This window comes from Asticcacaulis machinosus, from assembly GCF_028550435.1.
Taxonomy (GTDB): Bacteria; Pseudomonadota; Alphaproteobacteria; order Caulobacterales; family Caulobacteraceae; genus Asticcacaulis; species Asticcacaulis machinosus.
On sequence record NZ_JAQQKV010000004.1, the window covers coordinates 56,451 to 113,461 of the forward strand.

Consider the following 57,011-nt stretch of genomic DNA (forward strand, 5'->3'; position numbering starts at 1 on the left):
TGTGGGTGCGCAGTGAGATCGACGGGTCGCAAGGCGCGCGCTTTAACCTGACCCAGCGCATTGAGTGTAAGGGTAAGGTTCTGTGCGTCGGTAAGCTGCAACTGGTGTGCATCGATATGGCGTCGCGACCGCGCCGTCTGCCCAAGTCGCTGCTGGAGATCGTGCGCGAAAAGTTTTTACCTGAAAATAAGCCACAGCCACTTACCGCCGAAAAGACGGCGGCTGAAGCGGTGCATCCCGGCAATAATCTGCTGGTATAGTGACACGCTTTATCAAGGCTGCGTATTGACACCTGATAGCGAATGCCAATAGCCGTGATCCGTTACGGATAGTTGCGGCATCACTGCACTTTCCCTGAAAATTATAAACTTAATTAACCTTGCCATAGAATTGTCATCACTCTTGAGGCAAGGTGCCGAAACAATTCGATTACGCGCGAATGGCCGTTCGCGCGTCAGGTTACTTTTTAGGAGTCTTATATGGAAGCGGCGGCTGCCCCCGAAGCCCTCAGTTCAGGTTTGAATTTCGTTGAACTGTTTATGCAGGCCGATTGGGTCGTCAAATCGGTAATGATCGGACTGGTGCTGGCCTCATTATGGTCGTGGGCGATCATTATTGATAAGACTTTGAAGCTGAACCGAATGAACAAAGAGGCTGACGGTTTTGAAGGCACTCTGGCTTCTGGTCGTCCGCTCGAAGATATCGGGGCATCATTAGGCACCAATCCGACGCAACCGTTCCAGAAGTTGCTGGTGGCGGTGACTGCTGCGTGGCGCGACTATAAGGGTAAGGTGATCACCCCGTCCCAAAGCGATCTGCTGGTCAACCAGATTGACCGCGAGCTTAATCACGTCATTTCCGCCGAAGCCGATCAGATCGAAGATGGCCTGAGTATTCTGGCGGTTATCGCCACCGCCAGCCCGTTTATCGGGCTGTTCGGCACCGTTTGGGGGATCATGAATGCCTTTGGGGCGATTGCGTCTCAGGGGGATACCAATCTCGCAACCGTAGCGCCTGCAATTTCCGAGGCCCTGTTTGCCACGGCTATGGGCTTGGCGGCCGCTATTCCGGCCTATATCGGCTATAACCTGTTCAGCGCCAAGACCGGCCGTTTCGTCGGGCGCATGGAAGGGTTTGCTGATGAACTGATGGTGTCGGTGACCCGTCGTCTGGCCGACAAGCTCGGCGGCCTGAAGTAAGGAGACCGGCATGGCATTGGGAACAGGCGCTGCCGGCGGAGGCCGCAGAGGCGGGCGCAGATCGCGGCGTAAGCCCGCATTATCTGAAATCAACGTCACGCCGATGGTGGATGTGATGTTGGTGCTGCTGATCATCTTTATGGTGTCGGCTCCGCTTCTGACCTCCGGCGTCAAGATTGATCTGCCTAAGACCGAAGCGGCGGCGCTTAAGGATGAAGGTGATCCGCTGACCGTGTCGATTCAGCGCGACGGCGCGATCTATGTGATGGATGATCCGGCCAGCTACGATCAGATGGCGGCGCGTCTGCTGGCCATGACCAATGGCGATACGTCAAAGCCCGTCTATGTGCGTGCCGATGGCGCGGCACCCTATGAGAACGTGGCGCGGGTGATGGCCAAGCTGTCGACATCGGGCTTTACCAAGATCAATCTGCTGACCGAAAGCGTCGGGGAAAAAGCCGCATCTGCACCGTCTTCGCCAGAGGTGACGCAGCCGTAATGAGACGTTTCGGTACAGCCACACTCCTGTCGGTACTGCTGCATGTCGGCATCGTTGCGCTTGCGTTTGTGACCTGGACGCATCAGACGCCTAAGACTCTGACCTCATCCGTACCGGTGACGATCATTTCCGACATGCCGACCTTTGAGCAGGCGGCAGCCCCGGTCGATGAACTGGCGGTCAAGCCGCCGGAGCCTGAGCCCGCGCCCGAAGTCATGCCGGAACCGGCCCCGCCTACGCCTGCGCCTAAGCAGCCGGTGCCTAAGCCCGAAGTGGCCAAGGCCCCGACGCCGCAACCGAAACCGGCGCCCAAGGCCCCGGAAGTGTCCAAGGATGGCCTGAAAAAACCGCAGGACACAAAAAAACCTGCGCAAAAGGCACCCGCTAAACCGGCCCCTAAGGCGCTGGATCTGGATTTTCTGGCTAAATCACCAAGCTCGCCGTCAAAAGCGCCGACCCGCGCCCCTGCACGGGCCAATACCCGCGCGACCGATGGGGCATCCAATGCGGGGTCGTCGCCAGCCGATACGGGCCCCGCTATGAACGCGCTGACGGCACGTCTGCAACGTTTATGGTCGCCGAACTGTGACGTGCCGGGCGGCAATCAGGTTGAGATCGATATCGGGTTTACGCTTTCGCCGGGTGGGCGCGTCGTCAAAGGGCCGGAATGGCTGGATCGGCGCAGCGATCCGGTCTGGCAGGCCGGGGCGTCGCGGGCTATTGCTGCCGTCAGCCGTGGTCAGCCCTACGGAGATTTGCCTGATGGGCTTTATAACCGGGCGCTGATTATTACCTTTGATGCCAAAACTTTCTGTGCGTCGCGATAATCTTGCCTCATTGTTCTTTTATTTCCGTAATGAGTACTGAGATATAGATAACATAAGAACAAGGTACATTGCTTTTCCTCCTCCCTACGCTGGCGTGGGGAGGTGGCTGTGAGCGCAGCGAACAGACGGAGGGGTACTGCTGACGAAGGATACCCCTCCGTCTCGTAAACTCGACACCTCCCCATGAAATGGGGAGGAGAAAAATCAAAGAGGCCCTTGATGACCCAAAGCTCTATACGCAAAAGCCCCTTCGTGATCCGCAGCCTCATGACTCTGGCCGTAACGGTTGCCGCCCTGTCGTGTGTGGCCGCGCCGGTTCAGGCCCAGGAGCCTCTGCGCGCCACCGTTAATCAGGGGGTGATCGAGCCGATGCCGATTGCCATCAAGATTGATTCGGCGGCGACCAATGCGTCGGGCAATCTTGGGACGCAGATATCCAAGGTGGTCATGGCTGATCTGGAACGCTCCGGCTTTTTCCGGCCGATCGATCCGAACGCGTTTATCCAGTCGCAGCTTGATGTCAATGTGACACCAAACTTTGAAAACTGGCGCACGATCAATGCGCAGGCACTGTCTAATGGCATGGCCTTTATTGACGGGCAGGGGCGTTTGCAGGTTGATTTTCGCCTGTGGGATGTGTTCTCCGAAAAGCAGCTTTTGGGCATGTCTTTCACAGCCACACCGGAAAACTATCGTCGCATCGCCCATAAGATTGCCGACGCCATCTATGAAAAGCTGACCGGCGAAGAGGGCTATTTCGATACCCGTATCGTATTCGTGGCCGAAAGCGGCGGTCGTTCAAAGCGCATCAAGCGGCTGGCCATCATGGATCAGGACGGCGCCAATCCGTCCTATCTGACCGATGGCTCCTATAAGGTCATGACCCCGCGCTTTAATGCCGACAGTCAGGAAATCACCTATATGGCGCTGCGTGACGATTCCGCGCGCATCTATATTTTCAATATTGAAACGGGCCGTCAGGAAACGGTGGGCCAGAAGGGTATGGTGTTTGCGCCGCGCTTCTCGCCCGATGGCACCAAACTGGCCTACAGCGTGGCTCAGGGGGGCAATACAGATATCTATGTCATGGACCTGCGCTCGCGCTCTACGCGCCGGTTGACGACAGAATCGTCAATTGAAACCTCGCCGTCATTCTCGGCAGATGGATCAACGATTGTCTTTACCTCTGATCGCGGTGGCTCCCCCCAAATCTACGCCATGAATGCCGATGGATCGGGCATCCGCCGGATTACCTTCGGCGGTGGTTCCTATTCAACGCCGGTCTATTCGCCCAAAGGCGATCTGATCGCCTTTACCAAACAATCCAGCGGACGGTTCTCGATCGGGGTGATGAAGGCTGACGGTTCGGGTGAGCGGCTTCTGACCTCATCCTACCTTGAAGAAGGCCCGACCTGGGCCCCCAATGGCCGTTACATCATGTTCTTCCGTGAGCCTCCGGGCGGGATGCCGTCGCTGTGGACGGTGGATGTCACCGGTCGGGTGGAGCGCGCAGTTCCGTATCCTGGCGGTGCATCTGATCCGGCCTGGTCGCCTCGTCTGAAGTAGAGAGTACATTTCTTTTACGGGAGAACTATCGCTTTTTTACACTTTGAGGCGATAAACTCAGGCTTAATAAGCTATCAATGATCGAAATCGTATAGATGCCTTTGATTTGCAACCACTTCGGTTTGACAAAGCCTGAAAGCCATATCATCGTAACGATCAACGTTTACAGGCCTTACAAAGGCGTCACAAATTTCATGTATCGGTCTTAACCCATGAGGCTGATGCGCACTTAAACCTGCAGACTTAAGGAACGACTTCTGATGACCATGACCCTGAAAACCCTTTCCAAAATTGCGCTGGTTGCGTTTGCGTCCGCATCGGTGGTGGCCTGTGCGTCCAAGCCGAAGCCTGAACCAGTAGCTCCGACCCCTGAGCCCGTTCCGACCCCGGCCCCGATGCCTGAAGCGGCACCGACCCCGGCGCCAGTGGCTCCGGTCGGCATCATCCCCGGTTCGCAGCAGGACTTCGTGGTCAATGTTGGTGACCGCGTTTATTTCGATCTGGATCAATCCGGTCTGCGCGAAGACGCCAAGGCGCTGCTGGACGCTCAGGCTGCCTGGCTGGTGCGCTATCCGGCCGTTAAGATCCGTATCGAAGGCAATGCGGATGAGCGCGGCACCCGTGAGTACAACTTCGCTCTGGGTGCCCGCCGCGCCGAATCTGTGTCGCAGTACCTGACACAAAAGGGCGTCGTGCCGGCCCGCATCTCGACCATCTCATACGGTAAGGAAAACCCGCTCGACACCACCTCATCGGAAGAAGGCTGGGCCAAGAACCGTAACGCCAAGACGACCCTGACCGAAGGCGCTCAATAAGCCCTGACGTCAGCGTATAAATAACATTGATTTTGATCGGGCCTGTGCTACGCATGGGCCCGATTTTTGTAATCATGAGCCGTGATTGCGTATGGTGATTTCGACGGCGACGTAGTAAAATCCGAACCTCGGTTATCAATCATTCACTCAGATTTTCAGGGGGCTGAAAATGCTCAAATTTCGTCTTTTGGCCATGACGGCCGCCACGGTCTGCGCATTGGGCTCAGGCTCTCAAGTGTTTGCGCAATCGACGATGGCGAAATCGTCGAAGGTTCAGCAGCATCAGAATAAGATGGTGGCTGAAATCCCGAAGTGCTCCAAAAAGCTGGGCTCGATCACCATCGTGGATGGTGATGATTCCTATGGCTGGACGCAGAACAATCTGGCTCCACCGGCTAAGTTGCTTAAGGTCGTGGTGCAGAAATCGGGTTGTTTCAGCCTGGTTGATCGCGGCGCGGGCATGGACGTGGCCCAGCGTGAGCGTGAACTGGGAAATTCCATGGGCCTGCAACGCGGCTCAAACATGGGCAAGGGGCAGATCAAGGCCGCTGACTTTGTGCTGGTGGCCGAAGTGGCGGCGGCTGATTCCAACACCGGCGGCGGCGGGGCTGCGGGCCTGATCGGCGGTCTGGTCGGTGGTCGCGCGGGCGCTGTCGTCGGTGGTTTCCGCACCAAAAAGATGGAAGCGGAAACGGTTTTGTCGCTGACCGACGTGCGCACCTCTGAGTCCAACTCATTTTCGGGCAGTGCAGCTAAGAACGAACTGAGCTGGGGCGTTGGCGCGGGGGCTGGCTTTGCCGGTGCCGTTGGCGGCGGCTATGAAAGCACGGAAATCGGCCGCATGGTCACTCAGGCGTTTATTATGGCCTATACGGACATGGTTCAAAGTCTGGGCGGGATCGACATTGGCGGAGCGGCTGCGGCCCCGACACGCAGCTTTGATGTGCTGACGGCCACGACCCTGCGCAGCACACCGGATGCCAAGGGTAAGGTGCTTCGCGCTCTGCCGGTCGGTCTGACTGTCTATCCAACCGGCGAAAAGAACGGCATGTGGTGGCAAGTGGCCGATGACAATGACAATATCGGCTGGGTGATGAACGACAAGCTGTCGGCCTCGAAATAAGGCTTAAAACCTAAGCCACTAAAAACCCCTGTTCTCGCAGCAGGGGTTTTTTATTGGCAAGGGCTCAAGATTTGAGTTTCCTGAAGCTGTGCCGGGATTTGAGCTTGTCATATTTCGGCCTGTCTTTATGGTTAGTCTCCAGTTTCATAAAACTGTAACCCCTGACTCTTTATGTTACGGGCTTTACAGTGCAGTTTCTATTTATATGCGGGAGTGTTCAGGTGCGTTGGCAACAAACGGCAGCTAAAAAATGGACTTTGCGTCATTGTGTCAGCGGTCTGGTTATGGCAATCGCTCTGACCGGCGGTATGTCGGTGATGTCCACGGCCGTGGCTCAGAACTATGCCATTTCCGACGAGGATGATGCCACACCTGCTGATCCGAATGCGCCGGCGGCGATTGTCTGGGACAAAAAGCGCCTTGACCGTCTGGATCGCAATGTGCGGAAGTTGGAGCGCGCAGTTCAGAAAACCGAAAATAAAGCCGCACCACCCATTCTGGTTGAACCCGACCCCGAGGTTGTGGCCTTGCAGGCCACCGTTGACTTTCTGTCGCGCAAACTGGATGAGCAGGCCGCTGTACTGACGCGCCTGACCGGCCAACTGGAAGAAGCCAATTTCGCAGCAACACAAGCCCAGTCACAGGTTCAGGCGCTGACGGCGCGTACCGATACCCTGACCAAGCGGGTTGATCTGCTCGATGCCAAATCCAAAGACTTTGAGGCCGCACTCGCCGGTCCGCCGCCGCCGCCGCCCACAACCGGCAGCGCTGAAGCGGATTTCGATCAGGCCTATAGCCTGATGAGCAGCAATCAGCTTGATGAGGCCACAACCGCGTTCGAAGCCTTTACGACCCAATGGCCAAAATCAGCGCAGGTGGCCGAAGCCTGGTTCCGTCTGGGCCAGATCAGAACCATGCGCGGTGATATTTCGGGATCGGTCGCGGCCTATGCTACCTCTCTCAAGGGCTGGCCCAAGGCGTCGTGGGCACCGGAATCAACGGTGAAGCTGGCGACGGCACTGGCGGATCTGAACCGTAAGGTTGAGACCTGCGCGGCCCTGACTGAATTCGATAAGCGCTATGCCGCTCAGGCGTCGGCCCCGATGAAGTCTCAGGCCAAGGCGCTTAAGGGCAAGGCGCAATGTGCGGCGTAACCGCTGTTGGATGAGCTTGGCTTGTGGCGGAAGGCGCTTCAGCCATTTGCCGAACTTCACGATATTTTTGAGGGTTTTGAGCGCTATCTGATCAAAGATAGCGCCAAACCTTTAGCCGTGGGAGTGTCCGGCGGCGGCGACAGTGTGGCCTTGCTGTGTCTGCTGCATCTGTGGGGTAGGCGTCCGATTGAGGTGTTTTGCGTTGATCATGGTCTTAATCCGCTGAGCATGGGCTGGTGCGCGCAGGTGCATTCTTTGGCGCGGCGGCTGGGGCATGGTTTTTCCAAACTCGACTGGATCGGTGACAAGCCGGTATCTGGTATTCAGGCCGCCGCGCGTCAGGCCCGGCATGGACTGCTGGCCGACGCCGCGCGGGGCAAGGGCATTGAGGTCTTAAGCCTCGGCCACAATCGCGATGATATCCTTGAAGCGGCGCTGATGCGCGATATGGGCTCTAATGTCAGTGCGCCCGGCATGTGGTCGCCATCACCCGTGTGGCCACAGGGGCGGGGCGTCTTTATCTATCGGCCATTGCTCAACGTGCCGCGTAAGGTGTTACGTGACTGGCTGACCGCGATTGGGGTCGGATGGGTTGATGATCCGGCCAATGAAAACCCTAAATATCTGCGGTCACAGGCACGGTTATTGGCGCGGGCGCAACTTACGGGGGCGGATGAGGCGCCTGATCCAGTGGGGGCTGCTGATTTTACCGCTGTACTATCCATGCCTCAGCCTTTGGGGTGGGCCGGGATTATTTCGCTCAGTGCCGATTATGTACGGGGCCTATCTGACCCGCGGGCTAACAGACTGATTGCAGCGGCGATGGTCAGCGCTGGCGGTAACGCGCGTTTGCCCCGCTCAGATAGTGTGGTGGCGATCGCTAACGGCCTTAAATGCGGTGAGGCAGGGCCCTTTGTGCTGTCAGGTGCGCGGCTGATATGTCGCGCAGGCACGATCCTGATCGGGCGTGAGGCCGGAGACATAGCTCGGCACAAGGTGGAGCCGTTAGTGTTGGCTTGCGGTGACGCGGGGATATGGGACGGGCGTTTTGAAATCAGATCTCTGCAAGGGGACGTAACCATCAGCCCTGTTCAGGGACAAAAAAACGCTTTGGTGGAGGCTGATCTGGCGCGTTATTTGCAGGTTCCGTCAGGCTTGCGCGGGGCGCTACCGGTCGCGAAAACCGGTGGCGGTGCGGGCAATGACCTTGTGTTGTTATCGGAAAGCGACAACAGTGCGGGGGTGACCTTGAGGTCGTGGGTTCTGTGGCGCTTTTATGCGGCGCTCGGGCTTATGAAGGATGAAGCCGATCTGCTCTGGTAGAGCGGCGAATCCACACTATATAGGTCTTTACGGCATTTACCTGAGTGGGATGACCCGCTAGGGATGTACTAATTGATTGCGCCATGCTGGCGTTGGGAGATTGAGGTTTATGAACCTGCGTTCATTGGCGATTGTTGGGGTTTTGCTGGCTGTATTGATCGGCGCCTATTCTTATATGAACCAGAAGGGTGGGTATCCGGCGCAGCCGTCGGAAATGACCTATTCGCAACTGATTGCGGCGGTCGATAAGGGCGAAATCACCTCTGCCACCTTCCACCGTGATGAGGTGACCGCCACCAATAAGGACAAAAAGGTCTTTAAGATCGTGACGCCCTATCCCAATGAGGAACTGGCCTCAACCATGAACGCCAAGGGCGTCAATGTGAAGGTTCAGACCGCACAGACTTCGCTGTTTGTGCAAATTCTGTCGGGTCTGCTGCCGATCCTTTTGATCATCGGTATCTGGATATTCTTTATGCGTCAGATGCAGGGCGGCGGCCGGGGCGCTATGGGCTTTGGCAAGTCGAAGGCCCGCCTTTTGACCGAGCATAAGAACCGCGTCACCTTTACCGATGTGGCCGGCGTTGATGAGGCCAAGGAGGAACTGCGCGAAGTCGTTGATTTCCTGAAAGACCCCACGAAATTCCAGCGTCTGGGCGGTAAGATCCCGAAAGGCGCGCTGCTGGTCGGCCCTCCGGGGACGGGTAAGACCCTTCTGGCTCGCGCCGTGGCCGGTGAAGCCGGTGTGCCGTTCTTCTCGATCTCCGGTTCGGACTTTGTGGAAATGTTCGTCGGCGTCGGTGCGTCGCGCGTCAGGGACATGTTCGAGCAGGCCAAAAAGAATGCGCCGTGCATTATCTTTATCGACGAAATCGACGCCGTCGGTCGTCACCGCGGCGCTGGCCACGGCGGCGGTAACGATGAGCGCGAGCAGACCCTGAACCAGTTGCTGGTGGAAATGGACGGCTTTGAGGCGTCTGAGGGCATTATCATCATCGCCGCCACCAACCGTCCTGACGTGCTGGATTCGGCGCTGCTGCGTCCGGGCCGTTTCGACCGTCAGGTCGTGGTGCCTAATCCTGATTTGACCGGCCGCGAAGCCATTCTGCGCGTTCACATGAAGCCGGTGCCTCTGGCCGTGGATGTCGATGTCAAGGTGATCGCGCGCGGCACACCGGGGTTCTCCGGGGCTGATCTGTCCAATCTGGTCAACGAAGCCGCCCTCATGGCCGCTCGTAAAGACCGCAAGCTGGTGACCATGAAGGACTTCGAGGACGCCAAGGATAAGGTCATGATGGGCGCTGAGCGCAAGTCGATGGCCATGTCCGAGGACGAAAAGAAGCTGACGGCCTATCACGAAGGTGGCCACGCTATTGTGGCGCTTAAGGTGCCGGAAGCCGATCCGGTTCATAAGGCGACCATCATTCCGCGCGGTCGTGCGCTGGGTATGGTCATGCAGTTGCCGGAAGGCGACCGTTATTCGCAGAACTTCACCCAGATGACCTCGCGTCTGGCTATCCTGATGGCTGGCCGGGTCGCTGAGGAACTGATCTTCGGCAAGGATAAGATCACGTCTGGCGCGTCGTCCGACATCCAGCAGGCGACCCGTCTGGCCAAGGCCATGGTCACCCGCTGGGGCTATTCGGACGAACTGGGTCTGGTCAACTATAAGGATGCCGAGGATGAGCATGGTGCCTTTGGGCGCGATGTGTCCGAAGTCACGGCCCAAAAGATCGACGGTGAAATCCGCCGTCTGGTTCAGGCCGGTTATGATGACGCCAAGCGCATCCTGACCGAGCACAATGACGGCCTGCACCGTCTGGCCAAGACCCTGCTTGAGATCGAAACCCTGACCGGTGAAGAGATCATCAAGGTTCTCAACGGCGAAGAGATTGTCCGCGATGAGGATACCGGCGTGCTGGTGGAAAACTCTTCCAATCTTGCCGTGCCGGTGACGGATGACGAAAAGGCCGATGCGTAAGGCTTAAAAATCAAAGCGGGTGAGGGCAGTCTCACCCGCTTTTTTTATGTTTAACTGGGCTCTACTGTCGCCGTTTGACAATACGCGTCAGAGATGTCCACGCTTCACCGCAAACGAGGAGTGACGAAGGAGATGCGTTCTACTCTATAATCTTAAACTAAAAAGGGCTGGTCAGGGCGACGGAAATATAGTGCGTATCAGGGGAATTATACGGATAAAGGGCGGTTTTCAGGAAGTAACCCTTATCGATTATTGCGCCACTGACCTCGGCGCGAAGGCGATTGGGCACGAGCCAGAAACGCGCACGGCCTTCAAGCTGGGTGCCCGCAAAGCTGCCGGATTGCCCAGAGAAATCCCTGACGCCTGTGGTTGAAAAGCTATCCGTAGGCTCCGCCAGCCATAGGCCGCGATAGACCACAAAGGCGTCAAACCTGGGCGTGGGAGCAACTTCTAGCCTGATGCCCGGTGTGCTGATATTGGCGCGGCCGATCTGGGAATAGATGCCATCGGGGGCGAAATCGGCGCGACGCATGCCAAACAGGGTATCAAAGCGCCCGTACTTGCCGCCCAGTTTATCGCCGCTGGCATAATCATATTCCACCGACAATCGGGTTTTTATCGAACCCCAGAACCCCTCACTAAAGCTGTAGCCTATGTCGGCATGGACAAAGCCCGCGCTGACGTCATAGGCGTCGTCGTAGTGGGGGTAGGGTTCTACGTATGTAGTTCCAGACTGATATATGGTCTCAAGTTCATAATCCACATGCCCCACTTCAGGGGAGCGTATGAGGCGCAGACTTAAGGTATCAAGTTCGCGGTTGCGTGTAGGCATACCCGGGGCGTCGTCTTCGGAAAGCCTGAAATAGCTAATCTCGCCGCGAGTGGTGCCAAATAGCTCAGGCTTTGTCACTATGCCGCCCACCAGAAACAAGTTTCCCATTTCACGGTCAAATTGCTGCTCATTATCCAGAATATACGCCTCATAGTTGGGCAGACGCACCTGTGGGAGTGTATAGATAAACGTCGCTTTGGTATGGGAAGGCGTGGTCAGATCAAGCTTCACCCCCGTATAACCATTAGTAGCGTTGCTATAATCATCAGACGCCACGAGACGGCCTGACCCGAGATTGAGTGTAAAGCGCCCCGCCTGTGCCGATACATCATAGCCCGGCCCGAAGGCGTCGTTAAAATCGCGCGCGATATAGGCCTGCACGGGCTCCAGGACATTGACCTCGCTGGTGCCAATCGCACTGTAGGGACGGCTGCCATAGGCGCGGCTGTCGTGAAGCTCAATTCCTGTGCGCCACGGGCCTGATCTATATTCGCCAGTCAATATGGTGCGCAGGCTATATAGTTGATCGTTCTCGCCAAATCCAGCGCGCGACTGCCCCGACAGGTCTTCATAGCGCACTCGCACCGACCCCGATAGGCTCAGGCCATCGGCGGCCTGAGCGCCTGCGGGCATAAAAGCGTAAATTGACGATAGGTAAAGCGCTGCGCGCAGAGGTTTATTGCTGAGGCTGAATGACATGGGCTCGCTACAATGATGATCATCAAAGTCAGTCGGACAGTATCTGAACATTAATGCTTTACACAGTGTGAACTGAGGATGCCCATTTGAGGGGGCAAGATGGCCTTGACCTCATGCCGCTAACCCTTCACAACACGGCCCTTGATTTTCTAAATAATGGTCGGGTTTCATGTCCAGTCTGCCCCTGTCTCATCTTCATATCGCGGTTCTTTTGGGGGGGCTGTCGTCCGAGCGCGACGTGTCGCTGGTGTCGGGTAAATCCTGTGCCGATGCCCTTGAACGATTGGGCGCTAAGGTTACCCGCGTCGATGCCGGTCGCGATCTGGCACAGGTGCTGACGGCGTTAAAGCCTGATCTGGTGTTTAATGCCCTGCACGGGGCGTGGGGCGAAGATGGCTGCGTTCAGGGTATTTTAGAGACCCTGCAAATCCCCTATACTCATTCCGGCGTTCTGCCTTCAGCGCTGGCTATGGACAAAGCCAAAGCCAAGGCTGTACTCAAAGCCGCAGGCGTCACCGTGCCGGGCGGCGGGCTTTATAACCGTCATGAGGTCGCCCGCGATCACGTCATGGCTCCGCCCTACGTGGTGAAACCCAATGCTGAGGGCTCAAGTGTCGGGGTCTATATCATCCGCGAAGGCGCCAATTCGCCACCGCAGGATTTGGCGTCCGACGCATGGACCTTTGGCGAAGAGGTCATGGTTGAGCCCTATGTGGCCGGGCAGGAACTGGCGGTTGCGGTACTTGGAGAATCAGGCGGGCCGCGGGCCCTTACCGTCACCGATATCGTCTCCAATACCGGCTGGTACGACTATGAGGCCAAGTACGGCGAGAATGGCTCCCGCCACGTCCTGCCGGCCGACATTCCGTCCACAGTTTTTGAGCGCGCCAAACGGCAAGCAGAGTTGGCGCACAGCGCACTTGGTTGCCAAAGTCTTACACGAAGTGATTTTCGTTATGACAAAATTAAGGACGTTCTGGTTCTCTTGGAGGTCAACACCCAACCCGGCATGACCCCGACCTCGCTCGCCCCTGAGCAGGCGGCCTATGCCGGTATGGGCTTTGATGATCTGGTCAAGTGGATTGTGGAGGACGCCTATGCCCGCAGTGGTTCGGGGAGGAAGACGGCAAGCTAAGGTTCAGTCCGCGCCGAAAGGTGCGTCGAAGGCCTCTGCGTCGAATTCATCTCGCGGCAAGCGGGTCGTTGGGCAATCCGGCATGATGAGGGCCGTTGGCGGTGTGCCGATGCCATCGGAACTGACCGCATGGCTGGCCTTTGGCGGCTTAAGCATTTTGTTACTGGCAGTGCTGGCCACCGGAAACCGCGCCCAGATGCTGACCGACGGGATGCGCGATTTTGCTGACCGTCGTATCGCCGCCGCAGGGGTCAATCTACAAAATATTCATTTAAAAGGCGTGTCGGACTATTCGCGCGCTGACATTCGCGCCGCCCTTGATTTTCAGCGCGGTCAGCCGATCGCCCTGATGGATCTGGCCAGGGTCAAGGAAGACATCGAAAAAATCGGCTGGGTGGAGTCGGTGACGGTACGCCGCCAATTCCCGGATGTGCTGATCATCGATGTGGTTGAGCGCCCCCGTCTGGCCGTCTGGCAATATCAGAATAAGTCCTATGTCATCGATGATAAGGGCCAGATCATTCCCGAAGCGCGCGCCTATAACTTTGTCGACCTGCCACTGGTGGTCGGTGAGGGGGCTAATGAAAATGCCGAAGACATTCTTGAACTGGTGCGCTCACGCCCGGAACTGATGCAAAAGCTGGAGGTTCTGGTGCGGGTCGATACCCGTCGCTGGGATCTGAGGCTGAAAAACGCCACCCTGATTAAGCTGCCGGCGCTCAATCAAGAAGATGCGCTGGCGCGTCTGGATACCCTGATTGCGTCGCGCCGTGTGCTGGATCAGGGGCTGGCCGAAATCGACCTGCGTGATCCCAATGCCCTGATCGTCGCCCCCTTTACAACCACGACCGCTCAACCCGCTGCCTGATTTAAACCGCTTAACCTGAAAATCGTCATATGTCGCGTTACGAAGATCGTTCCGGTAAAGAATTTACCCCCAAAGCTGAAGTCACACCGGGGCTTGTCGCCTCGCTTGACTTAGGCGCGTCCAAGATCGGCTGCTTTATCCTAAAGCCCGAAGGCGCGCGTCAGGCCGATCAGTCCATCCGCATAGCCGGGGTTGGCTATGTGCAGTCGCGCGGGCTTCGCGCCGGTAATATCATAGATATGGACGCGGCCTCTCAGGCGATCGGCCAGGCGGTTGAGCGCGCCGAAGCTATGGCCAATGCCTCGCTTCAGGGCGTGCGTGTCTCCGTGCCGGGCGCGCAGATGGCCTCGCACCGCGTGTCGGCGCACGTCTCGCTCGGCACCAAACCGATTTCCGATGCCGATCTGACCCGCGCCATTCAGTCAGGCTTGTCCCAGGTGCGTTTCCCCAATCGTCGCTGCATCCACCTGTTACCGGTGTCTTGGTCGGTGGACGGGCAATCGGGCGTGCGTGATCCGCGTAACCTGACCGGCCGCGCGCTGGGGTTAGAGCTGTTAGTGATTACCATCGACGAGAACGTCTTTAATAATATTCAGCAATGCGTCAGCATGGCTCATCTTGAGGTGCAGGCCATTGTCTGTGCGCCTCTGGCGGCGGCGGTAGCCGCCCTTGAGGACGATGAAAAAGAACTGGGCAGCATCTGCATCGACATGGGCGCGTCATGCACCACGGCAGCCGTATTTGCCAATGGCTCACTGGTTCATGTCGATTGCCTGAACGTCGGCGGGGCGCATGTGACCGCCGATATTGCCCGCGGTCTGTCAACGACGCTGGCGGGGGCGGAGCGTCTGAAAACTTTGCATGGTTCGGCCATTGCGTCCTCCAACGAAGACCGTGAAATGGTCGAAGCGCCACCGCGTGGTGATGATCCGGGAGCGGGGCCTATCTCGGTGCCGCGCTCGATCCTGAAAGGCATTATCGCGCCGCGCGTTGAGGAAACCTTTGAATTGCTGCGCGAAAAGCTGAAAGCCTCAGGTGTGCAGCTTGAACCGGGGGCGGGGATTGTCCTGACCGGCGGCGCGTCGCAACTGGCGGGTGTGCGTGAACTGGCCGTGCGGGTGTTTGATCGTCCGGTGCGTTTAGGAAAACCGAAACGCGTACCTCATCTGGCTGATGCGGCGGCAGGCCCGTCCTTTTCCGCGGCGGCGGGGGTGATCCTGCGCACACTTTACGGGCCGCGCGATGTGGTGCCGGTCAAAAAGATCATGAGTGCACGCTTAGGGCCGGGGGCAGCCCCGCAGGCGTCCGGCGGCGGCAGTGCGGTCACCAAAATGATAGACTGGCTGAGAAATAACCTGTAATTTTATATCCAACGCCTCCCTAAAAGTGTCTGCGGCTTTAGGATTTAGATGCGCTTTTTGATCTTTGCGACTTAATTTCGCCGCATGTGGCGATCTGTGGAAACTCTATCCACCGGAAAAGTCATACTTTGGTAATCTCTGTTAAAATTTATTACCAAAAGGGCTTCAAAACCTCCCGACTCAGAGTACTCGGTAACTATTCGTTAAGCGTATTTGATGTCTGATAGTCCTCTGAGTACTGCTGAGGTGTGCGAGCCTGTCTTTCAGGCTCACGTCCCGGCAATTCCCCCGGCCGGGTGGCTGTGAGGGCAGAGGTTACGGGAGGTTGGTCCAAATCATGGCTATTCATCTGTCTGCGCCGCGCACAACCGAGTTGAAGCCGCGCATTGTCGTCTTCGGGGTCGGTGGCGCCGGTGGCAACGCCGTCAACAACATGATCGAGTCCGGGCTGGAAGGCGTGGAGTTTGTGGTGGCCAATACGGACGCCCAGCAACTCCAGTTTGCCAAGACCGACCGTAAGATCCAGTTGGGTGTGTCGATCACCCAGGGTTTGGGCGCGGGCGCTCACCCTGAGGTCGGCATGACCGCAGCGGAGGAATCTCACCACGAAATCACAGAGCACCTAGATGGTGCCCATATGGTGTTCATCACCGCCGGTATGGGCGGGGGTACGGGCACCGGCGCGGCCCCCATCATCGCCAAATGCGCGCGGGAACGTGGCATACTGACGGTCGGTGTGGTCACCAAGCCGTTCATGTTTGAGGGCCGTCACCGGATGCGTCTGGCCGATGCCGGTATCTCTGAGCTGCAACGCTATGTCGACACCCTGATCGTCATCCCGAACCAGAACCTGTTCCGTATCGCCAATGAGCGCACCACCTTTGCCGAAGCCTTTGGCATGGCCGATCAGGTGCTGCATTCGGGCGTACGTTCCATAACCGATCTGATGGTGCTGCCGGGCCTGATCAATCTCGATTTTGCCGACGTGCGCTCGGTCATGTCCGAAATGGGCAAGGCCATGATGGGGACTGGCGAAGCATCTGGTGATGACCGTGCCATGCAGGCCGCGCAAAACGCCATTCAGAATCCGCTGCTTGATGAAACCTCGCTCAAGGGCGCCAAGGCTGTGCTGGTCAATGTCACCGGCGGTCTGGATATGACCCTGCTTGAGGTTGACGAAGCCGCCAATGCGATCTCGTCCGAGGTCGATCCGGACGCCAACATCATCTTTGGCGCCGCGTTTGATCCATCGCTTGAAGGTAAACTGCGTGTCAGCGTCGTGGCCACCGGCATGGATAGCCAGGCTGCGGTCGCTCAGCCGCCTGTGCAAACCGCAACTCCGGCCCAGCCTCAACCGACAGTACAGGCGGCCCCCAAAAGCCCTTTATTCACGGGGGGCTCGTCGCGTGAGCCCCAACAGGCCCAGCCTGCTAATGTCCAGCCAGCCTCTGTAAGCGCGCCTGTGTTTGCGTCGGCCCCGGCCCCGGCGATTACGCCCGTGCCAGCACCTGCTGCACGTGAATTCGGCGCGCGTATCGAACCCGTGGCCCCACGTGAGCCGCTTCAATCAATGGCGCGTCCAGCTTTTACGGCCCCGGCTGAAGCGGCAAAGACTGAGGTTCCGGAAAGCCGCGTAATCGGCAAGATCGTCGATCCTGAAGTCGAAGGTGAAGAAGACGGTTTGTTTTCCAGCGTGCCTGATCAGCCGGTAGCGCCTGCGGCGCCCCGGATCGAAACCCCTCGCGTTGAGGCGCCGCGCGCTCAGCCCGAAATTGTGCGCCCGACCTATCCGCAGCCGCCACGCCCGACCTTTGCCGGCAATGCGCCGCGCCCTGAGCCGGCCCGTCCTACGGTTCAGGCCCCCACTCATGCCCCGGCCCGCCCGCCGGAGGAGGAGAAAGGCTCGATCTGGAGGTCATTGTTTCCGCAGCGTAATCGCGACACGACCTCGCACTACGCGCCGGTGACGCAACAGCCATCGGTCCAGCCCAGCTATCCGGCGCAACCGGAGGTCACGGATCATCGTTCCGCGACGGTCAGTGTCACCAAGCCTGAAATGTCGGCGGCCCCGGAAGCTGAGGATGATCTTGAGATCCCGTCCTTCCTGCGCAGACTGGCGAACTAGGGCATCTGTGTTGTTGCATTAAAGGCACTATGTGATATCGTAATTGTGGCGCGCTAAGATTCAAACCTTGGCGCGCCATTTACGTTTCAGGGGGTTACGGCTTACGGTATAAGGCCTTTTGATAGGGCAGGATCTTAACGTCTTTTTGCCGTAATCCTTTACGTTACAAACAGAAATTCAAGTTCAGTTGTGATTAACGTGGGCGGAAACTATACCCACACTAGGCCAAAACTCCATTTGCGGGGCGACGGCATCACGACTTTTTGGATTATCTGTCTATGTTGCCAGAGCATCATGAACACACCCTGGCCACCCCGGCGATTTGCGCGGGCGTAGGTTTGCACACCGGTGAGCGCGTGCGCTTGTCGGTGCGTCCGGCGCCTGCGGGTTCCGGCGTTGTCTTCATGCGCTCTGATGTTACCGACCGTGACAATGTTATTTCTGCGACGGCAGAGTCTGTCACCCAGACCCGTCTGGGTACGGTTATCACCAATAAGGCCGGTGTGTCGGTCTCGACCATCGAGCACCTGATGGCGGCCTTGTCGGCGCTGGGCGTCGATAACGTCCTGATCGAGATGGACGGGCCGGAAGTGCCGATCATGGATGGTTCGGCCTTGCCGTTCGTGCAACTGCTGGATCGTGCCGGGTTCCGCCGTCAGCCCATGCCGCAAAGCGTGATTGAAATCTTAAAACCGGTCGAGGTGATCGAAGGCGATAAACGTGCTTCGCTGACACCGTGTGATCGTTTTGAAATGCGCTTTGAAATCGAATTTGACAGCGCGGTGATTGGTCATCAGGTCGTCGATCTGGTCGTCACCGAAGACAGCTTTCGCGATGAACTGATGTCGGCCCGCACCTTTGGCTTCCTCGAAGGGGTTGAGGCACTGCGCGCGGCGGGTTTGGCTCGTGGCGGTTCTATGGACAACGCCATTGTCATCGATGGTGACAAGGTGCTGAACGCTGAGGGCCTGCGCTACACTGATGAATTCGTGCGTCATAAGGCCTTGGATGCCATTGGCGATCTCTATGTTCTGGGCATGCCGATTCTTGGCCGTTTTGAAGGAATCAAGGCCGGTCATGGCCTTAATAATGCCCTTGTTCGTGCCCTATTGTCCCGCCCGGACGCGTACCGTGTGGTGACTTTGGCGCCGGCCCTGTCGAAAGCGGGTTAAGCCTTAATAAGGCTGTTGGCTATTTAAACTGCCTCGTGTAAGTGTCCATTGGGGGATTCCGGTCGTTTACGTCCGGGCCTGCGACTAACCAAGGCCAAGAAATAGGGACCGACACGCGTGACGCCTTTGATGACCAAGCTTGTTTCCAAAAAAACGATTGCCGCCCTTGTGCTGGCCAGCCTTGCTATCGGTGGTTTAAGTGCCTGCGCCGGTAAAAAACCTGCCCGCGCTAATCTGGTCTACGAAGAGCGTCCGGTTGAGCAGCTTTACGCCACCGGTATGAAGCGCCTGGATGAAAAAAGCTGGAACGAGGCCGTGTCCTATTTCGAGGAAGTGGAGCGTCAGCATCCCTATTCGGAATGGTCGCGCCGGTCTATCATCATGACCATCTACGCCAACTACATGGCCAATAATTACGAAGAATCCAATACAGCGGCGGATCATTTCATCCAGCTTTATCCGGGTTCACCGCTCACGCCCTATGCCTACTATATGAAGGCCAACAACTATTTCGAGCAGATCGTCGATGTCGGCCGGGATCAGGCCTATACGGTACAGGCGCAAACCCTGTTGCGTGACGTGATCCTGCGCTATCCGAACTCCGAATATGCCAAGGATGCGCGCCTGAAACTCGACATGGTGGCCGATCAACTGGCCGGTAAAGAAATGGAAATCGGGCGCTATTACCTGAATCAGAACCAGCCTCTGGCTGCCGCCGGTCGTTTCCGCACTGTGATCGATAAGTACCAGACCACGAGCCACACGCCGGAGGCCCTGTATCGTCTGGTCGAAACCAACCTGGTTCTGGGCCTGACCGACGAAGCCAACCGTAATGCGGCCGTGCTGGGCCATAACTTCCCCGGTGAGTTTTGGTACAACGAAGCCTACAAGCTGATGCAGTCACGCGGCCAGACCCTGGCGGTGGCACCCGATCCCGATGCCAAAAAGGTTGAGACTGCCGCGCCAGAAAAAGAACAAAAGAAGAAAAAAAGCTGGCTAAGCCGCATCACTCCGCTTTAAATAGCCGGGCTGATGGCCCGTTAGCGAATCAATGAAAGCGGGCCTCATTTCACGAGGCCCGCTTTTTTGGTGTGTTCATGCTGACGCGGTTGACGATACAGGATGTGGTTCTGGTGGATCGGCTTGACCTCGATATACGGTCTGGCCTGAGCGTGCTGACCGGGGAAACCGGGGCCGGAAAATCAATCATTCTGGACTCATTAGGGCTGGCAACGGGCGCACGCGCCGACGTGGGCCTGATCCGCGCCGGTGCGCCGCAGGCGGCGGTGACCGCAGAATTTGAGATTGCCGGCACATCCTCTCTCTATGAATTCCTTGAAGATAAAGGTCTGGCGCTGGAAGCCGGTGAGCCCTTGCTGCTGCGCCGGGTCATCAGCCGCGATGGCCGCTCCAAGGCCTTTGTCAATGATCAGTCGGTCAGCGTCAGCGTGCTGAAAGCGCTGGGCGACAGCTTGCTGGAGGTACATGGCCAGCATGAGACGGTGGGCTTGCTTGATCCCAAAACCCACGGGGCCATGCTCGATAATTACGGCGGCTGTACGCCGTATCTCAGCGAAGTTCAGGCGGCGTTTAAAGCGCTGAAAGCCCTTAAGGACGAATACCGCGACCTGCACAGAAAAGCCCAGGCCGATGCCTCGGAAATCGAAGCCCTGACCCTGCGCTTGCAGGAACTGGAGCGCCTGAACCCGCAGGCCGACGAAGAGGCGCAGATGGCGTCGGAGCGGGCTTTGCTTGGGGCATCAGAGCGGGCGCTGGAAGATATTACCGAGGCACGAACCGCTGTGGGCGGCGATCGCCTGTCGCAGCAACTGGCCAAGGCGTTTCGCGCGCTCGATCACGCCCGAACGCGCGCCGCTCAGGCCGGGGCCGGTGAGGATCATGAGGTTTTGAAGCGCCTGTCGGCGGCGGCCGAAGCGCTGGATCGCACGTTAATATCCGCCGATGAAGCGCTGGCGCTGATGGATGCGGCAGCCGATGCGCTGGACGTTGAGCCGGGAAAGCTGGACCGGGTTGAGGAGCGGCTGTTTGCCCTGCGCGGCATGGCGCGTAAGCTCAATGTGCTGGTCGAGGATCTGCCGAAAGAGCGCGTGCGGATGGCGCACCATCTGAACCAGATTGAGGATGCTGAGTCGCACCTGAAAAAACTGGCCGCCAAGATTAAGGACGCGGAGAGCGTTTTCCATCGGGCAATCGAGGTTCTACGCGCGCAGCGGATGCAGGCGGCGGAAACCTTAAGCCACGCTGTCATGGCCGAACTGACGCCGCTTAAGCTGGATAAGGCGCGATTCCGGGTGGCGATGACGGCGCTGGAGGTCGAACGCTATGGCCCGACCGGAGGGGATGTGATCGCCTTTGAAGTCAAGACCAACCCCGGCGCCGACTGGGGCGGGATGGCCGCGATTGCGTCGGGTGGTGAACTGGCGCGGTTTGCTCTGGCGCTCAAGGCTGCACTGGCCACCAAAGGCGGTGTGGACGCCAAGGGGCCTGTGATGATCTTCGATGAGGTCGATCAAGGGGTGGGCGGCGCGGTGGCCGATGCGGTGGGCTTGCGGTTGAAAAAACTGGCCCAATCGTCGCAGGTGATTGTGGTGACCCACAGCCCACAGGTGGCAGCGCGCGGGGATCAGCATCTTAAGGTTTCCAAGGCCGATGCGGGCGAGGGGGTGCGCTCATCAGTAGTCGAGCTATCAAAAGACGAAACCCTTGAGGAACTGGCGCGGATGCTGTCGGGGGCTGAGATCACCGAAGCCGCCCGCGCCGCCGCCCATGCGCTGGTTCGTGGGTAAAGAATAATACTCCCCCTGTTGCAGGGGGAGCTTTGATTTGAGGCATTGCTTCAAATCAAAGAGGGGGTAAATCCGTCTTACGGTAATTACCCCACCTTCCGGCCGGATAAATCCGGCCTCCCTCCTCCCCTGCAACAGGGGAGGTTCTTTAATTTAGACTCCAGATGACCACAGATTTCGATACCGCCAAATCCGAACATGACCGCCTGACGGCGGAGATCAATCATCACCGGGCGCTATATTATAACGAAGAGGCGCCGGAGTTATCGGACGCTGATTACGACCAGCTTGAGCAGCAATTGCGCCAGCTTGAGGCGCTCTATCCGCAACTGGTGACGGCTGATAGTCCGACCGAAACGGTCGGGGCGCCGGTATCGGCCAAGTTCGCGCCCGTTCAGCACGGTATCCCCATGCTGTCGCTCGATAATGCGTTCAGCGCCGAAGACATTACCGATTTTGTGGGCCGCATCCGCCGGTTCCTGAAGCTTGATCCGCTGGAGACGATCCATTTTGCCGCTGAGCCCAAGATCGACGGCGTGTCATGCTCGATCCTGTATGTGGATGGAGAACTGGTGCGGGCCGCCACGCGTGGCGATGGACGTTTGGGTGAGGATATCACCGAAAACGTCAAAACTATCAAGGATATCCCGCATAAACTCAAAGGCTCCGGCTATCCCGACCGTATTGAAATTCGCGGCGAGGTCTATTTCCCGCTGGAAGCCTTTGCGGCCATGAACGCCACGGCGGCGGAAACCGGGGGTAAGGTCTTCGCCAATCCGCGCAATGCGGCCTCAGGGGCCCTGCGCCAACTGGATGCGCAGATTACCGCGTCACGGCCTTTGCATTTTTTCGCTTACGCCTGGGGTGAAGTGTCCGATTCGGATTTTGTCACCACTCAATCCGAAGCCTTGCAAAAATTCCGGGACTGGGGCTTTAGCGTCAATCCGCGCTCGATCCGCACCTCAAATGCCGAAGGCCTGCTTGAGGTTTATAACAGCCTGCAAAAGGACCGCTCCGAACTGGGCTACGATATCGACGGCGTGGTCTATAAGGTCGACCGGCTGGATTATCAGCGCCGATTAGGCTTTGTGTCGCGCTCCCCGCGCTGGGCCATTGCCCATAAATTCCCGGCCCAGCAGGCCCTGACCCACCTTCAGGCCATCGACATTCAGGTCGGTCGCATCGGCACCTTAACACCGGTGGCGCGGCTTAATCCGGTGACGGTCGGCGGAGTGGTGGTGTCGAACGTAACGCTTCACAATGCCGATGAAATCGCGCGCAAGGATATCCGCATCGGTGATCTGGTGCGGGTGCAGCGCGCCGGCGATGTCATCCCTCAGATTGTTGGGGTTGAGTTGAGTGAGCGGCCCGCCGAGGCGATACCGTATGACTTTCCGACCATTTGTCCGTGTCCGCTGAAAACCGAAGTGGTGCGTGAGGTCAATGCCAGGGGCGAAGAGGGGGTGGCGCGGCGCTGCTCCGGCGAACATGCCTGCCCGCACCAGCGGGTCGAATATCTGAAATATGTCGTCAGCCGCCGCGTGCTCGATATCGATGGGCTGGGCGAAAAGCAGTTGCTTAAGTTCTATGAGGACGGGTTGATTTCCGAACCGGCGGATATCTTCAAGCTTGAGGCCCGCGATGCGGCGTCGCTAAAAAAACTCAAAGACCGCGAAGGCATGGGGAGCTTAAGCGTCCAAAACCTGTTTCAGGCGATTGAGGTGCGGCGCGATATCAGCTTAGAGCGGTTTATCGCAGCACTCGGCATCAAACATATCGGCGATACGACGGCCAAGCTTCTGGCGCGGGCCTATGGATCAGAACCGGCTTTTCGCGCGGCCATGACGGCGGCGGTGGCCGATGAAGACGGTGCGCGGGCGGCGATCATCGAGCAGGATCAGGTCGGCCCCAGTGTGGCTGAGGCGCTGGTGGCCTATTTTTCCAACGACCACGAAATGGGCATCTATGATCGCTTTGTCGCGGAGCTTCGGGTGAAGGACGCGCAAGTTGTGGCGACCGGATCGTCGGTATCGGGCAAGACGGTGGTCTTTACCGGCACGCTGGAAAAAATGACCCGTGATGAGGCGAAGGCTCAGGCCGAACGGCTGGGTGCTAAGGTGGCGGGTTCAGTCTCGGCCAAGACCCATATTGTGGTGGCTGGCCCAGGCGCTGGCTCTAAACTCAAAAAAGCCGAGGAACTGGGCGTGACCGTGATGACCGAAGATGAGTGGCTAAGCATGATTGGCGGGTAGTAAGAAGTACCCCCTCTTTCAGTGACGCCAGCGTCTCTGAAAGCTCCCCCTCTTGGAGGGGGAGTTCTTTAAGATTTTGTTTTTTAGAACTCCCCCTGTTGCAGGGGGAGCTAAGGGCAAATCACTGATTTGCACTTAGAGGGGGTAACGTTATGGAACGTTCAAAAATCGCCGTCATCACCGGGGCGGGCAGTGGCATAGGCCGCGCGGTTGCGGTCGCTTTATCGCAGGCCGGATGGTCGCTCGTACTGGCTGGGCGGCGGGAGGCTGCGCTCAAAGACACCGCGAACGTATGTGCGGGGGATACCCTGTGCGTCCCCACCGATGTCACCGATGAAGCCTCGGTTGCCGCGTTGTTTGAGGCAACGATCAACCGCTTCGGGCGCATCGATATGCTGTTTAACAATGCGGGTGTCAGCGCGCCGGCGGTGCCGCTGGAAGATCTTGACTGGGCGCAGGCCAAGGCCGTGATCGACACCAATGTGACGGGGGCAATGCTATGCGCGCGTGAGGCCATTCGGGTCATGAAGGCTCAAACGCCTCAGGGCGGGCGGATTATCAATAATGGCTCAATCTCGGCCTATGGGCCGCGGCCCCATGCCGCGCCCTATGTGATGTCAAAGCACGCCGTAACGGGCCTGACCAAATCGATTATCCTCGATGGCCGGGCGTTCGGGATCACGGCGGCTCAGATCGATATCGGCAATGCGGTTACTGATATGTCTGAGCGCATGGCATCGGGCGTGTTGCAGGCTGATGGCAGCACACGCCCTGAGCCGCGCATGGATGTGGCCCATGTGGCGAATACGGTGGTGCATATGGCCGGTCTGCCACCTGAGGCCAATATGCCGTTCGTGACCATCATGGCGACGAACATGCCGCTTTACGGGCGGGGGTGATTTTTACCCCCTCTGACTTTGATGCCAGCATCAAAGTCAGCTCCCCCTGCAACAGGGGGAGTTCTTAAAGGGGCGCGCACACGGTTTCGAGCCAGTCGCGGACGTCGGGGGCAACGAGGTCTTTGAGCAGGTCAAAGGTCTTGGCGTGGTAGGTGTCCATATAGGCGCGCTCTGCCTCGGTCAGCAGCGACACCTCGATCAGGTTACGATCGATGGGTGCGTAAGTTAGATTTTCAAACCCGTGCATGGGGCGTTCGCCGCCTTCGACGGGGGTGGTTTTGGTGACATATTGCAGGTTCTCGATACGGATGCCGAACTCACCGGTTTTGTAAAAGCCGGGCTCGTTCGAGACGATCATGCCGGTTTGCAGCGGATAGCGGTTGAGCGCCTTTGAAATCCGTTGCGGCCCTTCGTGAACCCCCAGATAGACCCCGACGCCGTGGCCTGTGCCGTGATCATAGTCAAACCCGCCGGCCCACAGATATTGTCGCGCCAGCACGTCCAGATGCGTGCCGGTCGTGCCCGCCGGAAAGCGCACGGTGGCTAAGGCAATATGGCCTTTGAGCACCAGAGTAAACATGCGCTTGTGTTCTGCGGTCGGCTCACCGATCGCCATAGTGCGGGTGATGTCGGTGGTGCCATCCTCAGACTGCGCACCGGAATCGACCAGCAGCAGATTGCCGGGCTGGATGCGAATATCTGAGGCCGTATTGACGCGGTAATGGGGCAGGGCGCCGTGCGGGCCAAAGCCGGAAATCGTATCGAACGACAGGTCCTTGACGCGGCCGGAGGCGATGCGAAGCGATTCCAGCTTTTGCGCCACTTCGATTTCAGACGGCAGGGTGGTTTGGGCAACGGTTGCCACCCAATGCAGGAAGGTCGAAATGATCGCCCCGTCGCGGATATGGGCGGTGGTCGTGCCCGCAATTTCGACCTCATTCTTGCAGGCGCGGGGCAGAGCGCAGATATCGTCGGCGGGCACGGTGATAGCACCAGCCGAGGTCAGGGCTTCAAACCAGTAGGCCGAGGATATGGCCGGATCGACCATGACGTTTTGGCCGTTCAGGTCAGCCAGAGCCCCTGCGATATCGGCCGGCGTCAGCAGCGAGACTTCGTTTCCCAGCCATTCGGTCAGGCCGTCCGTCACCTTGGCCGGTTCGAGGAAAATCTGCGCGCGGCCATCATCGAACAGGATCGCCTGACCCAGCGGCAGGGGCGAGCGAATAACATCGCCACCGCGAATATTGAAAAGCCATGCCAGCGACGATGGGGACGTGATCAGGGCGGCCTTGGCCCCTTTGGATTTCAGCGTGTCAGCCAGCCCGTGGCGCTTATCGGCAGACGTTACCCCCGCAAATTCAATCTGGTGCGGCACGACGGGGGCCATCGGTTGAGCCGGGCGATTATTACCCCACGCCAGATCTAGCGGATTGGGCGACGTGGCCTTGAGCGTCAGGCCGGCCTGATCGGCGGCAGCTTTCAGCGTTTTCAGACCGTCAGGGCTGTGCAGGGCCGGATCATAGCCGATGACCGAGCCTTTGGGCGCGGTCAGAAGCTGTTCGGCCAGTGACGCCATGCCATTATAATCTTCGACGGTGAACACCGAAGGGTCGGTCTGCTCGCGCGATTGCAGCGTGTAGCGGCCATCGGCAAACAGTATCGCCTTGTCCTGAAACACGATCGCGGCCCCTGCCGAGCCGGTAAAGCCCGATACCCACGCCAGCCGTTCATTGGCGTCCGGCAGATATTCGTTCTGATGCTCATCTTCATGGGGGATGATAAAGCCGTAAAGCCCCAGCCCCGTCATTTGCGCGCGCAAGCCTGCGACATTGGCCACCCCCTGCGACGGATGGGTGGTGACATCAAAGGTCTGAAAAGCGGTGTCGGGCATGGCGGGACTCATCAATTTATGATATTTTTTGCATCACCAGCGTGCACCAGGCGTCGCGGTGGATGCGGCGCACGACCTTAAAGCCATGTGACAGGTAGGCGCCCTTTACGAAACGTTCCTGCGTGCGCAGAAGGCCCGACAGAATGACGATCCCGCCCGGTTTCAGCGCGCCGCGGATTGAATGGGACAGACCAACCAGAGGCCGTGCTAAGATATTGGCGAACACCAGATCATAGGGCGCGTCCTTGCGCACATCCTTGTGGTTTAAGCCATTGGCCCACACAAAGCGGGCCTTGGCCTGATTGAGTTTGGTGTTCTCATTGGAAATGCGCACGCTGATCGGGTCGATGTCGGTGCCGACCGCGAATTTTGTGCCGGTTTTGGCGGCCGCGATGGCCAGAACGCCGGTGCCTGCGCCGACATCGAGCACGCGGCCAAAGCGGTGCTTTTTCAGCAGGTCGTTATAGGCCCACAGGCAGCCGACCGTGGTGCCGTGGTGACCGGTGCCAAAGGCGGCGCCCGCTTCGATACGCAGATTGACGGCGCTGAGTGGTTTTTTCCCACGATCATGGGCGCCATAGACAAAGAACCGGCCTGCGCGTACCGGCGGCAGACCCGACAGAGCCATAGCCAGCCAGTCGGCATCGGCCAGTTGTTCCGTCGTGAGTTTAAGGTCGGTGTAACCGGCCAAAACCTCTTGCAGCCGCTCAGACTCGTCCTCAGTCGTGGGGAAGGCGTCGATGCGCCAGATGTTTTTGTCCTCATCTTCCTCAAGGATGGAATAGGTCGCCCCTTCGAGGAAGGCGTCGTCGTCAATGGCGCTGGCTGCCGCTTCGGCAATGGCGCGCGGGCCACGGGCGACGATTTGCTGAGGATGGTAGGTCATGGTGCTTTATGTTCTTTGTACGCAATTGATTAAGATGGCAGAGTCAGATAGGCTAAGGAGATTCGACGACTGCGTTTGAGCGATGGGATAAGATTGATGGCGAGAGCTACCACGAAAAAGACGACGACGGAAACAGAAATCCCGGCCGATGCCGGTGTAAAAAAGACCATCGCGCGTAAGGCTCCGGCCGTGAAGGCCCAAGTTAATGCGATGGCGGAAAAGACCGTGGCTGCGGCTGAGAAAACCGTCAAGACTGCCGCCAAGACCACAGCGGCAACCGCCAAAAAAGCAACTACGGCCGCCAAGACAACGGTCAAAAAGGCCGCTGCCGAAGTGAAGCCGATCGTTGCCGACGCTAAAAAGGCCGTGGTCGCTGAGGCTCAGAAAGTTTCCAAGGCTGCGGTCAAAACCGAAACCAAGGCGGCCAAGGTCGTGAAGTCTGCTGAAAAAACCGCTGAGAAAACCGTGAAAACGGCCACGAAAAAGGTTGAAGCTGCGGTGGCGGACGCCAAGAAAACGGCAACCAAGGCCGCCAATAGCGCTGTAGCCAAGGCCAAGCCGGTCATCGCCAAGGCGAAAAAAGAGGCTGAAAAGGCGATCGACGCCGCTCAGGACAAGATCGACGACGCCATTAAGGCGGCGACGCCGGCCCTTGAAAAAGCTAAGGCTCAGGCCGAGAAGGTCATTGATGCGGTTGAAGATAAGGTCGACGACGCTGTAAAGGCGGCAACGCCTGCGATCAATGAAGCTAAGGCCAAGATCGAAGATGTGATTGACGACGCCAAGGCCAAAATTGATGAGGCCGCTAAGGCCGCCAAGCCGACGTTTGATAAAATTGAAGCCAAGGTCGAAGAGGTTGCCGCTGAGGCCAAGGCGGCTGTCACGCAAAAGAAGCCCGGTTTCTGGGCACGTTTGTTCGGCAAAAAATAAGCCCGCCAGGCACTCTGAATATTTTCAGAAGGGCGGGACCGGTTCCCGCCCTTTTTGATGTCATAAACTGACACACGGGCGTGGCAATATAAGCTTAAGACGCCCACAGGTTTATGATGATACTCACGCCCCTTTTTAATTTTTTCGAAAGCCTGATCAAACCGTTCCGGGACTATCCGGCGGTGACGCCGCCCACGACGGTGCGGGGCTTTTTCACCCACTTTCTGCGTCAGGTCTGGCCGGTCTTTGCGGTACTGCTGGTGGTGGGCTTAGCCTTCACCCTCACCGAAGTGATGGTGTTTCAATATATGGCGCGGGTCATCGACATACTGACCCATGCCGATCAGGCCAGACTGTGGGCTGAGCATGGCCGTGAATTCATCATCATGCTGCTGGTGCTGGGGGTTTTGTCACCCGCGCTTTTGGGCTTACATTCGCTGATCCTGCAACAGGCGATCGCCACAAATCTGCCGACCCTGATCCGCTGGCAGTCGCACCGCCATGTCGTGCGTCAATCCTTGAGCTTTTTCAGCAATGACTATGCCGGGCGGGTGGCCTCTAAGGTGGTCGATACGGCGTCTTCGATACGCAATACACTGGTGACCCTGTGCGATACGTTTTTGTACGTCATCGTCTATTTCACCAGCGCGATCGTGCTGTTTTTCAGCGCCGATCCGCGACTGGTTCTGCCGGTGGTCATCTGGATGGCGCTGTATGTCCTGATGTGCCTGCGCTTTGTGCCCAGACTGTCAAAGGCCTCCGAAGAAGGCTCAGAGGCGCGCTCATCGCTGGTTGGGCGGGTGGTTGACAGTTATACCAATATCCAGACGGTCAAGCTGTTTGCCAATACCCGCCGCGAAGACGACTATGTGCGTGATGCCCTCGATTTCAATGGCAAGAAATGGCAGGTCCAGCAGCGCCTGATCACCACACTCGATATCGGGGTGGCGGTGCTCAATGCCAGTCTGCTGGTCTCGACGGGTGTGCTGGCGGTGTGGCTGTGGAGTTCGGGCAGCATCAGCGTCGGCGCTATTGCTCTGGTCGGCGCCCTGACCCAGAGGCTTTTGAACATGTCCGGCTGGGTGATGTTTCAGGTGACCAGCTTGTTTGAAAACATCGGCACGGTGCAGAACGGCATGGAAACCATCTCTCGTAACCATAGCGTTGTGGATGCGAATGATGCCCGCGAACTGAATGTTTCGCGCGGTGAAATCCGCTTTGAGGACGTCGAGTTCGGCTATGGCGAAAGCGGCCGGCCGGCGCTGAATGGTATCAATCTTACTATAGCACCGGGTGAAAAGATCGGGCTGGTCGGGCCGTCAGGGGCGGGTAAGTCGACCTTGGTAAACCTGTTTCTGCGGCTCTATGACCTGACCGGTGGGCGCATCCTGATCGACGGGCAGGACATATCTGCGGTCACGCAGGAAAGCCTGCGCAGCCATATTGGTATGGTGACGCAGGATACCTCCCTGCTGCACCGCTCGATCCGCGACAATATCGGCTATGCCCGTCAGGGCGCCAGCGATGACGACATCATGGAGGCGGCCGCCCGTGCCCATGCGGCCAGCTTTATACCGGCTCTGGTCGACTCCAAAGGGCGGACGGGTCTTGAGGCCCATGTGGGGGAGCGCGGCGTCAAACTGTCGGGTGGTCAGCGTCAGCGTATCGCCATTGCGCGGGTGCTGCTTAAAAATGCGCCCATGCTGGTGCTGGATGAAGCGACCTCTGCGCTTGATTCCGAGGTCGAAGCCGCCATTCAGGACAGCCTGATTGACCTTATGGCCGGCAAGACGGTGATTGCCATCGCCCACCGTCTCAGCACCATTGCGCGTATGGACCGGCTGGTGGTCATGGATGGCGGGCAGATCGTGGAGACCGGTACGCACGCCGAACTGATCGCGTCAAATGGTCTTTATGCTAGATTATGGGCGCGTCAGACCGGCGGCTTTATTGCCGAGGATGTGGCGGTGAAAACGCCGGACCTAGAGCTTACGGAACATGACTAGGGCATCGACCAGGCCCTCGGTCGGGTGGTCGAAGGCGTCCGGCAGGCGGGTCAGGGTCTGAAAACCCAGCCCGTGCCATAGCGCCACGGCGCGGCTGTTGGTTGAAACCACAAAATTGAACTGCATGGCGGCAAAGCTCATGTCTTTGGCAACCTCTAGCGAGTGCTGGCACATGGCCCGCGCCACGCCTTTACCGGTGGCCTGAGCGGCGGTCATATAGCCGCAGTTGGCGACATGGCTGCCGCCGCCTTTCTGGTTGGCTTTAAGGTAATAGGTGCCCAAAATCTGCCCGTCATCTTCCGCCACAAACGTATGATGGCCGTCGGCAAACCAGTAGCTTAAGGCCTGCTCGCGCGACCAGTCGCGGGGCAGGGCGTAGGTGTCTCCGGCGCGGATGACAGGTTCAAGGATTGACCAGATGGCGTCATGGTCAGCGGCGGTGGCGGTACGAATAATCATACCCGCCAGATAAGGCGACTTACTGCATCAAACAAGGCCTAGCTGAGGCGAAGACGTAAAGACTCCGCCGTCAGTGACAACATTTCGCGTAAATTGTCTTCGTCAACCTCATCGACTTCCATGACCATGCGGGTCATTTCGTCGTTAAGCAGGTCGTCAAGAGTCAGGTCGGGAATAATCGAGTGGCGGGTGGCGGTGGAGCGCTTAATGGCAGGGGTTCCCAGCATGTCGGCCTCCTTCTTATGAGGTGTGTCTAATAAAGCGCCGACAGGGTGTGATGTCCCTGTGAACGCGAACGGATCAGAATAGGTGTCGATCTCATCATATCGCAATTGAGAATTATTCGCAATATAGCTCATCGGCATTTATCCCTTACGGTTTCGGGGTGCGGTTTTAAGGCTGCAGGCTCTAAACGCTTAAGGTTATAAAAGAATTTTGTATCGTTCTGATGATAGTTGGGCATATAGGCAGCGCTTTGGCGTTTCCCAAGGGCTGCTGCAAAGTCTTTTAGACATTTTTTATGGCCGGAGTTTGACCGGTGTTTGGTACACCTTACCATAATTGCGTCATAACACAACGTGCAGGGGAACATTATGAAACGCGTCATAACCGTTAGCGGGCTTGGGGTTGGGGCCATATCCCTGTGCGTTCAACTTTTTTTGACTATTTCGTCAAGATTAGTGAATGGCGATAACCTATTGGACGCTTTCATTTTCTTTATCAGTTTCTTCACCATACTGACGAATTTGGTGTTGGTTCTGATCTATGCGTCGGCGCTGTTTAAGGGGCGCTGGCTGGAGGGGTTCAGGCGCGACGGGGTACGCGCTATGATGGCCGGAATCATGACCTTGGTTATGATATTCTACCATTTCATGCTGGCGAATAGCTGGAACCCTCAAGGGTGGTTCAAGGTCTGCGACATCGCGCTGCACTATGTGACGCCTATCATTTATCTGGCGTGGTGGACGGGTGTGCAACCGCATGGCAGCGTCAGATTTCGCGATATCCCGGCGATGTTTATACCGGCGGCCATCTATGTGGCCTACGTAATGATCCGTGGCGCGATCACCAAGATTTACCCATATGCCGTTTTTGACGCGCATACGTTGGGATATGGGGCGGTAGTGGTCAATATCGCCGGCTTGATAGTGTTTACAGGCGTTTTGTTTGCCGTCGTTGTTCTGGCAGACCGGATATTAGGTCGCCGCGCGCCCCAGATGTCCTAAGGCTTCATTCCGCACGGCTGTGCTGCCAGACGCGATCACCTGACCGCCGTAGCCACCGACGGGTTTGCCGTGCCAGTTGGTAACCGTGCCGCCGGCGTTTTCAATCACCGGAATAATCGCGTCGATATCCCAGGCCATCAGGCCGGTTTCAAGAGCGATGTCCATTGTCCCTTGGGCGACCATCGCAAAGGCATAGGCGTCGCAGCCATAGCGCGCGAGACGGGCCGCACTTCGTAATGAACCGAACGCATCGGCCTCAATGCCTTTGAACAGGAAGGGGTCGGTGGTGCCGAGCGTTGCGGCGGATAGTGTGCCGCAATCGCGCACTTTCAGCGTTGTTTCACCAGAGGCGGTGATCAGACGGGAGCCGAGATTGGGGCTGCCGATAAAAATTTCACCTAAGAACGGTTGGGCAATCAGTCCCACGACCGGACGATTATGGTGGCGCAGACCGATCAGGGTCGTCCACAGCGGCAGGCCGGAAATAAAGGCGCGTGTGCCGTCAATAGGATCAAGAACCCAGACGAACTCGGCGTCGGGTTGATGCTCGCCATATTCTTCGCCGATCACGCCGTGGTCAGGGAAATGTTCCGAAATGAGTGCTCGGATGGCGCGTTCAGCCCCTTTGTCGGCTTCGGTGACCGGATCAAAGCCCTTATCCAGCTTGTTATCGGCCCCTAGCGACAGGGTGCGAAACAGCGGCAGCGAAATCTGCGCGGCGGCGGCGGCGAGGGTCTGGGCAAAGGCGTCCAGATGATCAAAGTCCGGGGTTTTTGTCATGACGCAAGGCTTAAAGCCAGTTGCCATGTCCGTCCAGTCGGAAAGTGATCATCCGGACGCTCTGCGACCAGAAGGGTAGTGTTTAGAGCAAGCACCGCTGCCACTGCACATAAATTTTAAGGTGGTCAGAACCTCCAAATCCTTTAGGATTTGGCAAGTGCGACCGCACGCCCGAACTTATGTGAGGAAAGCCTTAGCGGCGTTTGAGCGTTATTGCGCTCAACGAGCGCAAAAAAATCAAGCCGCCTGATCGCTTTCGCCGTTGAGCGACTTGGCCAGATCCAGCAGGCGACGGCGCGGACGCTCCGACAGGCGATAGTAGGCCTGAATGAGGTCGAGGGTTTCCTTGCGCGAAAACACTTCGATGCCTTCATTCTGAACCGCAGCGACTTCGGTGCGGTCGTCGGACAGGCCGTCATAGAAATAGTTGATCGGGGTTTCCAGAGCCTTGGCCAGTTGGAACAGGCGGGCCGCCGAAATGCGGTTGGCGCCACATTCATATTTCTGGATTTGCTGGAAGCGGATGCCGACGGCCAGCGCCAGTTGTTGCTGGGTCAGGCCGAGCAGGCGGCGGCGGCGGCGCAGACGTTTGCCGAGGTGCAGGTCGATATCAGTAGCCATAATAATTCCCCTTCTGGTCAGGATTGGCTGTTGAAATTCACTTATTCCGCGTTCCGTTTCGGGACGCTTCGTAGTGTGAGTTTCAAGCTTCGTGCCAGAGGCGAAGTCACAGGCGCGAGACACCTATGGGGGAGTATTGGGTGGGGCCGTACAGTGTGAGGGCATGTGAAAAGTGGTGATAACCCTATCCACATCAAATTGACTGACCGTCGCCGCACGCAACAAAAAGGGGGCAACAAAAAAGGGGCCATAAGGCCCCTTGTTCATTTCGGTACGTGCTCTGCTTACTGGCGCGTTTCGGTGGCGGCACCAAAGGCGTTCTGCAGAAGCTGCATCTGGCTCAGAACCTGATTAACCGCAGGTGTTTCAGCTTCGCCGTCAATAAACATACGCTTATCCATGTGCGAGATACGCTCATAAAGACGATTGGCGCGATCCAGCAGGGTGATCAGGCCTTCGGGCATCTTTTCGGTGGCATCACCGGAATTGCCCTGAACCGGGCTCAGGCGATAGCGTTCCTCACAGGCATCGACGGCTTCCATATCACCTTCGCGCACAGCGCGCTGCACCAGAAGCCAGGAGGCAATCTGCATCAGGCGGGTGGTCAGGCGCATGCTTTCACCGGCATAGGCAAGAGCGTCTTCGCGGTTGAGCAGACGGCTGTCACGGCGGCCGTCTCCATCCAGATAGGCGGCGGTCTCTTCGACCAGGGCCATACCTTCTTTAAAGGTCCTGTCAAACAGATCTGAGCGGGCAAAATCACGCACGATTTCAACGCGCTGGACTATCTGTGTGGCGACACTATCTGACATCAAAAGACTGCCTTCAAATAAATGTAGGGCGAACCCGTACTACGCTTAACCATAATAGCCATGCGAACCATATCATGCCCCGCTGGCCTTGTCTCAAATGTGTTTTGCAACCCCCGTGCCATGCCCGTGACCGCAGATGTTACTGTTCGGAGTCTCTACCCCTTGAAGGAGAAAAGCGCATCCGCCGCCGAGCGCTGGCTTTTTTTGGCAGTCAGGGCCTGACGTGTGCGCCCGATTTCAGCCTCAAGGGCTTCGATGCGGGCGGTCAGATCTTCGACACTGAACGGATCGAGATCTTCCCGAAACAGATTGCCCGCAAGGCCTTTCAGCCCCTCCAGCGTCCGCGGTTCAGCCGGAACGTCATCGTCTATCATAGGCTGTCTCCCCGTATTTTTTGGCCAAGGCTAAGATCGAAAAACTGGGATCGGTTGAATATGAACCCTATGTGATTATGATCATCATCAAACCCGTATCAGGCGAAGATTGCAAGGAAAACGAATCAGCATGGATGTGATTCAGGTGAACAATGACGGGAAAAGTCCGTATGATCTTATTAAGGCCGAAGCGCCCCGTCCTGATACGCCCGCGGGGCATGTCCTGATACGGGTCAGCCATGCCGGGGTGAACCGTCCCGATATTCTACAACGCATCGGCGTCTATCCGCCGCCTATGGGAGCGTCATCTATATTAGGGCTTGAGGTTTCGGGCTATATCGAGAGCCTGAACCTGAGTGATGAAGAGGCCCGTCTGCTGGGCTGGAAGCTGGGCGATAAGGTCTGTGCACTGACCAATGGCGGGGGGTATGCTGAGTTCGTCAGCGTCGATGCCCGTCATCTTTTACCCATTCCCAAAGGTCTTACGATGGCAGAGGCCGCGACCCTGCCGGAAGTGTCGCTTACCGTCTATGCCAATATGGTCGAAGGCGGAGGCTTAAAAGCGGGTGAGACGGTACTCATCCACGGTGGCAATTCCGGTATAGGCTCTATGGCGATCCAGATGGCCAAGGGGATGGGGGCCAAAGTCATCACCACGGTACGCGGCGCGGATAAGGCGCAGGCGGTGGCGGCCTTCGGGGCCGATCTGGTCATTGATGCGACGGCGGGGGATTTCGTCGAAGGCGTGAAGGCGTTCGGCGGGGCGGATGTGGTTATTGATATCGTGGGTGGTGATTATACTGACCGGAATCTGATCTGCCTGAAACCCAAAGGGCGTCTGGTTCAGGTCGGCGTTGGCGCGGGCTCAAAGGTCACGCTGGATCTGTTTCGCATCATGCAAAAGCAGTTGATCTTAACCGGATCGACGCTCAGGCCACGCTCGGCCGATGAGAAAGCCCGCCTCAGCCATGCCGTGCGCGATCAGGTCTGGCCCCTGATTGACGCGGGTCAGATAAAAACCGTTGTCGAAAAGGAATTTAGCCTTGATAAGGCGGGCGAAGCTCACGCCTGGCTGGAGGCCGGGCAGCATGTCGGTAAGGTCGTGCTTAAAATCGGCGGGTAAAAGGACATAACATGGCGCACACCAATCTGACCGAAGCGTTCGAGGCTATTAAGCAAATGCTTCTGGTCTATGAGCGCGACTGCGTATCGCTGCACGATGAACCCATGCGCTATTATCTGGGCTCACCGCGCGCGGCCAAGGACGGTTTTCGCATGTGGTTTGGCGGGGTTGAAATCCGTAAGAGCATCGTGGCCCTTCATCTCATGCCAATCTATCAGCACCCGGAGATGCTGGCGACCTTACCCGACAGCCTGAAGCGCCGCCAGAACGGCAAGTCATCGTTCAACTTCAAGGGCCTGACGCCGGAGTTAACGCAGGATATCGCTGATCTGATCCGGGCCAGCGCCGTGCGTTTCAAGGCCGACGGCTATATGTAATCAGTGGTTAATCTCTGATTACAACCTATGATGCCCTGAATTTGCCACTATAATCTTGCCAAACAGGGGCAAATAGATTCATCTGCGCGCGATCCGGTGTGTTAGGGCTTTTGTCATGGCTGACATCTATGTAAAAGCGGTCAGGGCTGGCCACCGGGCCTATAAGCTCGGCCTGTCACCAATGATCGGGCAGGCGTGCCGGTTTTTGCCGACCTGTTCGGACTATACGGCTGAGGCCCTGATCACCCACGGCCCGCTCAAGGGCGGATGGATGGGCTTTAAACGGATTTGCCGGTGTCGCCCCGGCGGCGGTTCGGGATATGATCCTGTGCCGCTTAAGCGCGAAAAATAACTGCCTTTGCCTGTCGTAGGGGTGAGGCTTAAATCCACGCTCTGGCCTGTTGTAGGGGCTGAGCATACTGAAAGTGACTGTGACATGACGATAGACCTGATTTTCCCCGATGGCGCCAAGCGTGAGTTTGAGGCCGGAACCACCGGGAGGGCTATCGCCGAGTCCCTTTCCAAATCGCTGGCTAAGAAAGCGGCGATCATCAAGATCGATGGCGAGATGCTCGATCTCGACCGCCCGCTGGATCACGGCGGCAAGATTGAGATCCTGACGCGCGACGCACCGGAACTGCTGGAGGTTATCCGCCACGATGCCGCGCATTTGCTGGCGCAGGCGGTGCAGGAACTGTTTCCGGGTACGCAGGTGACCATTGGCCCGTCGATCGAGGACGGCTTTTATTATGACTTCGCCCGCGAAGAACCCTTCAGCCTCGACGACCTGCCGAAAATCGAAAAGAAGATGAAGGAACTGGTCGACCGCGACGAGAAGATCGTGCGCGAAGTCTGGGACCGAGAGTCCGCCATCAAACATTTCGAAGAAATCGGAGAACAGTATAAAGCCGAGATCATCCGCGATCTGCCCGGCACCGAAACCATTACCGTCTATCGTCATGGCGATAAATGGAAAGATCTGTGTCGTGGGCCGCACATGCCGTCCTCGCGCTTTGTCGGTAAGGCGTTCAAGCTGACCAAGCTGGCCGGGGCCTATTGGCGCGGCGATCAGAATAACGCCCAGCTTCAGCGCATCTATGGCACAGCCTGGGCGACCGAAGAGGACTTACAGGCCTATATCACCCGCATCGAAGAGGCCGAAAAGCGCGATCACCGTAAACTGGGTCGTGCCATGAACCTGTTCCACATGCAGGAAGAAGGTCGCGGCATGGTCTTCTGGCACCCCAAGGGCTGGATGCTGTACCGCACGCTGGAGGCCTATATGCGCCGCCGTCTGGATGTGGCCGGCTATACCGAGGTCAAGACGCCGCAGGTGCTGGATCGGACCTTCTGGGAAAATTCCGGCCACTGGGATAAGTACCGCGCCAATATGTTCGTCTGTGAGACGGTTGAGGGCGAAACCCTGTCGCTCAAGCCGATGAACTGCCCTGGTCACGTTCAGATCTTCAAGGTCGGTTTGCGGTCATACAAAGAGTTGCCGATGCGCATGGCCGAGTTCGGAGCCTGTCACCGCTATGAGCCGTCGGGGTCTCTGCATGGCCTGATGCGGGTGCGCGCCTTTACGCAGGACGACGCCCATATCTTCTGCCGCGAAGACCAGATCGTCGAGGAAACAGAAAAGTTTGTGCGCCTGACGCGCATGATCCACGCTGACCTCGGCATGGAAACGGCCTATATCAATCTGGCCACCCGCCCCGAAGTGCGCGCCGGATCGGACGAGTTCTGGGATAAGGCCGAGGGGATGTTGCTGGAGGCCGCGCGTAAAGCAGGCGTCGAGCCGGTCATTGCCGAAGGCGACGGGGCGTTCTATGCGCCGAAGCTGGACTTTATCGTTAAGGACGCCATCGGTCGCGAATGGACGTGCGGTACATTGCAGCTTGATTACATCCTGCCCGAACGGCTTGATGCTGAATATGTGGCGGAGGATGGTTCGCGTCAAAGACCGGTCATGCTTCACCGCGCGATTTTGGGCTCGTTCGAGCGCTTTATCGGTATCATGATCGAGAATTTCGCCGGTAAATTCCCGCTGTGGCTGGCCCCGGTGCAGATTGTGGTCGCCCCGATCACGTCGGATGCCAATGACTATGCCGAAAGCGTTGCGGCCAAATACCGGGCGGCCGGGATGCGGGTTGAAACCGATCTGCGCAATGAAAAGATCAACTATAAGATCCGCGAACACTCACTCGCCAAGGTGCCGGTCATCGCGGTCGTTGGCCGCAAGGAAGCCGAAACCGGAGAGGTCGCGCTGCGGCATCTCGGCTCGGATGGTCAAACGATCCTGAGTGTTGAGGCCTCCGTGGCGCAACTGGCGTCGGATGCCACGCCGCCGGATTTGAAATAGGCGTAGTCGTGGATATGGCCGCGTCCTCATCATCGCTTGTAATTGCGCCGCCGCTGTCCGGTGTCAGCGTCATCATGGTTGCCTATCACACGGGAAAAATCCTGTTTGATAGCATCCGCGATGTCTTGCGCGATGGAGCGGTGGCTGAGCTGATACTGGTCGATAACGGCTCCACGCCAGAGGTTGAACGGCAACTTCAGGCGCTGGCCCGCGCCGATAATCGCGTGACCTTGCTACAGGGCCACGGCAATATCGGCTTTGGCCGGGCGGTGAACCTTGGGGCGAAATCAGCGCGTCAGCCGTGGCTGGTGATCCTCAACCCCGATGCGTCGCTTAAAGGCGGCACGGTGGAAAAGCTGGTGGCGGCGGCCCAAGGCCAGCCAAGCCCCTGCATCGTCGGGGCGCGGGTGCTCAATACTGACGGCACTGAACAGCGTGGGGCGCGGCGCGGCGAAGTCACACCGGTGACGACGCTGGTGTCGCTGCTGCGGCTTGAGCGGTTCGTGCAGGGGCTCGAAGGGTTTGAGTTGCATCACCACGATAAGCCTCTGCCTGATGCGCCGATGGCGGTGCCGACCATATCGGGGGCCTGTTTTGCGATTTCAAAGGTTGATTTCGACAAACTGGACGGCTTTGACCCTGAGTTTTTCCTGCATGTCGAAGATGTCGATCTGTGCTGGCGGGCGCGCAAAATGGGCGGGATTGTCCTGTTTCACCCTCATGCCGAAGTCATCCACGAAGGCCATACCTCCCACGTTGCCCCGACCTTTGTGGAGTGGAACAAGGGCAAGGGGCTGGTTTACTTCTTCAATAAACGCGCCGATACCCCGTGGCGTAAGCTCTATGTCTGGGCTCTGGGCCCGCTGATTCTTATGGTGTCGCTCCTGCGCTCGGCCCTGCGCCCGCGCATGAAGCCCGAAGAGTAAGCCTGTAAGCCTTTATACGCGCTTGATTACTGCTTGCGGAACAGGGTGATCGCCACCTCATTGCCATTGGAATAGTTGTGGCCGTGCACCGTCGTGATCGCGCGAACTTTCAGGTTATTTTTCGCCATTTCAGCTTCGAATGCTTTCAGATGCTCGGCTTCGACAAAGATCGGACGGCCCTGTTCGACCACGGCAACCGCTTGCTGAGCGTTATCCAGCAGAGCGGTCTTGGTGCCCATCGCAAACACAAAGCTGGGTTCGGCATAACCCAGTGTCGCCACAGGGCCGGGTATCAGGCCGAGGCGCGGATCCATCTTGGTCTCGATCAGGGTATTTTCAAGATTAACCGACATCCACAGCGGTTTTAACTGAGAGGCCAGCGTAATCAGCCCCAGATGCCCACCGATCCCGCCCAGGAACAGACACAACAGGCCCGCGGCCTTATGGTTCTGCCACAGGAAGAACCCGCCAAGGGCCGCAATCAGAAGGGCAAATGCCACCGTCAGGGTCACCGCCGTGAGTGCCACCGTCGGATGCGCACCCGTGCCAAATTCGGTTAATGCGGAAATGGCGATCCATGAGATGACCACACCGGCAAACAGGCCCAGCGCCATGTTCATGATCTTGGCCCAGCGCTTATGCGCCATACCGATCGACACGGCGGCAAGCAAAGCCAGGCCGCCATAGGTCGGCAAGGGGTAGTGGATCAGCTTGGTCGGTGAGATTTCAAAGATAATGAAGGCGGGCAAAAACCAGCAGATGGCAAAGCGTATGGCGGGCTCAATCCGGCGTGAAATGGCCGCCTGCAAGGCCCCGCCCAGCAGGAATGTACCCGGAAAAAACATCAGCGGCAGCATGAGCGTATGGGTGCCGGGCCAGGCGAAATGGCCCTCAGATCCGCTGACCAGCTTAGGCGCCAGATCGTCACCGATGGCCGTGCCCCAAAAGGCGCCGTCGGTGGCGATGGTGATGGCAATGGCCCACGGCCCGACCATAAGGGCGGTCAGCGCGATCCCCCAACTCCAGCCCAGATGACGAAACCAGTCCATATTGCCTTTTGCAGCATCCCCCTTGGCGGCTTGCTTGTCCCAGGCGATGAGGGTGAAGGCTGTGGCGAGAAAAATCATCGGCCCGATCGGGCCCTTGATAAGAATAGAGACGGCAAAGGCCAGCCAGAAGGTGAGGCGCAAACGCCGAAGTTTGAGGCGCACTTTTGGATCGGCACCATCCGGACGGTTGCGATAGGCCACATAGATCTGCGCCAGTGCCGCCATAAATAGGGTCACAAACCCGCACAAAACGGCATCGGTCTTGGCGATAAAGGCTTCGGTCGACAGCAGGAGCGAAATACCGAGTATCAGCCCGGCTTTGAGGCCGCGCCGGTTATCAAACAGGGCCCCGCCGCCCCACGCCAGCGAAAAGGCGGCAAGTGCGGCCCCCAGCAGCGACGGCCAGCGATAGGCCAGAATTTCCCGCGCCCCGACCTCAGACGTCAATGACACGCTGGCCGCCTGAAGCCAGTGGATACCGACCGGCTTTTTGTGGCGCGGGCCATCCTGATAGTTGATGTTGATGAAGTCGCGGCTTTCCAGCATCTGGCTGGACGCCTGCACAAAGCGCGATTCGTCGCGGTCCAGCGGCGGGATGATCAGAGCGCAGGGCAAGCCGACCAGAAACGCCACCAGCGCTGCCAGAAGCGGCCCGCGCAGGCCTTGGGTTGCGGCAGCAATGAGTTTGGACGACATGAAAACACTCGCGCAAGATCAAAAATATGGGCGGCAAACTATTGTAGACGCACAGAAAATCCAGCGAAAAACGCTTAGGATTCGCAAAAGTCTGTCACTATTTACCCTGACAGCTTAAAATGTTAAGACCCAGAATCAAAGCTTTAATCAAAGTCTTATCCAAACTGACCTGAAACCGCGCCGCGTTTGCGGATGTTTGTGCCGTGGTTGCCGATCCGAAAGAATTATCAATGCCTTTAGCCGTTTCCGTCGTCGTGGCCGTCCAGAATGAAGAGGGCGCGGTAGGTGGTGTGGTGAATGAGCTGAAGTCGGTGTTCGATGAAGGCCTTGGGGCCGATGGTTTTGAGCTGATTTTCGTCGATGATAAATCGTCGGACGGCACAGTGGCCAAGTTGTGCGAACTGCAAAAAACTGTGCCTAATCTGCGGGTTATTCAGCACGAAAAGAATGTCGGCAAATCGGGCGGCGTGCGCACCGGTATCATCCATGCCCGCACCAATATCATCGCCATGATGGACGGTGACGGTCAGAACCCGGCGGCAGATGTCCTGCGGACAGCTCTGAAACTGCTGAATGCCGGGCCGGATGTGGGGCTGGTGGCCGGTGAGCGTAAGCGCCGTCAGGACACAGCTTCGAAAAAATGGGCCTCACGCTGGGCCAATGGTATCCGTAAGCGCATGTTGAATGACGGGGCCGAAGATACCGGTTGCGGTATTAAGGCGATCCGTCGTGATGTCTTCCTGCGCTTACCCTATTTTGACAATATGCACCGCTATATCCCAGCATTAGTCAACCGTGAGGGGTATAAAACCCTTTTTGAGCGGGTTGAGGATCGCCTCAGAACCACAGGTCATTCTAAATATACCAATATCGGCAGATTATGGGTTGCCTTATCCGATCTTCCGGGTGTCATGTGGCTAAACCGGCGTTACCGTCATCCGGGAAGCACAACTGAACTATAAATATTGACGCGAGGGGCGCAATGTCTGGTCAGCCTGGTGAAAAACCGATATTAACCATGTCAGCCATTGCCTCAGGAGGAAAACGTATGTCCGGTGCGCCTACGCCCAGCCAGCCCAGTATGTGGACCGCGTTTCCGTTACTTGTTATCCCGGTTATTGCTTACAATCTGATCGCTTTTTTCTCGATGTTTGGCGGCACGGCCGATGCGGCCTATAATTACCTGCACGGGGTATGGTTTACCGTGCCTATGCCGGCACCGGGGTCGACCTGGAAGGTCGGGGTGGGGGATATCATCACCCTGATCGGCTTGATCATGCTGTTTTTTGAACTGCTGAAATCGACCTCATCGGACAAGGTGGCGATCATCAATCACGCTCTTTCGATGGTCTTGTTTATCGTCTGTCTGGTGCAGTTTCTGCTGCTTAAGCCCTTTGCCACGTCAGTGTTTTTTATGCTGACGGCCATGACGCTGCTGGATGTGCTGGCGGGCTTTATCGTCACGACCATATCGGCACGGCGCGACTTCGAGTTCTAATTCAGAAGCCGTTACGCGCTTACCCGAATATCGTGAAAATGGTCGCAACGATCAGCACGTCAAAGGTCTTGGTGAGAAACGGGTAGAAGGCCTGCACGATATATCTCCGCGAAATGCGAAGTGGCTGTGCAAGTTGCGTGCCGGACGTGGTTAAGCGCGATTAACCCTGAACGCCTTATATTTCGGTCTTTTTGATGATCCCGGCCTGGGGTCTGCGGTCATTATGGCCGGAATATTCTGACTTGAGATAGGTTGTTTTTGCCTGTGCCAAAGTCTCAGCCCCGCCTTTGAGGCCGCGTTTTTCACCACCCCCCAAAATCTGAGCGGTGAAGCCCGATTGCGGCCTCTCGGACTGACGACGGCGCGTTTTGGGGCCAGAGGCGGCCTCATGGTCGATGACCGGCCCTACGGGAACCGGCAGATTGGACGTGTCGCGTGTAGACGTCATGTGGGATCTCAACATTCTGTTGCGGCCGATCATAGCCGATAATGGTACCGACTTTATTAAACCTCACAATCAGACACGAAAAAGGCCCCCGCGGCGAAAGCCTGTGCGGGAGCCTAAAATCTCGGTGGATGGCGGTTAACCCTGATACTTAAGGTTTTTGAGCCAGGGCATCAATCTGGGCCTTCATGGCGGCCAGTTGTTTTTTCAGATCGTCCATTTCATGGCTGTCGGCGGTGGGCTTGGTCTCCGAACCCTCCGAAGGGGCCTCCGCCGAAGCCGGTGCGCCTGCCGCCGTGGCCGCAAACGAGAACGGCGAGAACATGCGCATGGCCCGGTCAAACATGGCTAAGTTCTGGGACACCTGCTCATCAAAATACCCCAGACCCGGCGCCCCGCCGAAAGCCTGAGAGAACTGCGAACGAAAACGCTCCTGCTGCTTAGCAAAGCCGTCGAGCGACATTTCAAGATAGGTCGGCAGCAGGTTTTGCATGCTGTCGCCATAAAATGAGATCAACTGACGCAAAAACTGGATCGGAAGCAGGCTCTGGCCGTGGCTTTCTTCTTCAAAAATGATCTGGGCCAGCACGCCGCGGGTGATGTCATCACCGGACTTGGCGTCATAGACGATGAAATCGACGTTTTGACGCACCATGTCGGAAAGATTGTCGAGGGTCACGTAGGAACTGGTCGCCGTATTATAGAGGCGGCGGTTGGCGTATTTTTTAATAACGACGCGGTCGCCTTCGCCACGTTTGGTTTTGGTCTTTCCTTCCGTCATCGGACGTCTCTCCCGTTCATGCCCTCAAACGAAGCGATTCCGCCCGCATAAGGTGTGGTTATTGTGCGCAGACTAGACCTTTTTTTGCTATTGCGTAAAGCTTTTTGGATGCAGTTGCGTGCAACCGGACATAAAATGCGGCAAAATCCTATATTCACTGATGAAAATGATGTTCGCAGTTGCAAAACTGCACATAAAATTTGCTCACAGGTTGTAAATATTCCGTAATAACAGGGTTTTTTCACGCAAAATCAGGTGACGAATGCTGCGGGATGTTGCAGGGTCGACCACGTCCGCCGCAGGCTTTTTAAGCTTACGGCATTCCGCCCCGACTGTCTAAATTCCGTTACACAAAGATGTGAAATCTATGAGCGGAATCAATGTGAAAGGATTTGCCCGCATGTCTGCCAAAACCGTGTCAGATGTCGTTATTGTTGCTGCTGCCCGCACGCCGGTCGGGTCATTTTTAGGCGGTCTTTCGAGCCTTTCGGGGGCTGAACTAGGCGCGATCGCCATAAAGGGCGTTCTTGAGCGGGCCGGTGTCGCCGCTGCCGATGTTGATGAAGTGATTATGGGGCAGGTTTTGCAAGCCGCGCAAGGCCAAGGCCCGGCGCGTCAGGCCTCGATCAAGGCCGGTTTGCCGATTGAAACCCCGGCCTGGAGTCTCAATCAGATCTGCGGCTCCGGTTTGCGGGCCGTGGCTCTGGGTGCGCAGCAAATTGCGCTGGGTGATTCGACGGTGGTGATTGCCGGTGGTCAGGAAAGCATGTCGCTGGCGGTTCATGCCGCGCAGATCCGCACCGGCCAGAAAATGGGTGATCTCGGCCTGAAAGACACTATGATCACCGACGGTCTGTGGGACTCTTTCAACGGTTATCACATGGGCCAGACGGCGGAAAATATCGCCACCAAGTGGGAGATATCGCGCGGCGCGCAGGACGAGTTTGCCGTGTCTTCCCAGAACAAGGCCGAAGCCGCCCAGAAAGCCGGCAAATTCGATGAGGAAATCATCCCCGTTACCATTAAGGGCCGCAAGGGCGACACGGTCGTCGATAAGGACGAATTTATCCGTCACGGCGTGGTGCTGGACAGCATTTCGGGTCTGAAGCCCGCTTTCACTAAAGACGGTTCGGTGACGGCGGCCAATGCGTCGGGTCTCAATGACGGGGCGGCGGCTCTGGTGTTGATGTCGGCGGATGAGGCGGCCAAACGCGGCCTGAAACCGCTGGCAAAGATCGTGTCGTGGGCCAATGCCGGTGTCGATCCGGCGATCATGGGCACCGGCCCGATCCCCGCTTCGAAAAAAGCGCTGGAAAAGGCGGGCTGGAGCGTGGCCGATCTTGATCTGGTCGAATCCAACGAAGCCTTTGCGGCGCAGGCATTGTGCGTGGTGAAGGAACTGGGCCTTGATACGTCTAAGGTCAATGTCAATGGTGGTGCCATCGCTATCGGTCACCCGATCGGCGCGTCCGGTGCGCGTATCCTGACCACCCTGCTGTTTGAACTGAAGCGTCGCACCGCCGAGCAGGGTAAGCCGCTTAAGGGCCTTGCCACCCTGTGCATTGGTGGCGGGATGGGGGTTGCCATGACCGTTGAGTCAATCGTTTAATAATCTGATTTAATTAAAAAATATAGGAACAGGATAATATGACACGAGTAGCATTGGTCACCGGCGGCACGCGCGGCATTGGTAAGGCCATCGTAAAACGTCTCAAAGACGCTGGCCTGACGGTCGCTGCCGGCTATGCCGGTAACGAAGAAAATGCCCGTAAGGTCGCCGAAGAGTTAGGCGTCATGGTCGTTAAAGGCAGCGTCGATAAGTTTGAGGACTGCGCCCGCGCCGCCAAGGAAGTCACCGACGCCCTGGGGCCTATCGACGTATTGGTTAATAATGCCGGTATCACCCGCGACGGCTTTTTTCACAAGATGACGCAGGAACAATGGCAGGAAGTCATTCACACCAATATGGACTCGGTCTTCAACATGACCCGTCAGGTGATCGAGGGGATGCGTGAACGTGGCTATGGCCGCATCATCAATATTTCCTCCATCAACGGCCAAAAGGGGCAGGCGGGGCAGACCAACTATTCGGCTGCCAAGTCCGGCATGATCGGTTTCACCAAGGCTTTGGCGATGGAATCAGCGGCCAAGGGCATTACCGTCAACTGCGTGGCGCCGGGCTATACCTCGACCGAGATGGTCTCGGCCATCAATCCGGCGGTGCTGGAAAAGATCGTGGCCGGTATTCCGGTTGGCCGTCTGGGTACGCCTGAGGAAGTGGCGGAAATCTGCGCCTTCCTGGCGTCGGATATGGCCAGCTTCATTACGGGGGCAACCATTGCGGTCAATGGCGGTCAGCATATGTTGTAAGGGCAATATGTTATAATATAGCCGCAGTATGTTGTTAATATTGCTGAAATTGGGCAAAGCCGCCTTGGCTTTGCCCAATTTTTTTGAAATGATCGTCTTAAATCCGCCCCACTCGCTGCTTACACACTTGTCCTATGAGATTTTCCACGCGTCAGTTCAGATTGCCGGTTGCCCTAAGCCTCCTGATCGGGGTTATGACCCTGACAGGGTGGGGTTTAGGTACGGCTTGTGCGCAGAACAACCTGCGTGACGCCATGCTGGGGCCATCGACGTCCGATAGCCGCGGCAATTCCATGCCTGATGTTGCCCACTTCATGTCCGAAGACGGCGAAGGGTTTGTGCTCGATCACACCCAAGATCAGCCGTTCATCCGCTTTGATGGTGAGGCTGAGGTCTGGGCGCTGACGCCGTCGCCTGGGCCGCGCGGTGATGTGATTTTCAAGAACGATGTCGGCGAACCCATTCTGCGCTCATCCCGTCTGGGCGGGTTGACCCTGTTCAGCCGTACCCGCCCGACCGGCGATCCGGTCGCCGTCAGCGGAAAGGCTGACGCCATCAAGGCTGGCCGCATGACGCCAGGCTTATTGTTTCAGCAACTGGCCAGAGCTTCGAAAAAAGCCTCTGCGGCTGTGTCACGTCTGATGCCGTTTGATGCCGATATTCAGACACCGGGCGCGGATTACCTGTTTGCCGATGCCGCACGGGTGACGGCGGATGCTATCGTCGATGTCGCCAACCAGAATAATGGCCGCAAAGTGCTGGAACCCATCCGTGAAGTCCGTCTGATCGAAGGCCGCCCACCGGGGGTCTATATGGAGCGTAACACGCTCGTTCTGCGGCTTGACCACACTCAGGGCTGGGCCGGTCGTCCGTCGTCCAAGCGCATCACCAAAATCCTCAAGACCGCCGTCAAGGTAAAATAGTTCCGTATAGACAGCGCCGTCATCCGTCCCCTATGCTACGAAAAATAGCCTGATAATTTGGTGGGGTGCAGGGTGAAGCGTAGGGTTCAGTTTACCGCAGGTCTTATGACGCTGCTGATTGCGGCCACGGGTACGGCCATAGCCCAGCCCTACGGCAATGCCCGTCTGGTTAGTCCCCCACAATATGGTCAAATCAAAATGGTGCTGGGCGCGGCACGTCTGGTCGCGCAACCCGCCGCCGAGTGTTCCGCTGAGGGCAGGCCGTGGGTCTCTGCCCCCTGTTTCGATCCGGTTTTTGCCCGCCTGCGCCAGACAGGCGAAGCGTCGGCCACCGTGGTCGGCCTGTTTCGCCCGGCGCTGGATGGTGAAGTGGTGCGCGGCACCTATGGTTACGACTTCGCCCTGTTTGATGTGACCAAGCAGGGCGCAAAATTCAACGTCACCAAGATCGACCTTCAGACCTCAGCCGTGCGCGCCCCTAAAGACTGTTTCAGCCTGCCGGACGAAGACGTGTTTTATCGCATGGACCGGCGCGGGACCGTCTCGGTCGCGCAGGAAATGCTGACTGTCGTATGCGGTGGCGCGCCCAAGCGCACTTACGGCGGTTATATGGCGCAGGGGGCCTCGCTTCCGGCTCAGGAACCGGCGGTGGGGCAGGTCCCGAACCTGAGCGGGCCGTTGTGGGTCACAACGGAAAAGCGCTTCCTGAAAGGTGAGCGGCGCTATCTGGCGATCAAGGACGGCGATTGCCCCAAGGATCAGCGCGTGGACGGTGATTACTGCGCCACAGCCGCGGTGGCGGCTTTTGCGGGGAACGCAGAGCTTAAGGAACTGGATCTGATCGCGTCTGAGCGCCGGATCGAAGAGGGGGCGGCCCTGACTGATAAGGACATAGATCAGTGGGTACTGAAACGCAAAGGCAAGGGCCCCAAACAAAAACTTGAGGCCGATGACCGCTGGTTTGCCCATTCAAACCTTCAGGCTATTCCCGGCTGTACGCCCATAAAGGACACGACTTACCGCGTTGTACGTCATGACGGTCAACTTTATGTGCAGGAAGAGGTGCTGGCCCAGTGCGGCGCACCGCCCGCACCATCGCCCTTTGCGACCTATGAGGCTTATGGCGATGAGCGCCCTGTGGCGCAGTTCAAGCCGGGCTGCCCGAAAGACCTGACCATGCTGTCGAACATCTGCTTCGATGAGGTGGTCGCCTATATGGAAACCTATAATCATCAGGCGCTGGATGTGGTGGTGCTCAACCGCCCGGCCAGAGACCGTGATTATCTGTTTAGTGGCGGGCCGGTCAGCTATGACATGGCCAAGGTCAAGCTCTATGACGGCAGCCGTTATGAGGCCGACCGTAAGTCCAGCTATAACAGTCGCCCGATTACCTTGCCCGGTTGTTCTCAAATGCCCAACGCACCGTCTGAGGCCAAGGGGTGGGTGCTGACCCGGCGCGGCCGCACGACCATGGCAGTGGAATATCAGTGGTTTAGCTGTCCGGTGAATTGACTTCCGGAAAAAGTCCTTCGGCTTTCGCCTCAGTGTACTTTTTCCGGCTTAACTAAATGTCTCTCTGATCTGATCGTCTTCGCGCAACGGGTCTGAGCCATATTTGTTGGGGCCTTTTGTTCCGGGTATCAGACACAAAACAAAAAGGCTGAGTATGATAACAATAGGAGAGTAGTTTATCGTTGCCATTATCTGGTTGCCGTAAGGTATGCTGGATATCACCGGCATATTTTGGGCAATTGTAATCGGTAAAAGCAGAAGCACCGCGCCTGCAGGGAAGGCTGGAAAATTAAGGTCGTGAAGCCGTTGGGCCGTGGCATTAAATATGGACCATAGCAGCAAAATCGAAAGCAATGCCCAAAAGGCAAGTGCAAAAATCCCTAAGTACGGGTGGAAATTGGCTGCCATCTCAGCCAGCCATTGACCTAGGCTATGAATCGCGTTCGCGTAGATCAGGTAGAAAAAGTACGGCTGACGATTCATGCGCCCCTGATGTGTTAGGCATATCAGGTTTTGGCTGTGGCCATACATTATCTGCTCTCACTTAAGTGTTAAATTACCTCACTATCTATGCCGTTCGCGAAGGATGTCCAGCACCTTTTCCAGCGAGGTATCGCGCGCCATTAAAAGCACCGACAGGTGATACAGCAGGTCGGCGGCTTCGGCGTGCAGTTCCTCAAGATCGCCGCAGCGACCGGCCAGCGCGGTTTCCAGGCCTTCTTCACCGACCTTTTGCGCGATCTTGGCCACGCCCTTTTGCATCAGCCGGGCGGTGTAGGAATCCGCCGGTGAGGCCTCGGCGCGATCGGCCACCACACCCGCCAGTTGGCCCATAAAGCCGATGCCGGGGGCGGTTTCATCCCCAAAGCACGAGGTCGTCTTGAAATGACAGGTCGGCCCGACCGGACGGGCATAGACCAAGAGCGCATCTTCGTCGCAGTCGGTCAGTATGCGGTCAAGGTTCAGGAAATCCCCTGACGTTTCACCCTTGCGCCAGCGCCCGCCTTTGGAGCGCGAGAAAAACGTCACCTGACCGTCAGTCAACGTCTCGGTCAGGGCCGCTTTGTCCATATAGCCGAGCATCAGGACTTGCAGCGTATCGGCGTGCTGCACGATCGCGGGGATCAGGCCGTTGCCTTTATCGAAATCGAGCGCGTCGATATCGGTGAGGGTGAGCGAGGTGTTCAGTTTGTGGTCGTGGGCCATAGGTATGTCTTTTCTAAACTAAGAGCCCCCACCACCACATCTCAATCGCTACGCGATCTCGTGCGGTCCCCCTCCCCATCAAGATGGGGAGGTAAAATGGAGCTACTTTTATACCTCCCCAGTTTACTGGGGAGGGGTACCGCGCCAGCTTGCTGGCGGGGTGGTGGGGTATCTTTCTTAAATCCGTACCGCGATTCCGGCACTTTGCAGGTCTCGTTTCAGGTCAGGGATGTGGATGATCTTTTTGTGAAACACCGACGCCGCCAAAGCGCCCGAAACGTCGCACTGGTCGAACACATCGCTGAAATGTTCGACCGCGCCAGCCCCGCCTGAGGCCACGAGCGGAATATCGATCAGGTCGCGCACCAGCCGCAGTTGTTTCAGGTCATAACCTTTACGGACGCCATCCTGATTCATGCAGTTGAGCACAATTTCACCGGCCCCGCGGTTTTGGGCTTCGACTACCCAGTCGAGGGTTCGACGGCCCGCCGCACGGATCTTGTCCGGATCGCCGCTGTACTGATGCACGTAATAGTCGCCATCCAGTTCACGGCTGTCCACGCCGACGACCACGCACTGCGACCCGGCCATTTCGGCCAGTTCGTTGATCAGGTCGGGCCGTTCCAGGGCGGGAGAGTTGATCGACACCTTATCAGCGCCGCTGTTCAGGCATTTCACGGCTTGCTCGGCCGAGCGGATGCCACCGGCCACACAAAACGGAATATCAAGCGCGCGGGCAATGTCACGAACCCAGTTGTAATCGACCGTTCGGCCTTCGGCAGAGGCGGTGATGTCATACAGCACCAGTTCATCGGCGCCTTCGTCGCGATAGCGCAGGGCCATATCGACCGCATCGCCCAGAACTTCGTGGCCGACAAACTGCACGCCCTTGACGACCTTGCCGTCCTTGACGTCGAGACAGGGGATGATGCGTCTGGCTAACATAGCGTTTCCAATTTCTTTCTCCTCCCCTGCGACGCGGGGGAGGTGGCGCGGCGCTCGCGTGCGCGCGAAGTCCGCGACGGAGGGGGCGTTCCATGTGAGGTTTGCCCCCTCCGTCTCGACGCGCTTTGCTTGCTCGACACCTCCCCCGTACGCTTCGCTACAGGAGAGGAGATATAAGAATTACCCAACATTGAGTGCGGCTTTAAGGTCGATCAGACCCTCATAGATCGCCTTGCCCACAATCGCGCCGTGTACCCCCAGCGCCTTGAGATCATAGAGGTCGTCGATGGATTTCACTCCGCCGGAGGCCTGAATCTCAAGATCGGGGCGTTTCTGACGCAAAGCACGCATTAGGTCCATATTCGGTCCCATCAACATGCCGTCGCGCGACACATCGGTAACCAGAATCCGCTGGGCTACTCCGACCGGATAATAATCCAGCACATCCCACAACGAAATACCCGACCCTTCGACCCAGCCATGCAACGCCGCATCGAAGTCACCATCTTTGGTCGGTAGGACATCCAAAGCGAGCGTAATGCGCTCCTTGCCGAAGTCTTTCAGCCAGCCGCGAACCTCTTCGGGGTTCTTGACCGCCGCCGATCCGACCACCACCGCTGCCACGCCGGCATCGAGCAGGGTTTTGACGTGTTCGCGTGAGCGCACGCCGCCGCCGGTCTGGATCCTGGCTTTTGAGGCCTTGGCCAGTCGTCCTATCAGTTCGTGCTGCTGCGGCGAGCCGGCCTTGGCGCCATCAAGGTCGACAATATGCACCCATTGGGCAGCCTCATCGTTGAACAGCGACAGGCGCTTGAACGGGTCGGGATCATAAAGAGTTACCTGATCGAACTTGCCCTGGGCCAGACGGACACAGGCACCGTTAATCAGGTCGATAGCGGGGTAGAGGATCATGTTAAAACTCGGTTTTAAGACCTCCCCCTGTTGCAGGGGGAGGTGGCCTGAAAGGCCGGAGGGGGTAAGCAGGTCGTGGGGTGTTACCCCCTCCTGATGTTGATGCAGACATCACCATCAGGCTCCCTCTGCACCGCGCGGGCGGCCCCGCAGGGGGAGTTCTTGGTCAAATCTTCAAAAAATTCTCCAAAATCTTCGCACCGGTGGCTGAAGACCGCTCCGGGTGGAACTGACAACCCCAGACATTGCCTTTGCGAACCATAGCCGCAAACGCCGCGCCATAGGTCGATTGGGTCAGGGTGTAGTCATTGACCGGGCACACAAAACTATGGACGAAATAGGCATAATCACCGGCATTAACACCGTCATTAAGCGGATCTGTCTTAAGCGGTTCCAGTGTGTTCCAACCCATATGCGGAACGACATAATTTTCAGGCACGATCATTTTGGTGACCTTACCCGGAATCAGGCCCAGACATTCAACATCGCCTTCGTCGGAGCCCTCAAACAGCAGTTGCTGCCCCAGACACACCCCCAACAGCGGACGCTCAAAATTGCGCAGTACGTCCACCAACCCAAGCTCACGCATCTGAGACATGGCAAAGCCCGCGGCTCCGACGCCGGGCAAAACCAGCTTAGGGGCCGCGGCGATTTCAGCCGTGTCCGACGACAGCACAGCCTCCGCTCCCAGCCGCTCCAGCGCAAACAGGACGGACGCTGTGTTCGCACAGCCTAGTTCAACAACAACGACTTTGCTCATGCGAGCATACCTTTCGTTGATGGCAGGCTGTCACCCTCAATGCGGGTCGCCTGACGAAGGGCCCGGCCCAGCGCCTTGAAACAGGCCTCGGTCTTATGGTGATCATTGCCGCCGGAGACTTCGACATGGATCGAGGCCCCCAGCGTTTCCGACAATGACCGAAACGCATGGGCTGTCATTTCGGTCTGATAATCACCGATGTGGGTGGCCTCGAATTCACCTTTGAAGACGCAGAATGGCCGCCCGCCCAGATCAACACTGACCTTGGCTTCGGTCTCATCCATCGGCAGGACAAAGCCAAAGCGGGCCATGCCGATGCGGTCGCCCAGCGCCTGTTTTAACGCGGTGCCGACCGCCAGCATGGTGTCTTCGACCGTGTGGTGGGCGTCGATATGCAGATCGCCTTCGCACGCCACCTGCAGCGAGAACCCGCCGTGTGACGCCACCTGATCGAGCATATGATCAAAGAAGCCGACGCCGGTGGATATGCTGATCGGCTTGGGGTTATCGAGATCGACCATCACCGAAATGCGCGTTTCCTTGGTATCGCGCAGATATTCCCCTTTGCGGGCGGGCTTGGCGTCGGAGGTCACGCCCAGCGCCGTCAAAATCCGGTCATTGAACGCGGCGTCGCCCATCGGCAACAGCAGGCCGTCATAGGCATTGCGCGCACTGATACCAAAGCGCTTCAAAGCCGTTTGGGTGCGGATCAGATCCATCGGTTTCAGGTGAATAAACGGCCCGTCGTTCAGCTCAAAATGGGCCAGAGCCTTGCTCTCGGCCAGCTTGTGACGCAGGCGCGATTGCTCAGACCGCACCAGAGCAATACGCGCTTCGACATTGATCTGCCGCGACGGCGACAGCACCAGTTCGGCGGCCTTAAGCGATGGTGTTGGCAGCGGATAGGGCTCACAGTATCGCGTCAGGCCCGCCAAAGTCTTGGCCCCGGCGATCAGCGCGCCGACCCGCGCCCCGCCGATACCGTAGAGATAGGACAGGCTTTTGAAGACGATGACATTGGTCTCCGTCCGCGTCAGTTCGACTAAGCTTTGGGCATCGACGGCATCGAAATAGCTTTCATCCACCACCAAAAGCGTCGGGAAAATATCGACCGCCAGAGTGCGGGCGGCTTCAAGGCTCCAGGCCTTGCCGTCGGGCAGGCGCGGATTGTCGATCAGGTAAAGGCCCGCACTTTTGGCCCCCAGCGCGTTTGACGGCGGCGACTTGATCTGCAGGCCGTAAACATTGCACAGGCTTTCGAGATAATAGGATTTCTCGCTCAAGCCCGTGTCAGCCAGGATGGTTTCATGGCCATGCAACCGTAAGCGCCGCAGCAGGATTTCCATGGCGTGGGACGCGCCGCGGGTGACCAGAAGCTGATAGGGCTCAACGCCGTAAAGCTCGGCCATGCGTTCCCGCAGCGGCTCCAGCGACGGGGGGGAGCCTTCGAGGCCGGACGTGGCGGCGGTCAGGGATGAAAACGGTGACGCGAACATTGATCAGTTTTCCTTTACTTGGAGGCGTCCATTTAAGGGCTCCCACCACCACGCGGTTGCCCGCGTGGTCCCCCTCCCCAGTAAACTGGGGAGGTATATTTTTACACTCCCCCGGCGTGCCGGGGGAGGTGGATGACCGAAGGTCAGACGGAGGGGGGAAACCCACATGCCTAAACCTCTAATCTAAAGTCTGCGGCCAGCGCATGAGCCTCTAAGCCCTCAAGACGAGCGAGGCGGGCGGCGGCGGGGGCAATGGCGGCGGCCCCGGCTTTGGTGGCGCGTTGTACCACAAAACTAGTAAGGTATGAGCGTACCGTAATGCCGTCATAGGCTTTGGCGGCGCCATCGGTCGGCAGGACATGGCTGGGCCCTGCGGCATAGTCACCAAAGGTTTCGGCGGCGTATGTGCCCGCGAAAATCGTGCCTGCGGCGGTCAGTTTCGGAATAATAGCGTCGACGTTTTCGACCTGAATCGCCAGATGTTCGGGGCCATAGAGGTTGGAAACCTCGGCTGCGGCCGCAAGATCATCGACTATAAACAGGCGGGCCTGTTCCAGCGAAGCGCGGGCGATGGTTTCACGCGGCAGGCGGGACACTTGCGCTTCGACCTCGGCGGCAATGGCGGCGGCGATATCGGCATCGAGCGAGACCAGCACAACTTGCGCGTCTGAATCGTGTTCGGCCTGACTAAGCAGGTCGGCGGCCACCAGCTTTACATGAGCGGTTTTGTCGGCAATCACCAGCAGTTCCGAAGGGCCTGCGGGCATGTCGATGGCGATGCCGGAGACGCGCTCGGTCGCCTGACGCTTGGCTTCGGTGACGTATTTATTGCCCGGCCCGAATAGCTTATCGGCGGCAGGTACGCCGTCCAGTGCACCGGTCGCCAAGGCCGCAATGCCGTGCGCACCGCCGACCGACCACAAACTGTCGAGGCCAGAGGCGGCGGCGGTGGCGATCATCATCGGATGCAGGGAGCCATCCTTGGCGGGCGGGGTGATGGCGACGCGGTTGGGGACTTTGGCCACCAATGCCGGTACCGCCGTCATGATCAGGGTTGAAAACAAAGGTGCCAATCCGCCCGGAATATAGAGCCCGGCGGTGGTAATGGGGCGATACACCCGTTGCAGGGAAAGGCCGGCTTTGGGTGCGATGACGGGGCCGTCGCTCGGCAATTCGGCTTCCTGAAAGGCGCGCACGTTTTCGACCGCCAGTTCCATCGCCGCAAGGTCTTCACGGGAAAGCGCGGCACGGGCGGCATCGACGGTGGCGGCGGTCAGGTCGATCCGCTTAGGGGCATGGCCATCCAGCTTGATCGCCCAGTCGCTCACGGCGGCGAACCCGCGCGATTCCACATCATCGAAGATCGTGCGCACGGTCTCCAGCACGCGCGGATCGCGCCGGTTGGCGGGGCGGGCGAGGGCGGCTTTGCGCTCTGCGGCGTTCAGATTTTTCCAGACAAAGGTTTTCATCGTTTTACCCAAAGAAAGCCAGAAACCCAACCACCACATCTCACCGCTTCGCGTCTCGTGCGGTCCCCCTCCCCAGTAAACTGGGGAGGTACAAGATGATGTCTTATACCTCCCCGACTTGTCGGGGAGGGGGACCGAAGCGCTCTTGCGCTTTGGTGGTGGGGTATCTTGCTTAAAATTACTTCATCATTTTCTCGATCGGCAGGACCAGGATCGCCGAAGCTCCCGCCGTTTTAAGCTTATCCAGCGTGTCCCAGAACACATTTTCCTGACAGACCGCATGAACGGCGACCGTGTCTTCGCGGCCGGCCAGTTGCATGATCGTCGGCGCATCAGCACCGGGGATCAGGTTGATGATCTCATCCAGATGGGTGCGCGGGGCATTCATCATGACGTACTTGGCGCCGGTCGAGGCCGTCACACCATCGAAACGCCGCAGCAGCATGTCATAGGTGTGGGCCAGTTCCGGGGCCGGAGCATGGGGGGCCTTGATCAGCACGGCCTCGGATTTCAGCACCAGATCGGTCGCCTTCATGCCGTTGGCCTCCAGTGTAGCGCCCGTGGACACAAGGTCACAGATGGCGTGGGCGATCTTCATGCGGGGGGCCACTTCGACCGCGCCGCGCATTTCGACAATCTCCGCCGTAATGCCGTGGGTTTTGAGCCACGCGCCCAGCACATTGGGATAGGAGGTGGCGATACGCTTGCCTTCCAACCACTGCGGGCCGGTGTAATCGGCTTCGTTCGGCACGGCGACTTTAAGCGTACACGACCCAAAACCGAGCCGCTGCACAATCATGGCCTCAAGGTCAGCGTCGGGGAAGTGTTCGGCCAGAACATTGTAGCCAACGATCCCTAGTTCTGCGACACCATCGGCCACAAAGGTCGGGATATCATCGTCACGCACGCGCAGCAGGTCGATCGGCTGGTTCTCGATCCGGTAAAGCAACTCATTGGCGCCCTTCATGACGCGCAGGCCGGCACCTGAAATCAGCTCCAGCGAACGGTCAGCCAGACGACCGGACTTTTGGACAGCAATGCGAAGGCGGGGTTCAGACATTAGGCTCTACTTCTCAAAACCTCCCCTGATATCAGGGGAGGGTGGCGCGTAGCGCCGGGTGGGGTTATATAGACAGAGTGGTTAACCCCCCTCTGTCACTGCGTGACATCTCCCCCTGATATCAGGGGGAGGGTGGCGTTTTCAAACGGTCCAGCACACGCCGGTAACCTTGATGAGGCATGTCGCGCAGGAAACGCGCCACGCGGGTAACGGTGGTGGTCGAAGCCCCCGTCTTTTCGGAGATTTCGCGGTAGGATGACTGCCCTTCGTCCAGCAGGCGCGCGACCTTGAACCGCTCGGCAAAGGCGCGCAGTTCCGACGGCGTGCACAGGTCGTCCAGAAACGCCTTCACCTCCGCCTCGGTCTGAAGGCTCAGGATGGCACGAACCAGAATGTCATCATCGGAGGAGGCGGGCATGTCTGTATCAGTGTGTTAATGTGTTATCGTGCTGATACAGTGCGGGCGCGCGGAATGCAAG

At 57.8% G+C, this 57,011-nt stretch carries 54 protein-coding genes (1 of these 54 only partly in view); 33 read left to right on the forward strand and 21 right to left on the reverse strand.

Features of this window, described 5'->3' with window-relative positions; genetic code table 11:
* The 10 genes from PQU98_RS15530 to ftsH form a co-directional block, all read left to right on the forward strand.
* Positions 1-260, forward strand: the 3' end of a protein-coding gene (locus PQU98_RS15530) for a YbgC/FadM family acyl-CoA thioesterase (RefSeq protein WP_272745878.1). It extends 277 nt beyond the left edge of the window; 260 of the gene's 537 nt are visible here — the last part of the coding sequence; the start codon falls outside the window, past its left edge; its stop codon occupies positions 258-260.
* A gap of 219 nt (positions 261-479) precedes the next feature.
* Positions 480-1,199, forward strand: coding sequence for a protein TolQ (gene tolQ, locus PQU98_RS15535; protein ID WP_272745879.1), 720 nt, complete (start codon positions 480-482; stop codon positions 1,197-1,199).
* Between the two features lie 10 nt (positions 1,200-1,209).
* Positions 1,210-1,698, forward strand: coding sequence for a protein TolR (gene tolR / locus PQU98_RS15540; protein WP_272745880.1), 489 nt, complete (start codon positions 1,210-1,212; stop codon positions 1,696-1,698).
* Positions 1,698-2,525, forward strand: coding sequence for a cell envelope integrity protein TolA (gene tolA / locus PQU98_RS15545; RefSeq protein WP_272745881.1), 828 nt, complete (start codon positions 1,698-1,700; stop codon positions 2,523-2,525). The genes tolR and tolA overlap by 1 nt, the downstream gene beginning before the upstream one ends.
* Positions 2,526-2,780: 255 nt before the next feature.
* Positions 2,781-4,091, forward strand: coding sequence for a Tol-Pal system beta propeller repeat protein TolB (tolB, locus tag PQU98_RS15550; protein ID WP_438263886.1), 1,311 nt, complete (start codon positions 2,781-2,783; stop codon positions 4,089-4,091).
* 260 nt (positions 4,092-4,351) lie between these two features.
* Positions 4,352-4,906, forward strand: coding sequence for a peptidoglycan-associated lipoprotein Pal (pal, locus tag PQU98_RS15555; protein WP_272745882.1), 555 nt, complete (start codon positions 4,352-4,354; stop codon positions 4,904-4,906).
* Between the two features lie 169 nt (positions 4,907-5,075).
* Positions 5,076-6,029 (forward strand): CsgG/HfaB family protein, encoded by a 954-nt coding sequence (locus PQU98_RS15560; protein ID WP_272745883.1) that lies wholly within the window; start codon positions 5,076-5,078, stop codon positions 6,027-6,029.
* 221 nt (positions 6,030-6,250) lie between these two features.
* Complete coding sequence (locus tag PQU98_RS15565) at positions 6,251-7,183, forward strand: tetratricopeptide repeat protein (protein ID WP_272745884.1); 933 nt, start codon at positions 6,251-6,253, stop codon at positions 7,181-7,183.
* A 21-nt stretch (positions 7,184-7,204) separates the two neighbouring features.
* Complete coding sequence (tilS, locus tag PQU98_RS15570) at positions 7,205-8,506, forward strand: tRNA lysidine(34) synthetase TilS (protein WP_272745885.1); 1,302 nt, start codon at positions 7,205-7,207, stop codon at positions 8,504-8,506.
* A 109-nt stretch (positions 8,507-8,615) separates the two neighbouring features.
* Entirely contained in the window at positions 8,616-10,487 is a 1,872-nt protein-coding gene (gene ftsH / locus PQU98_RS15575; RefSeq protein ID WP_272745886.1) for an ATP-dependent zinc metalloprotease FtsH, read from the forward strand.
* Positions 10,488-10,644: 157 nt separating this feature from the next.
* Here the strand turns inward: ftsH and PQU98_RS15580 are convergent, their stop codons facing one another.
* Positions 10,645-12,018: an alginate export family protein gene (locus PQU98_RS15580; protein WP_272745887.1), complete on the reverse strand. Its 1,374-nt coding sequence runs from the start codon at positions 12,016-12,018 to the stop codon at positions 10,645-10,647.
* Positions 12,019-12,187: 169 nt separating this feature from the next.
* Here PQU98_RS15580 and PQU98_RS15585 point away from each other — a divergent pair, with 169 nt between their 5' ends.
* The 9 genes from PQU98_RS15585 (at position 12,188) to PQU98_RS15625 (ending at position 24,637) form a co-directional block, all read left to right on the forward strand.
* On the forward strand, positions 12,188-13,153 hold the full coding sequence (locus PQU98_RS15585; RefSeq protein ID WP_272745888.1) for a D-alanine--D-alanine ligase: 966 nt from the start codon (positions 12,188-12,190) through the stop codon (positions 13,151-13,153).
* Entirely contained in the window at positions 13,116-14,021 is a 906-nt protein-coding gene (locus tag PQU98_RS15590; RefSeq protein WP_272745889.1) for a cell division protein FtsQ/DivIB, read from the forward strand. The genes PQU98_RS15585 and PQU98_RS15590 overlap by 38 nt, the downstream gene beginning before the upstream one ends.
* 29 nt (positions 14,022-14,050) lie before the next feature.
* Positions 14,051-15,382 carry a cell division protein FtsA gene (gene ftsA / locus PQU98_RS15595; protein WP_272745890.1) on the forward strand — a complete coding sequence of 444 codons (1,332 nt, stop codon included), beginning with the start codon at positions 14,051-14,053 and terminating at the stop codon, positions 15,380-15,382.
* Positions 15,383-15,719: 337 nt separating this feature from the next.
* Positions 15,720-17,507, forward strand: a complete 1,788-nt coding sequence (gene ftsZ / locus PQU98_RS15600; RefSeq protein ID WP_272745891.1) for a cell division protein FtsZ — start codon at positions 15,720-15,722, stop codon at positions 17,505-17,507.
* 278 nt (positions 17,508-17,785) lie between these two features.
* Positions 17,786-18,679, forward strand: a complete 894-nt coding sequence (gene lpxC, locus PQU98_RS15605; RefSeq protein ID WP_272745892.1) for a UDP-3-O-acyl-N-acetylglucosamine deacetylase — start codon at positions 17,786-17,788, stop codon at positions 18,677-18,679.
* Between the two features lie 129 nt (positions 18,680-18,808).
* Positions 18,809-19,699, forward strand: coding sequence for an outer membrane protein assembly factor BamD (locus PQU98_RS15610; protein WP_272745893.1), 891 nt, complete (start codon positions 18,809-18,811; stop codon positions 19,697-19,699).
* 77 nt (positions 19,700-19,776) lie between these two features.
* On the forward strand, positions 19,777-21,486 hold the full coding sequence (gene recN / locus PQU98_RS15615) for a DNA repair protein RecN (RefSeq protein WP_272745894.1): 1,710 nt from the start codon (positions 19,777-19,779) through the stop codon (positions 21,484-21,486).
* 164 nt (positions 21,487-21,650) lie between these two features.
* Positions 21,651-23,738 (forward strand): NAD-dependent DNA ligase LigA, encoded by a 2,088-nt coding sequence (gene ligA / locus PQU98_RS15620; protein WP_272745895.1) that lies wholly within the window; start codon positions 21,651-21,653, stop codon positions 23,736-23,738.
* Positions 23,739-23,890: 152 nt separating this feature from the next.
* Complete coding sequence (locus PQU98_RS15625; protein WP_272745896.1) at positions 23,891-24,637, forward strand: SDR family oxidoreductase; 747 nt, start codon at positions 23,891-23,893, stop codon at positions 24,635-24,637.
* 64 nt (positions 24,638-24,701) lie between these two features.
* Here the strand turns inward: PQU98_RS15625 and PQU98_RS15630 are convergent, their stop codons facing one another.
* The gene (locus tag PQU98_RS15630; RefSeq protein ID WP_272745897.1) at positions 24,702-26,528 is read right to left on the reverse strand and encodes an aminopeptidase P family protein; all 1,827 of its coding nucleotides are present in this window, start codon (positions 26,526-26,528) and stop codon (positions 24,702-24,704) included.
* 16 nt (positions 26,529-26,544) lie between these two features.
* On the reverse strand, positions 26,545-27,414 hold the full coding sequence (locus PQU98_RS15635) for a 50S ribosomal protein L11 methyltransferase (protein ID WP_272745898.1): 870 nt from the start codon (positions 27,412-27,414) through the stop codon (positions 26,545-26,547).
* Between the two features lie 96 nt (positions 27,415-27,510).
* On the opposite strand from PQU98_RS15635, the gene PQU98_RS15640 reads away from it, so the two are divergent.
* Positions 27,511-28,344: a hypothetical protein gene (locus tag PQU98_RS15640; protein WP_272745899.1), complete on the forward strand. Its 834-nt coding sequence runs from the start codon at positions 27,511-27,513 to the stop codon at positions 28,342-28,344.
* A gap of 116 nt (positions 28,345-28,460) precedes the next feature.
* Complete coding sequence (locus tag PQU98_RS15645) at positions 28,461-30,350, forward strand: ABC transporter ATP-binding protein (RefSeq protein ID WP_272745900.1); 1,890 nt, start codon at positions 28,461-28,463, stop codon at positions 30,348-30,350.
* On the opposite strand, the gene PQU98_RS15650 is transcribed toward PQU98_RS15645, so the two are convergent.
* Complete coding sequence (locus PQU98_RS15650) at positions 30,327-30,809, reverse strand: GNAT family N-acetyltransferase (protein ID WP_272745901.1); 483 nt, start codon at positions 30,807-30,809, stop codon at positions 30,327-30,329. The two genes, PQU98_RS15645 and PQU98_RS15650, sit on opposite strands and share 24 nt — an antisense overlap.
* Positions 30,810-30,847: 38 nt before the next feature.
* Entirely contained in the window at positions 30,848-31,036 is a 189-nt protein-coding gene (locus PQU98_RS15655; RefSeq protein WP_272745902.1) for a hypothetical protein, read from the reverse strand.
* 471 nt (positions 31,037-31,507) lie between these two features.
* On the opposite strand from PQU98_RS15655, the gene PQU98_RS15660 reads away from it, so the two are divergent.
* Positions 31,508-32,035, forward strand: coding sequence for a Pr6Pr family membrane protein (locus tag PQU98_RS15660; protein ID WP_272745903.1), 528 nt, complete (start codon positions 31,508-31,510; stop codon positions 32,033-32,035).
* On the opposite strand, the gene hisN is transcribed toward PQU98_RS15660, so the two are convergent.
* The 4 genes from hisN to PQU98_RS15680 form a co-directional block, all read right to left on the reverse strand.
* The gene (gene hisN / locus PQU98_RS15665) at positions 32,006-32,815 is read right to left on the reverse strand and encodes a histidinol-phosphatase (RefSeq protein ID WP_272745904.1); all 810 of its coding nucleotides are present in this window, start codon (positions 32,813-32,815) and stop codon (positions 32,006-32,008) included. The two genes, PQU98_RS15660 and hisN, sit on opposite strands and share 30 nt — an antisense overlap.
* A gap of 237 nt (positions 32,816-33,052) precedes the next feature.
* Positions 33,053-33,436, reverse strand: a complete 384-nt coding sequence (locus tag PQU98_RS15670; RefSeq protein WP_272745905.1) for a helix-turn-helix domain-containing protein — start codon at positions 33,434-33,436, stop codon at positions 33,053-33,055.
* Between the two features lie 284 nt (positions 33,437-33,720).
* A complete protein-coding gene (gene rcdA, locus PQU98_RS15675; protein ID WP_272745906.1) occupies positions 33,721-34,248 on the reverse strand; it encodes a protease adaptor protein RcdA in 528 nt (175 codons plus the stop codon).
* 155 nt (positions 34,249-34,403) lie between these two features.
* Positions 34,404-34,622, reverse strand: a complete 219-nt coding sequence (locus tag PQU98_RS15680; RefSeq protein WP_272745907.1) for a DUF1192 domain-containing protein — start codon at positions 34,620-34,622, stop codon at positions 34,404-34,406.
* A 130-nt stretch (positions 34,623-34,752) separates the two neighbouring features.
* On the opposite strand from PQU98_RS15680, the gene PQU98_RS15685 reads away from it, so the two are divergent.
* The 5 genes from PQU98_RS15685 (at position 34,753) to PQU98_RS15705 (ending at position 39,410) form a co-directional block, all read left to right on the forward strand.
* Positions 34,753-35,745 carry an NAD(P)H-quinone oxidoreductase gene (locus tag PQU98_RS15685; RefSeq protein WP_272745908.1) on the forward strand — a complete coding sequence of 331 codons (993 nt, stop codon included), beginning with the start codon at positions 34,753-34,755 and terminating at the stop codon, positions 35,743-35,745.
* Between the two features lie 11 nt (positions 35,746-35,756).
* On the forward strand, positions 35,757-36,122 hold the full coding sequence (locus PQU98_RS15690) for a hypothetical protein (protein WP_189485740.1): 366 nt from the start codon (positions 35,757-35,759) through the stop codon (positions 36,120-36,122).
* A 115-nt stretch (positions 36,123-36,237) separates the two neighbouring features.
* Positions 36,238-36,474: a membrane protein insertion efficiency factor YidD gene (yidD, locus tag PQU98_RS15695; RefSeq protein WP_272745909.1), complete on the forward strand. Its 237-nt coding sequence runs from the start codon at positions 36,238-36,240 to the stop codon at positions 36,472-36,474.
* A gap of 84 nt (positions 36,475-36,558) precedes the next feature.
* Positions 36,559-38,484, forward strand: coding sequence for a threonine--tRNA ligase (gene thrS / locus PQU98_RS15700; RefSeq protein WP_272745910.1), 1,926 nt, complete (start codon positions 36,559-36,561; stop codon positions 38,482-38,484).
* A gap of 14 nt (positions 38,485-38,498) precedes the next feature.
* Positions 38,499-39,410, forward strand: a complete 912-nt coding sequence (locus tag PQU98_RS15705; protein WP_272745911.1) for a glycosyltransferase family 2 protein — start codon at positions 38,499-38,501, stop codon at positions 39,408-39,410.
* A gap of 26 nt (positions 39,411-39,436) precedes the next feature.
* On the opposite strand, the gene PQU98_RS15710 is transcribed toward PQU98_RS15705, so the two are convergent.
* Positions 39,437-41,155, reverse strand: coding sequence for an ArnT family glycosyltransferase (locus tag PQU98_RS15710; RefSeq protein WP_272745912.1), 1,719 nt, complete (start codon positions 41,153-41,155; stop codon positions 39,437-39,439).
* A gap of 230 nt (positions 41,156-41,385) precedes the next feature.
* Here PQU98_RS15710 and PQU98_RS15715 point away from each other — a divergent pair, with 230 nt between their 5' ends.
* On the forward strand, positions 41,386-42,117 hold the full coding sequence (locus PQU98_RS15715; RefSeq protein ID WP_272745913.1) for a glycosyltransferase family 2 protein: 732 nt from the start codon (positions 41,386-41,388) through the stop codon (positions 42,115-42,117).
* 86 nt (positions 42,118-42,203) lie between these two features.
* Complete coding sequence (locus PQU98_RS15720; protein WP_272745914.1) at positions 42,204-42,653, forward strand: hypothetical protein; 450 nt, start codon at positions 42,204-42,206, stop codon at positions 42,651-42,653.
* A 175-nt stretch (positions 42,654-42,828) separates the two neighbouring features.
* Here the strand turns inward: PQU98_RS15720 and PQU98_RS15725 are convergent, their stop codons facing one another.
* Together PQU98_RS15725 and phaR are read right to left on the reverse strand one after the other, a co-directional pair.
* Positions 42,829-43,101: a hypothetical protein gene (locus tag PQU98_RS15725; protein WP_272745915.1), complete on the reverse strand. Its 273-nt coding sequence runs from the start codon at positions 43,099-43,101 to the stop codon at positions 42,829-42,831.
* Between the two features lie 148 nt (positions 43,102-43,249).
* The gene (gene phaR / locus PQU98_RS15730) at positions 43,250-43,879 is read right to left on the reverse strand and encodes a polyhydroxyalkanoate synthesis repressor PhaR (RefSeq protein WP_272745916.1); all 630 of its coding nucleotides are present in this window, start codon (positions 43,877-43,879) and stop codon (positions 43,250-43,252) included.
* 415 nt (positions 43,880-44,294) lie between these two features.
* Between phaR and PQU98_RS15735 the strand changes: the two genes are divergently transcribed.
* From PQU98_RS15735 to PQU98_RS15750, 4 genes are all read left to right on the forward strand, one after another.
* Positions 44,295-45,488: an acetyl-CoA C-acetyltransferase gene (locus PQU98_RS15735; RefSeq protein WP_272746086.1), complete on the forward strand. Its 1,194-nt coding sequence runs from the start codon at positions 44,295-44,297 to the stop codon at positions 45,486-45,488.
* A gap of 38 nt (positions 45,489-45,526) precedes the next feature.
* Positions 45,527-46,249 (forward strand): acetoacetyl-CoA reductase, encoded by a 723-nt coding sequence (gene phbB / locus PQU98_RS15740; protein WP_272745917.1) that lies wholly within the window; start codon positions 45,527-45,529, stop codon positions 46,247-46,249.
* Between the two features lie 134 nt (positions 46,250-46,383).
* On the forward strand, positions 46,384-47,172 hold the full coding sequence (locus PQU98_RS15745) for a DUF4908 domain-containing protein (RefSeq protein ID WP_272745918.1): 789 nt from the start codon (positions 46,384-46,386) through the stop codon (positions 47,170-47,172).
* A gap of 72 nt (positions 47,173-47,244) precedes the next feature.
* The gene (locus tag PQU98_RS15750; RefSeq protein WP_272745919.1) at positions 47,245-48,684 is read left to right on the forward strand and encodes a hypothetical protein; all 1,440 of its coding nucleotides are present in this window, start codon (positions 47,245-47,247) and stop codon (positions 48,682-48,684) included.
* A gap of 48 nt (positions 48,685-48,732) precedes the next feature.
* On the opposite strand, the gene PQU98_RS15755 is transcribed toward PQU98_RS15750, so the two are convergent.
* The 9 genes from PQU98_RS15755 to PQU98_RS15795 form a co-directional block, all read right to left on the reverse strand.
* Positions 48,733-49,215, reverse strand: coding sequence for a DUF805 domain-containing protein (locus tag PQU98_RS15755; protein ID WP_272745920.1), 483 nt, complete (start codon positions 49,213-49,215; stop codon positions 48,733-48,735).
* A 33-nt stretch (positions 49,216-49,248) separates the two neighbouring features.
* The gene (hisIE, locus tag PQU98_RS15760) at positions 49,249-49,890 is read right to left on the reverse strand and encodes a bifunctional phosphoribosyl-AMP cyclohydrolase/phosphoribosyl-ATP diphosphatase HisIE (protein WP_272745921.1); all 642 of its coding nucleotides are present in this window, start codon (positions 49,888-49,890) and stop codon (positions 49,249-49,251) included.
* A 177-nt stretch (positions 49,891-50,067) separates the two neighbouring features.
* Positions 50,068-50,835, reverse strand: coding sequence for an imidazole glycerol phosphate synthase subunit HisF (gene hisF / locus PQU98_RS15765; RefSeq protein ID WP_272745922.1), 768 nt, complete (start codon positions 50,833-50,835; stop codon positions 50,068-50,070).
* 180 nt (positions 50,836-51,015) lie between these two features.
* Positions 51,016-51,747, reverse strand: a complete 732-nt coding sequence (gene hisA / locus PQU98_RS15770; RefSeq protein WP_272745923.1) for a 1-(5-phosphoribosyl)-5-[(5-phosphoribosylamino)methylideneamino]imidazole-4-carboxamide isomerase — start codon at positions 51,745-51,747, stop codon at positions 51,016-51,018.
* Between the two features lie 166 nt (positions 51,748-51,913).
* Positions 51,914-52,507 carry an imidazole glycerol phosphate synthase subunit HisH gene (gene hisH, locus PQU98_RS15775; protein ID WP_272745924.1) on the reverse strand — a complete coding sequence of 198 codons (594 nt, stop codon included), beginning with the start codon at positions 52,505-52,507 and terminating at the stop codon, positions 51,914-51,916.
* Positions 52,504-54,003, reverse strand: coding sequence for an imidazoleglycerol-phosphate dehydratase HisB (gene hisB / locus PQU98_RS15780; protein ID WP_272745925.1), 1,500 nt, complete (start codon positions 54,001-54,003; stop codon positions 52,504-52,506). The genes hisH and hisB overlap by 4 nt, the downstream gene beginning before the upstream one ends.
* A 170-nt stretch (positions 54,004-54,173) precedes the next feature.
* Positions 54,174-55,472 carry a histidinol dehydrogenase gene (gene hisD / locus PQU98_RS15785; protein WP_272745926.1) on the reverse strand — a complete coding sequence of 433 codons (1,299 nt, stop codon included), beginning with the start codon at positions 55,470-55,472 and terminating at the stop codon, positions 54,174-54,176.
* Between the two features lie 178 nt (positions 55,473-55,650).
* On the reverse strand, positions 55,651-56,532 hold the full coding sequence (hisG, locus tag PQU98_RS15790) for an ATP phosphoribosyltransferase (protein WP_272745927.1): 882 nt from the start codon (positions 56,530-56,532) through the stop codon (positions 55,651-55,653).
* A gap of 121 nt (positions 56,533-56,653) precedes the next feature.
* Positions 56,654-56,950 carry a YerC/YecD family TrpR-related protein gene (locus PQU98_RS15795; RefSeq protein WP_272745928.1) on the reverse strand — a complete coding sequence of 99 codons (297 nt, stop codon included), beginning with the start codon at positions 56,948-56,950 and terminating at the stop codon, positions 56,654-56,656.
* Positions 56,951-57,011: the final 61 nt, after the last annotated feature.

What these genes read in the sequence shown, in the direction of transcription:
- tolQ (WP_272745879.1), top strand. Translation starts at nt 480, where the DNA reads ATGGAAGCGGCGGCTGCCCCCGAAGCCCTCAGTTCAGGTTTGAATTTC.
- tolR (WP_272745880.1), top strand. Translation starts at nt 1,210, where the DNA reads ATGGCATTGGGAACAGGCGCTGCCGGCGGAGGCCGCAGAGGCGGGCGC.
- tolA (WP_272745881.1), top strand. Translation starts at nt 1,698, where the DNA reads ATGAGACGTTTCGGTACAGCCACACTCCTGTCGGTACTGCTGCATGTC.
- pal (WP_272745882.1), top strand. Translation starts at nt 4,352, where the DNA reads ATGACCATGACCCTGAAAACCCTTTCCAAAATTGCGCTGGTTGCGTTT.
- PQU98_RS15560 (WP_272745883.1), top strand. Translation starts at nt 5,076, where the DNA reads ATGCTCAAATTTCGTCTTTTGGCCATGACGGCCGCCACGGTCTGCGCA.
- ftsH (WP_272745886.1), top strand. Translation starts at nt 8,616, where the DNA reads ATGAACCTGCGTTCATTGGCGATTGTTGGGGTTTTGCTGGCTGTATTG.
- PQU98_RS15580 (WP_272745887.1), bottom strand. Translation starts at nt 12,018, where the DNA reads ATGTCATTCAGCCTCAGCAATAAACCTCTGCGCGCAGCGCTTTACCTA.
- PQU98_RS15585 (WP_272745888.1), top strand. Translation starts at nt 12,188, where the DNA reads ATGTCCAGTCTGCCCCTGTCTCATCTTCATATCGCGGTTCTTTTGGGG.
- PQU98_RS15590 (WP_272745889.1), top strand. Translation starts at nt 13,116, where the DNA reads ATGCCCGCAGTGGTTCGGGGAGGAAGACGGCAAGCTAAGGTTCAGTCC.
- ftsA (WP_272745890.1), top strand. Translation starts at nt 14,051, where the DNA reads ATGTCGCGTTACGAAGATCGTTCCGGTAAAGAATTTACCCCCAAAGCT.
- ftsZ (WP_272745891.1), top strand. Translation starts at nt 15,720, where the DNA reads ATGGCTATTCATCTGTCTGCGCCGCGCACAACCGAGTTGAAGCCGCGC.
- lpxC (WP_272745892.1), top strand. Translation starts at nt 17,786, where the DNA reads ATGTTGCCAGAGCATCATGAACACACCCTGGCCACCCCGGCGATTTGC.
- PQU98_RS15610 (WP_272745893.1), top strand. Translation starts at nt 18,809, where the DNA reads ATGACCAAGCTTGTTTCCAAAAAAACGATTGCCGCCCTTGTGCTGGCC.
- recN (WP_272745894.1), top strand. Translation starts at nt 19,777, where the DNA reads ATGCTGACGCGGTTGACGATACAGGATGTGGTTCTGGTGGATCGGCTT.
- ligA (WP_272745895.1), top strand. Translation starts at nt 21,651, where the DNA reads ATGACCACAGATTTCGATACCGCCAAATCCGAACATGACCGCCTGACG.
- PQU98_RS15625 (WP_272745896.1), top strand. Translation starts at nt 23,891, where the DNA reads ATGGAACGTTCAAAAATCGCCGTCATCACCGGGGCGGGCAGTGGCATA.
- PQU98_RS15630 (WP_272745897.1), bottom strand. Translation starts at nt 26,528, where the DNA reads ATGCCCGACACCGCTTTTCAGACCTTTGATGTCACCACCCATCCGTCG.
- PQU98_RS15635 (WP_272745898.1), bottom strand. Translation starts at nt 27,414, where the DNA reads ATGACCTACCATCCTCAGCAAATCGTCGCCCGTGGCCCGCGCGCCATT.
- PQU98_RS15640 (WP_272745899.1), top strand. Translation starts at nt 27,511, where the DNA reads ATGGCGAGAGCTACCACGAAAAAGACGACGACGGAAACAGAAATCCCG.
- PQU98_RS15645 (WP_272745900.1), top strand. Translation starts at nt 28,461, where the DNA reads ATGATACTCACGCCCCTTTTTAATTTTTTCGAAAGCCTGATCAAACCG.
- PQU98_RS15650 (WP_272745901.1), bottom strand. Translation starts at nt 30,809, where the DNA reads ATGATTATTCGTACCGCCACCGCCGCTGACCATGACGCCATCTGGTCA.
- PQU98_RS15655 (WP_272745902.1), bottom strand. Translation starts at nt 31,036, where the DNA reads ATGCTGGGAACCCCTGCCATTAAGCGCTCCACCGCCACCCGCCACTCG.
- hisN (WP_272745904.1), bottom strand. Translation starts at nt 32,815, where the DNA reads ATGACAAAAACCCCGGACTTTGATCATCTGGACGCCTTTGCCCAGACC.
- PQU98_RS15670 (WP_272745905.1), bottom strand. Translation starts at nt 33,436, where the DNA reads ATGGCTACTGATATCGACCTGCACCTCGGCAAACGTCTGCGCCGCCGC.
- rcdA (WP_272745906.1), bottom strand. Translation starts at nt 34,248, where the DNA reads ATGTCAGATAGTGTCGCCACACAGATAGTCCAGCGCGTTGAAATCGTG.
- PQU98_RS15680 (WP_272745907.1), bottom strand. Translation starts at nt 34,622, where the DNA reads ATGATAGACGATGACGTTCCGGCTGAACCGCGGACGCTGGAGGGGCTG.
- PQU98_RS15685 (WP_272745908.1), top strand. Translation starts at nt 34,753, where the DNA reads ATGGATGTGATTCAGGTGAACAATGACGGGAAAAGTCCGTATGATCTT.
- PQU98_RS15690 (WP_189485740.1), top strand. Translation starts at nt 35,757, where the DNA reads ATGGCGCACACCAATCTGACCGAAGCGTTCGAGGCTATTAAGCAAATG.
- yidD (WP_272745909.1), top strand. Translation starts at nt 36,238, where the DNA reads ATGGCTGACATCTATGTAAAAGCGGTCAGGGCTGGCCACCGGGCCTAT.
- thrS (WP_272745910.1), top strand. Translation starts at nt 36,559, where the DNA reads ATGACGATAGACCTGATTTTCCCCGATGGCGCCAAGCGTGAGTTTGAG.
- PQU98_RS15705 (WP_272745911.1), top strand. Translation starts at nt 38,499, where the DNA reads ATGGCCGCGTCCTCATCATCGCTTGTAATTGCGCCGCCGCTGTCCGGT.
- PQU98_RS15710 (WP_272745912.1), bottom strand. Translation starts at nt 41,155, where the DNA reads ATGTCGTCCAAACTCATTGCTGCCGCAACCCAAGGCCTGCGCGGGCCG.
- PQU98_RS15715 (WP_272745913.1), top strand. Translation starts at nt 41,386, where the DNA reads ATGCCTTTAGCCGTTTCCGTCGTCGTGGCCGTCCAGAATGAAGAGGGC.
- PQU98_RS15720 (WP_272745914.1), top strand. Translation starts at nt 42,204, where the DNA reads ATGTCCGGTGCGCCTACGCCCAGCCAGCCCAGTATGTGGACCGCGTTT.
- PQU98_RS15725 (WP_272745915.1), bottom strand. Translation starts at nt 43,101, where the DNA reads ATGACGTCTACACGCGACACGTCCAATCTGCCGGTTCCCGTAGGGCCG.
- phaR (WP_272745916.1), bottom strand. Translation starts at nt 43,879, where the DNA reads ATGACGGAAGGAAAGACCAAAACCAAACGTGGCGAAGGCGACCGCGTC.
- phbB (WP_272745917.1), top strand. Translation starts at nt 45,527, where the DNA reads ATGACACGAGTAGCATTGGTCACCGGCGGCACGCGCGGCATTGGTAAG.
- PQU98_RS15745 (WP_272745918.1), top strand. Translation starts at nt 46,384, where the DNA reads ATGAGATTTTCCACGCGTCAGTTCAGATTGCCGGTTGCCCTAAGCCTC.
- PQU98_RS15755 (WP_272745920.1), bottom strand. Translation starts at nt 49,215, where the DNA reads ATGTATGGCCACAGCCAAAACCTGATATGCCTAACACATCAGGGGCGC.
- hisIE (WP_272745921.1), bottom strand. Translation starts at nt 49,890, where the DNA reads ATGGCCCACGACCACAAACTGAACACCTCGCTCACCCTCACCGATATC.
- hisF (WP_272745922.1), bottom strand. Translation starts at nt 50,835, where the DNA reads ATGTTAGCCAGACGCATCATCCCCTGTCTCGACGTCAAGGACGGCAAG.
- hisA (WP_272745923.1), bottom strand. Translation starts at nt 51,747, where the DNA reads ATGATCCTCTACCCCGCTATCGACCTGATTAACGGTGCCTGTGTCCGT.
- hisH (WP_272745924.1), bottom strand. Translation starts at nt 52,507, where the DNA reads ATGAGCAAAGTCGTTGTTGTTGAACTAGGCTGTGCGAACACAGCGTCC.
- hisB (WP_272745925.1), bottom strand. Translation starts at nt 54,003, where the DNA reads ATGTTCGCGTCACCGTTTTCATCCCTGACCGCCGCCACGTCCGGCCTC.
- hisD (WP_272745926.1), bottom strand. Translation starts at nt 55,472, where the DNA reads ATGAAAACCTTTGTCTGGAAAAATCTGAACGCCGCAGAGCGCAAAGCC.
- hisG (WP_272745927.1), bottom strand. Translation starts at nt 56,532, where the DNA reads ATGTCTGAACCCCGCCTTCGCATTGCTGTCCAAAAGTCCGGTCGTCTG.
- PQU98_RS15795 (WP_272745928.1), bottom strand. Translation starts at nt 56,950, where the DNA reads ATGCCCGCCTCCTCCGATGATGACATTCTGGTTCGTGCCATCCTGAGC.